This is a genomic window from Streptomyces sp. NPDC088785 (genome assembly GCF_044750685.1).
Lineage (GTDB): Bacteria > Actinomycetota > Actinomycetes > Streptomycetales > Streptomycetaceae > Streptomyces.
This window is the reverse complement of sequence record NZ_JBIVKH010000017.1, coordinates 113930-162598: the sequence shown is the minus strand read 5'-3', so window position 1 is coordinate 162598 and position 48669 is coordinate 113930. Positions and strand designations below refer to the sequence as shown.

Below are 48669 nucleotides of genomic sequence, written 5' to 3'. Positions count from 1 at the left end.
CACCGATCTTCGACCTCGTCGACTACGGCGTGGTGGGCGACCTCTTCGACGTCGTGCCCCAGCTCACCGAAGAGGTCAAGACCCGCAAGGGCTGACCGACCCCGCACGAGGTATGACCGATCCGTACGGCGTCGCGCCGGGGGCTCACAGCTCCTCGGCGCGGCGCCGTACGGCGTAGTAGCCGGCGGCGCCCACCGAACCGGCGATCAGCGCGCCGCCCAGTGCCAGCTGCGCGGTGCTCCACCGGCCGAGGGAGCCGCCGTCCCCGGCGTGCACGCCGTGCAGCTGGTCGCCGCCCTCGCCCGACACGGTGAGGGTCTGCCGGGCCACCGCGCCGCCCTCGCAGGTCACGGAGACCGGGTAGGTGCCCGGCCGGGCACCGGAGGGCACCTCGAAGGTGCCGCTGACGCCCTTCTCGTACTCGGCCGTGCGCAGCGTGAACTCCCCCGCGCCGAGGCTGTCCGCGTCGCCGGTCGCCGAGGAGTCGCCGCCGCACGCGGTGGTGCTGGCCAGGACGGAGGTGCCGGGGCGCGCGTCCGCGGGGTCGAGGACCAGGCCGGTGCCCGCCCCGGACCGCGTCGCGGGCGCCGACGGCGGGGCGGTCCAGGACGGCGTGTCGCCCCAGCCGTCGTCCCCGTCGGACGCGGCCGCGGCGCACACCGGCGCCCCGAGGAGGAGCAGGGCTGCGGTGGCGGTCGACAGGGGCACGGTACGACGCATGCGGTTCCTCTCGGGCGCGGCCGGGACGGCCGCAGGTGCGGGCTGGTCTGCGGCCGAGCAAACCGCGTGACCGGGCCCGTCGCCCGCCGAGGCGTCGAGTCGGGTGAGGGAAGGGGCACGTGCGGGTGACCGCCCGGCGCCCGCCGGACGGTCACCCGCACGAGCCCCGCGCCCGCTACACGTACCCCCTCATGCCGTGCGACCGGTGCGCCTCCACGAGCCGGACCCTGGCCGCCTCCAGGCGGTGGGCCATCACCTCGGCGACGCCGTGCAGCAGCGTCACGCCGAGTGCCGGTTCGATGTCGCACAGGGCGCGCACGGAGGACCCGTCGAATTCATAGGCGCGCACCGGGCTGAACGCCTCGGCACCGAAGTCCCAGGTATAGGGCGGGAAGAGCCAGGACCAGCCGAGGAGGTCCCCCGGTCCGAGCGGATCGAGGGGCAGCCGGGCCCGGTCGGAGACGGGCACGTCCAGCGTGACCGTCCCGGTTCTGATGATCCAGAAGCAGTCGGCGCGGTCGCCCGCCTCGAAGATCCGGGAGTCCTGGGGGAAGGACACCTCTGCGGCGAGAGGCATCAGGCGGTCGCGATAGGCGCGCGGAAGGCGGTTCAGCAGTCGTGTCCGGTCCGTCATGGCGGAACACCTCCACCGTCGGGTCACTCCAGCGTACGTACGTCCCGCCGGTACCGGGTCGTCGACGTGGTCGGCGGCCGGATGGCGGTAACGGATCGCGACGGGACGGTCACGCACCTACCGTGCCCGCATGGTGATCATCATCCGCTCCCGTCGGCTGCCCCGTCCCCCGCGTCGTCCCGTCCTGCGCAGGGCGCTGGCGACGTCGGGCCTGTGCGCGGCCCTCGTCGCGGGGGCCGCCGCCGGTCCCGCGCGGGCCGCTGCGGGACCGCCCGCCGTGCCCACCCCGTCGGCCCTGTCCTGGGAGGTCATGGACGCCGGCACCGGCACGGTCCTGGCGGCCGGGGCGCCGCACCGCAGGCTGCCGCCCGCCAGCACCCTCAAGACGCTGTTCGCCGTGACGGTCCTGCCGCACCTGCGGCAGGACGCGGTGCACCGGGCGTCGTGGGCGGACCTCGCGGAGGTCGCCGAGGGCAGCAGCGAGGTCGGGGTCGCCGAGGGGCACCGGTACACGGTCGGGGACCTGTGGCGCGGGGTGTTCCTCAGTTCCGGCAACGACGCCGTGCACACGCTGGCCCGGCTGAACGGCGGCCTGTCGCGCACGCTGGCGCAGATGCAGGCCACCGCCCGCCGGATCGGCGCCCGCGACACCCAGGTCCGCTCCCCCGACGGCTTCGACACGCCGGGGCAGTACTCCAGCGCGCACGACCTCGCCCTGATCGCCCGCGAGGGGTTGCGCAACCCGGACTTCCGCCGGTACATGGGCACGAAGTACGCCCGCTTCCCGGCGTCCGGCGACCCGGACGCGTACGAGATCCAGAACACCAACCGGCTGCTGGTCGGCTCGCACGGCGTGGAGCCGTATCCCGGTCTCATCGGCGTCAAGAACGGCTACACCACGCAGGCGGGCACCACCCTGGTCTCCGCCGCGACCCACGGGGGCCGCACCCTCCTGGTGACCGTGATGAACCCTCAGGACGGTGACTTCAACACGGTGTACGAGGAGAGCCGCGCCCTCCTCGACTGGGGTTTCGCCACCCCGGCCCCGCAACCGCCGAAGCAGCAGGCCGGTCCCCTGCACGCCGTCGCCGCCACCGCGCCGGGCCGCCCGGAGCCCGAGGAGCCGTCCGGCCTGCCCCGCCACCTGGTCGCGGCGGCGGCCCTCGCCGTCCTGACCGGCGTCCCGCTGCTCGTGCGCCGCCGCCTGCGCACCCGCCGCTGATCCGGGACCGGCCGGGACGGGCGGTGCGGGCCGTGCCGTGCGTACCGTGTCCCGATCGTCACCTCGCAGACCTCCGCAAAGATCGTCCGGGCGGGGTACGTTGCCGGGCTGCGGCCCCACCCGCGATCCGTTCGTCCCTCGCCCGCGGAGAGCAGGAACATGCAGGAACTCGACGTGCCCCGGCTGCTGGAGCCGCCCGTGGCGGGCGGTCTCGCGGACTCGGTCTTCAAGGCGGTGCGGCGGACCCCGGACCGGGTCCAGTTCTCGCTGGCCGCACCCGGCGGGCGGTGGGAGCCGGTGACCGCGCGGAGGTTCGCCGACGAGGTCCTCGCGGTCGCCGCGGGGCTGCTGTCGCAGGGCGTCGGGTTCGGCGACCGGGTGGCCGTCATGTCGCGCACCCGGTACGAATGGACGCTCGCCGCCTACGCGTTGTGGTCGATCGGCGCCGTGGTCGTGCCCGTCTACCCGACGTCCTCCACGGAGCAGGTCCGCGACATCCTGCGGGACACGGGCGCGATCGGCTGCTTCGTCGAGAACGAGAACCACGCCATGACGGTGGCCGCCGCGCACGGCCCGCACCGCCCGCTGACCCGGCTCTGGCAGATCGACCAGGGCGCCCTCGACGAGCTGCGCGCCGAGGGCGCCGGGACCGACCCCTCCCACGTGCACCGGCTGCGGTCCGCCGTGACGCCCGGGCACACCGCGCTGATCTGCTACACGTCCGGCACGACGGGCCGCCCCAAGGGCTGCGTCCTCACCCACGCCCATCTGATCGCCGAGTGCGACACCCTGTCGGCGGGGTGGGGCGGTCTGCTGGCCGCTCCCGGCGAGGAGGCGTCCCTCGTGGCGTTCCTGCCGCTCGCCCACTGCTACGGGCTCGTGGTGGTGGTCAGTTCGGTGCGGTTCGGGGTCAACGTCGCCTTCCAGCCGGACCCTTCGCCCCAGGCCCTGCTGCCGACGCTGGCCGCGTTCCGTCCGACGTTCCTGTACGCCGTGCCGTACATCTTCGAACGCCTCTTCCGCGCCGCCCGCCTGAAGGCGCGTCAGAGCGGGCGCAGCGCCCTCTTCGAGCGGGCGGTGAAGTCGGCGGTGCGCTACGCGGCGGCCGAGCAGCGCGGCGCGGCGGGGCGGGGCGGCGGCCCCGGCCCGCGGCTCAGGCTGCGGCACGCGGTCTACGACCGGCTCGTGTACGCCCGGGTGCGCGCGGTGCTCGGGGGCCGGGTGCGCAACGCCGTGTCCGGCGGGTCGCCGCTCTCCCGCGAGCTCGGGCTGTTCCTCGCGGGCTGCGGGATCACGGTCTACGACGGTTACGGGCTGACCGAGACGGCGGCGGCCGTCACCGCGCAGCCGGTGGGCGCGGTGCGGCACGGGACGGTGGGCCGGCCGCTGCCCGGCAACGCCGTCCGCATCGCCGACGACGGCGAGATCCTGGTCCGCGGGGACGTGGTCTTCGCGGGCTATTTCAACGACCCGGAGGCGACGGAGGCGGTGCTGCGCGACGGCTGGTTCAGCACCGGGGACCTCGGACGGCTGGATCCGGACGGCTACCTGGTCATCACGGGACGCAAGAAGGACATCATCATCACCAGCGGCGGCAAGAGCATCTCCCCGCTGCTGCTGGAGGAGGAGCTGCGCGGGCATCCGCTGATCTCGGGCTGCCTGGTCGTCGGGGACAACCGGCCGTACGTCGCCGCCCTGATCACCCTCGACGAGGAGGCGGTGTCGGGCTGGCTCGCGCTCAAGGGGCGCGACCCGCAGGAGCCCGCCGCCCTGGTGACGGACGAGCAGCTGCTCGGGCACGTGCGCCGCGCGGTGTCCCGGGCCAACTCCCGTGTCTCGCGCGCCGAGTCCATCCGGACGTTCCGGGTGCTGCCGCACGAGTTCGGCTCGCGCGAGGGGCTGGTGACCCCGTCGCTGAAGATCCGCAGATCGGCGGTCATCCAGCGGTACGCGACGGAGATCGACGAGCTGTACGGGACGCCGCCGGACCGCCGCGCGGGCTCGCGCCGGGGTTGACCCCCGGAGTACGGCCACCGGGGCCCCGACGGGCAGGACGGGCCCGGCGTTCGTCAGGTCCCGGCGCTCGCCCGGTCGCCCGCGACGGCGTGGGCCGTCCCCGCGCCGCCCCGCCCCTCACGCCTCCCGCGACGCTCGGCGGGCGGCCGAAGGATCACCTCCGCATCCGGCCGAATCTGTGGCGGTTCCCGGACGCGTGCGGGGCGAAAGATCACCTGTGCGTCCGCCGGTACGTCCGTTTCCCGCCGGAGGCCCACCGCGCCGCCGTCGCCCGCCCGCCCGGCCCGGTGCGGCCGGACCCGGGCTGAGCACGGTGTGATCACGGAGGGCGCGTGTGACGGGCGGGAACCGTACGGTGCGGATCTCGCCAGAGATCATCCCGGTGGCCGGTTGACCGACAACACGGTTGCTCAACTCCCGTCGGCCGAAAGGGGGTTGCCCCGGCGCGCGGGTGGGGGTATGCCAGGGGCACCCGTACATCACCGTCGCGTCCGCTCCCTCACCCCTGCGAGGAGGCCATGCCCGCCTACCACGACACCGAAGCCGCGTTCGGCATGAGAGTGCCGCACGCCGAGGACCCCCGGGTCGTCGAGCTGTGGGGTGAACTCGACATCCTCGCCGCCCACCGTCTCGCGGACCGCCTGCGGGACCTGTTCCCCGGGGAGGGCGGCACGCTGGTCGCCGACCTGCGCGGGGTGACGTTCCTGGATTGCAGCGGCCTGTCGATGTTCGTCCGCGTCCAGGAGCGGCTGCGTGCGCGGCAGGCGCGCCTGATCCTGGTCCTCACCGACCCGTTCCTGCTGCGCGTGGTCCGGCTCGCCGGTCTGGCGGACGCCCTGCGGGTCGCCCCCGACCTCGACACGGCCCTCGCCTGGCCGGCCCGCGACGTGCCGGCCTGAGCCGCCCGGGCCGGGGCGGGTCCTCAGGGGGGCGGGAGCCGTCGGCGCAGCGTGTCGGCGAACTCCTCGGCGCGGGCGAGCTGGATGCGCAGATCCGCGACCCGGCGCTGCGCGGCCCCCTCGAAGTGGCGTACGCGGTCGAGGAGGTGTGCGCGTTCGGCGCCGGTGAGCGCCTCCCCGGCGTCGAGGCGGTCGGTCGCGGCGAGCAGGTCGCGCATCTCGTCGAGGGTGAAGCCGAGCGGTTTCATCCTGCGGACGACCATGAGACGGGCGACGTCGGCCTCGGTGTAGAGGCGGAAGCCGCCCTGGGAGCGGGCGGACGGGATGACCAGGCCGGTGTCCTCGTAGTGCCGGATCGTGCGCAGCGACAGCTCGGTCCGCGCGGCCACCTCGCCGATCTGCATGTGCTCGCCGCTCACGCGCCCGCTCTCCTCGTCCGGTGCGCCGCTCCCGTCGGGTGCCGGGGCGGCCGCGATCTCTACCGTAACGTTAGGGTAGAGTTCCCCGGCGCCGGGCACGCCGGTGTCGCCCGCGCCGCCTGCGGTCTCGCGTGGCGCGCCGCTCCCCGAAGCCCGTCCCGCCGCGGCCGGCACAGGGGCCGGGCGGGCGGCCCGACCGTCCGCCCCCTCCCTCCGCACGATCCGGGATGCCGGGCGTGCCCGATCACGACAGGTACCGCCTTGCCCGCTCCTGCCCTCTCCCCCGTCGCGCGGCTGCGCGGTCTGCGGCCCGACTGGATCCGCGACCCCAAGGTGTGGCGCACCGAGGTGCTCGCCGGTCTGGTCGTCGCGCTCGCCCTGATCCCCGAGGCGATCTCCTTCTCGGTCATCGCCGGGGTGGATCCCCGGATCGGGCTGTTCGCCGCCTTCACGATGGCGGTGACGATCTCGGTCGTCGGCGGGCGCCGGGCGATGATCTCGGCGGCCACCGGCGCCGTCGCCCTGGTCACCGCGCCGCTCAACCGGGAGCACGGCCTGGGCTACCTGGTGGCCTGCGTCGTCCTCGCCGGTGTCCTCCAGATCGTGCTCGGCGCGCTCGGTGTGGCGAAGCTGATGCGGTTCGTGCCGCGCTCGGTGATGGTCGGCTTCGTCAATTCCCTGGCCATCCTGATCTTCGTGGCGCAGCTGCCGGAGATGACCGGCGTGCCGTGGCCGGTCTATCCGCTCATCGTCGCGGGCCTGGCCCTGATGGTCCTCTTCCCGAAGGTCACCACGGTCGTCCCGGCGCCGCTGGTGTCGATCGTCGTCCTGACCGTCGTCACGCTGGCGGCGGGGATCGCGGTGCCGACCGTGGGCGACAAGGGCGCGCTGCCGTCGACGCTCCCGGTGCCGGGGCTGCCCGACGTGCCGTTCACCCTCGACACCCTGACGACCGTCGCGCCGTACGCGCTCGCCATGGCGCTGGTGGGCCTGATGGAGTCGCTGATGACCGCCCAGCTGGTCGACGACATCACGGACACCCGTTCGGACAAGACGCGGGAGTCCGTCGGCCAGGGCATCGCCAACATCGTCACCGGGTTCTTCGGCGGCATGGGCGGCTGCGCGATGATCGGCCAGACCATGATCAACGTGAAGGTGTCCGGGGCCCGCACCCGGCTCTCCACGTTCCTGGCGGGTTCCTTCCTGATGGTGCTGTGCATCGTGTTCGGCCCGGTGGTCTCCGACATCCCGATGGCCGCGCTGGTCGCGGTGATGGTGATGGTGTCGTTCGCGACGTTCGACTGGCACTCCATCGCCCCCGGGACGCTGCGGCGGATGCCCGCGGGCGAGATCGCGGTCATGGTGATCACCGTCGGGGTCGTGGTCGCCACGTCGAACCTCGCTGTCGGGGTCGTCGTCGGCTCGGTCACGGCGATGGTGGTCTTCGCCCGGCGGGTGGCCCGCGTCGCCGAGGTCACCGCGGTCGTCGACCCCGATGGCGGCCAGGTCGTCTACCGGGTCACCGGCGAGCTGTTCTTCGCCTCCGCCAACGACCTGGCCACCCGGTTCCAGTACGCGACCGACCCGGACAGGGTCGTCGTCGACCTGTCCGCGACGCGCATCTGGGACGCCTCGTCCGTCGCGGCGCTCGACGCGATCGGAGCCAGGTACGCGCAGCGCGGCAAGCGGGTCGAGATCGTCGGCCTGGACGGGCCCAGCGCCCGGCTCCACGAGCGGCTCAGCGGCGAGCTGACGGCCGGCCACTGAACCACCTGGCACGCCGGGCCACCGCCCCCGGAGGACTCTTGCGCGCGCCCGACTGGAGTACCCGAGCGGTGTGCCTGCCGGGTGGCGTCCGGCGTCGGGCGTCCCCCGGGGCGCCCGGCGCGCGGGTCCGCCACGGCGTCAGCGGCCGATTCCCGCACATACGCCCGAAGAGGGGAAAGACGCGTCGAAGGCGCGGTGCGGGCAAGACGGGAGGCAGTCAGTGACCCGGTCCGACTTCGACGAGCAGGAGGGCGATCGACATGACGTTCCGTGATCCGCAGGGCAGCTGGTGGGCGCGGGTGTTCGCCGCCAGGCGGGACGAGAAGAAGCCGTCGCCGCCGCGCAGGCGCCCCGGCCCGCTCCCCGAGCCGCACCGCGCGCTGCCGGGGATTCCCCGGCAGCGTGCCGAACCGCCGATCTGAGCCGGTCCCGGCGACGCTGCCCGGCGTGCGGTGCGCGCAGGGTCGGGTCTGTCCCCCGGCGGCCGGTTTCGGGGTTCGCCCCATCGGGCCGGGGGACAGACCGTTCTCCCCCGCGTTTCGTTAGGCTGGACGCATGAGTCAGAGCACCAAGGGACGGGGCCCGTCGGAAGCGCGGGCGCGGCTGCTGAACACGGCGACCAGGATCTTCTACGCGGAGGGGATCCACTCCGTCGGCGTCGACCGGATCATCGCGGAGGCGCAGGTCACCCGCGCCACGCTGTACCGGCACTTCACGGGCAAGGAAGACCTCGTCCTGTCGTACCTCGACCAGGCCGACCGGGAGCTGCGGGCGCAGGCCGGGGCCGCGCAGGCGGCCGAGGAGTCGGCGGCCGGCAAGCTCCGCGCGCTGTGCCGGACCATCACCGAGGGCATCCGCTCCCCCGGGTTCCGGGGGTGCGCGTTCCTCAACGCGGCGGCCGAGTACCCCGACCCCGAGCACCCGGTGCACCGCGCCGTCCTGGCCCACCGCCAGTGGTTCCTGGAGACCGTCACGGGCCTGCTGAGCCGCACCGGGGACGCTCCCGCCGGGCCCGCGGGCCGTCATCTGGTCCTGCTGCGCGACGGCGCCATGGCCTCCGGGTGCCTGTCCGACCCGGCGGCGGTCTCCGAGACGTTCCTGGAGGGCGTCGAGGGGATCCTCCGGGCGCGGGGCGCGTGACGGACGGGCCGCCCGCGATGGCGTCGCGGGCGGCCCGGTGGTCGAGGTCCCCCCGGGTCACTCCGTCCGGGAGGCGCGGCCCAGCCGCAGGGCCGACACGAGGAAGAACACCCCGCCGGGGACGGCGTAGCCGATCGCGCCGGTGAGCGCGGGGTCGTCGGCCCCGGCCGAGGCGACGAACGACGCTCCGGCCAGCGCCGAGACGGCCCCGCTGAGGATCATGGGCCACTGGCCGCCCAGGGCGCGGCGCGAGAGTGCGACGGCCAGCTGCACCAGCCCGGACACGAACGCCCAGGCTCCCCAGACCCGCAGCACCGCCGGGATCCCGGACGCACAGGCGACGCCCGCGCCCGCGGCGGCGAGCAGGCTGACGGCCACGTTCACGTAGAGCAGTCCCGGCGCCCCGGTGGTGCGCGAGGCCCGAGCGTCGACGACGGCCGCGCCCACGTCGAACAGCGGGTACAGCACGAGCAGCACGGCACCGGCCGGGCTGATCCGGTCCTCCATCGTGAACATCACGAGGGCCCAGAGGAGGGCGAACGCGAACCGGACGAAGTACAGCCGCCGCAGCGCCGAGGCGGCGGCGCGTGCCGAGCTGGTGGTGGAGAGGCGGGTCGGAGCGGCAGTGGTGCTCACGGTGATCCCTTTCGGTGGGTCCGCGCAGGAGGGGCGCCCGGAGAGCGACGGGAGAAGAACCAGAGAAAAACGACGAAGAAGGAAGAACGAACGTTCTGTCCTCTCAGATTGGCAAGCCGCTCCCCCCTTGTCAAGACCGAACGTTCTCCCTTTCCGGGGCGGGTGTCAGTCCACCCGGGCCCGCCCCCGCCGGGCCGGTGCTACCGCGCGCCCCGCCGCCGACGGCGCGCACGTTCGAATTCGTCGACATCCGAGATCCAGGGGCCGTGCCGGTCGAGTGCGGCGCAGCCGCCGGCGACGAAGGCGCTCACCAGGCTCCGGTAGCCGCCCATCCCGTCGACCAGCGTGTACTCGACCGCGTACGCGGGAGCGGACCCGTCCGTGCCCGCGCGTACCGTCGTGATGCGGGCGAGGGAGTCCGCGTAGAAGTGGAGCTGGATCCCTTCGCCCCTCTCCTCGTCCTCGATGGTGAACACCTCGTTGTCCGCGGCGGAGCGGTCGCCGACGAACTCCCAGAACTCCGCGGCGGCCATGCGGGGAGCGCCCGCGACCCACGTGGTCTCGGCGCCCTGGGCGTCGGTGAACGTCAGGGCGGTCTTCCGCGCGCTCCCGCCGCGGCCGGGGTGGTGGCCCGCCGCGTCCTCGTCGTCCGGCACGGGTGCGGACCGGGAGCGGTCCGCGGCCTCCGCGCACATCAGGAAGCCGACGCTGCGCACCGCGTCGTCGGCGAGTTCGGGGTGCGTGCGGCGCACGGCCGCTTCGACCGTCGCCGCCATCCGGCCCCAGTCGCTCCGGTCCGTGGCGCGCTTCCCCCGCCGCGGATCGCGGCCGATCCGCATTCCGGCGCACGCCCCCTCCGCGACGGCGATCACCCGCATGACCTCGGGCAGCAGCGCGGCGTCGACGGCGCCGGGCCTCCGTCGGGGAGCCGTCGCGCCGTGCAGGTACTGGCCCGTGTACGTCAGGACGGCGGTGTCGAGCGGACCGAGCACCGTTCCGCGCCGGGCGCGCCGGCGGACCGCCCGGTACTCCTGGGCCCGTTTCTCGTTCGGCGTCCCGGTCGCCGCGCGCAGCGCCGCGTGCACCCGGCCGCGCTCCAGCAGGCCGGTGTCGGCTCCGTGGGCGACGAGCCGGCCGCCGTCCCACGGGACGCGCCGGAAGAGCGCGTCGATGTCGTCGGGCGCGCCGAGGAGGACCGGGTCCAGGAGCGCGACGGCGGCGCTCTCGTCGAGCCGGCCGCGGGTACCGGCGGCGTCGCACAGCGGAAGGACGGCGCTCCACAGGAGCAGGTGCCGGGCCAGGTCCTCCCGGATCACCGCGAGATGGGCCTCGCCGATCGGGAACGTGAACGTGCGCGGGTCGTGGTTGGCGTCGGCCCCGGCACCGAGCATCAGCTTCAGCCCGCCGTCCTCGCGGATCACGTTCGGGATCCAGCCGCTTCCCCGCGTGAAGACGATGTCGTACACGGACTCAGTCCTTTCGGCGGTGGCGGTACGGCGATGGTGCGCGGTGCGTGCGCGGGCCCGAGGGCCGGGCGCCGGCCCGCCACCGGCGACGCCGAGGACGAACCGTCCGGTCCGGATCCGTAGCGGCGAGCCACGGGTGTCCTTCGTTCCCGTGGGCCGGCTCCGCGAGCGTAGTCGAACCGGCGTGGGCCGCTCCTGAGGGCGAGGTCGCCGTCGGGGCGCTGACACAACCTCCAAGCGTGGCGCCGCAACCGCCCCACCCTTTGGCCGATTCACCAAGCATTCGCCAGGCTGCTATGAGTTTTAGCGTGGCAGATGCAAGATAGGAGGCGCAGTTCGGGGCGCGGATGCCGTCGCTCCGACCAGGTCCGGAAGGCGAGGTCCCCCATGGTCATGCCCACCCTCGACAGCGGCGACGTCGGCTTCGGGCTCCCCACCTCCCCCAGCGCCGGACGGCGCCGGCCCGACGAGCGCATCGCCCGCGTCATCGCCCAGGCCCTCGGCGACGCCCGTACCGTCCTCAACGTCGGCGCGGGCACCGGTTCGTACGAGACCGCCGCCCACACGTTCACCGCGGTCGAGCCGTCGCTCGCGATGCGTGCCCGGCGCCCCGCGCAGCTCGTCACCGCCATCGACGCCGTCGCCGAGGACCTGCCCTTCGCCGACGGGCAGTTCGACGCGGCGATGGCGCTGTTCAGCGTCCAGGACTGGGCGGACGTGGACGCCGGACTGCGCGAGACGCGCCGTGTCACCCGCGGCCCGGTCGTGGTGCTGACCTGCGATCCCGCGCGCGTGCGCGACTTCTGGCTGTACGAGTACGCGCCGGAGGTCCTGGAGACCGAGGCCCGCCGCTATCCGCCCCTCCAGCGACTCGCCGCCGCGCTCGGCGGCACCGTCACCCTCCAGTCCGTTCCCGTGCCGCTGGACTGCACCGACAGTTTCAACGAGGCGTACTACGGCCGCCCCGAACTGCTCCTCGACCCGGCCGCCCGGCAGCCCTGCTCGGCCTGGAGTTTCCTCGACGACCGCGGCCGCCAGGACTTCGACCTCTCCCTGCGGCACGCCCTGGGATCGGGCGCCTGGGACGAGGCCTTCGGACAGCTGCGCGGACGGCCCGCCTACGACGGCTCGCTCGTCCTCGTCCGCGCCACGCCCTGACCCCGGCGGCGCCCCACCCACGGAACGGAGACCGCGGACCCATGCCCGACCCCGGACCCGGCGGCGGACGGACGGCGCCGCCGACGGACCTCACCCGTCCACGGCGCACGGACGCCCAGGGCAACCGCGCCCGCATCGTCGCGTGCGCGGGCGCGGCCCTCGCCGACCGCCCCGACGCGACGCTCCAGTCGATCGCGCGGGCGGCCGGTGTCGGGCAGGGCACCATGTACCGGCACTTCCCCCGCCGGGAAGCGCTGCTCATCGCCGTCTACCGGAGCGACGTCGACGCGCTCGTCCTGGCCGCCCCGCGCCTCCTCGCGGACCACGAACCCCTGGAGGCGCTGCGCCGCTGGGTCGGGCGGCTGGCCGCGTACGGGCGCGGCGGGCCCGGGGTGGCCCAGGCCCTGGAGGCGGCCACCCGCCCCGACCTCGGCGGCCCCGCGTACCCGGCGCTCGCCGCCGCGCTGGGCCGGATCCTCGCCGCCTGCGACGCGGCGGGACTGCTGCGGCCCGGCGTGAGCGCCGACGAGGTGCTGCTCCTGGTGTCGTTCCTGTGGAAGGTCGACGACGGCCCCGACCGGCCCGCCCGCACCGACCGCATGCTCGGGATCGTCATCGACGGGCTGCGGAGCACGGCCCGCGCCTGAGACCGGCCCGCCCGCACCACCCCTACTCGTACCGGTACTTCAGCGACTCGGCCTCGGTCCGCTCGATGTCGGCGAGCGTCAGCTCCGGCATCCGCAGCTGGGCCAGTGTCACTTCGGCCGACGTCGGCTGGGCGTCCGGGGCCAGCCACTGCTCCGGCTTCCAGGCGCCGCTGCGCAGCAGGGACTTGGGGCAGTGCGGGTAGACCTCCTCGATGCCGACCACGAGGGCGCTGGCCGGCGGCTTGCCCACGGCGGTCAGCTGCGACAGCAGCTCGGGGCGGGTGGAGACGACGGCCCGGCCGTTCACGCGCAGGGTGGTGGTCCGCCCGGGGATGATGAACAGCAGGCCGGCCCGGCCGGTGGCGATGACGTTCTGCAAGGTGTCGAGCCGCTTGTTGCCGGTGGCGTCGGGTATGGCCACCGTGCGGTCGTCCAGGACGGCGACGAACCCGGCGGGTCCGCCGCGCGGCGAGACGTCGCAGTTGCCGTCGGCGTCCGCGCTGGCGACCAGGACCAGCGAGGAGCAGCCGATCAACCGCCGGGTCTGGTCGGTGAGTTCGCCCAGCTGCTTGCGCACGGCCGCGGCGCCGGGGAGCGCGTAGGCCCGGCGCAGCGATTCCAGGTCGGCCACGGCGTCGCGGCGGAGTTCGTCGAAAGCACTGCCGGTCAGGGGTGTCGTCATGTCGGCGACCCTAACGATCTCCGTGGGGCACGCTCCAGGGCGGGTCGCGGCCGGGCGCCCGCCGGATGGGGCGACGGGCGCCCCGGGACGGGCGTCGTCACTCTTCTTCCCGGGCGGCTTCCCGGGCGGCTTCCCGTGCGGCGTCGCCTGCCGCGCGGAGCTTCAGGAGGTAGGCGGCGGTGAGGGCGACGGCCCGGTCCGCGTCGCCGGACAGCTCCACGAGGGCGCTCGACGCGGTCGGCCCCGGGATGTCCGCCAGGGCCTGGGTCAGCCGGCTCCGTCCGGGTGCACCGGTGGCGGGGTCGGCGAGACGGGCCACGAGCCCGGCCGCGATCCGCTCCGCCGTCTCCGGGTCGCTCGCCGGCGCCCGCAGCGCGTCGGCCGCGTCCGTGTCGTCGCGTCCCTCCACGATCATGTCGATGAGCGTCGGGACCGCGTCGGGCGTGCCGCGGGCCCCGAGCACCACCGCCGCCCGCCCGCGGACCACGGCGTCGGGGTGCATGAGCGCGTCGCGCAGGTATCCGGCGGCCTCCTCGCCGCGGAGCGCGGCGAGGGCCCGCACGGCCCGTTCCCGCACGGCGGCCACGGGGGCGTCGAGCCCCTCCGCCAGCAGGGCCGGGGCGGCGCCGTCCGAGCGTGCCAGCGCCCAGCGCAGCGCTCCGGCGACGATCGGGTCCGTCTCGCCGAGCGCCGCCTCGACCAGCGCCTCCACCGGTAGGGGAGCCGCGTCGCCCGTGGCGAGGACGGCGCGCTGGCGGGCGCTGGGGCTCTTCGCCGCCAGCGCCCGCAGGAGTGCGACGACCTGGAGCACGTCCTCCCATCCCGCGGGGTCCGCGGCGTCGATCCTGCGCAGGCGCGTGAGCAGCCGGGTCTCGGCCGCGATGCGCTCGCGCGTCTGCCGCACGAGGTCGCCGACGAGCTGTGCGGGGGCGAACCCGGGGTCGTCGAGCGCCCGCCCGATCTCGCGGAGCGACAGGCCGAGCGAGCGCAGGCTCTCGATGTGGAAGACCCGGCGGATGTCCTGCGTGGAGTACTCCCGGTAGCCGGAGCCCGTTCGGCCCGACGGGCGGACCAGGCCGAGGGACTCGTAGTGCCGGAGCATGCGGGCGCTGACCCCGGACCGTCGCGCCACCTCACCGATCAGCATGGTTCCCATCGTCCGCCGCGGGCGCCCCGGGCGCCCCATCGAGGGCCACGACGCGCTTGGCCTCCTCGACCGCCTCCTCGAATCCGGTGTCCGGGTCGCGCAGCAGCCGCAGGGTGGCGAGCGCGTGCGTGCGGGGGCCCGGGTCGGCGGCGGCCGCGGCGGCGTCGAGGACGGCTCGGCCCGCGTCGCCGAGGGCGACCAGTGCCTGGCTCAGGCTCAGCCGGGTCCGCCGCCCACCGTGCCCGAGCCGGGTCGCCAGCAGCGCGGCCAGGGCGGGCTCCTCGCCCGGTGGTACGAGGATCACGGCGGCCCGCCAGGCGCTGCGGGCCACCTCGTCGTCGGGGTCGGACAGCAGTTCCGGGGTGAGCGCGGGCCACGCCCGCCGGTCCCCGATCTTGGACAGGGTGTGCAGCGCCTGGCTGCGGGCCTGTGCGCGCTCCGAGCGGACCTCGCGGAGCAGCCCGGGCAGGGTCAGGGACACCGGGTGGCGGGTGAGCGCCCAGGTCAGCATGTCGCGCACGAAGAACTCGGGCTCGACCGCGGACCGCTCGACGAGCTTGTCCACGCACCGCGGGTCGGGCGTCGTGCCGAGCGCGAGCGCGGCCCGCAGCCGCACGGACGACCGGTCGTCCTCCAGTGCCCGCAGTACCCGTACGGTGTCGGCCTCCCGCCCCGTCCCGGTCGCCGGTCCTGTCATGGTCATCGGGACCACCTCCTCGGGAAGCAGTGAAGACCTTGCCATCGTGTCAAGGTCAAACGGGCTTGGGCGCCCCGCCCGCGGGCCCGCGCGACGACGCAGGTCAGAACGGCCTGCTGGCGTCATCTCCCGCCGACCGGGCACACGGCGTCCGTGACCGCGCGCCCGCGCCGCTACCCGAAAGGCCCCGACCATGACCTCGGTACGCCCCGACCTCGATCCCGAACTCCGTCATCTGCTGGCCGACATGCCCCTCATGTCCGACCTCACCCCCGAGGTGCTGGCGCGGCTGCGCGAGCTGCCCTCGAACCCCATCGACGCGCTGCTCGCGGACCGGAGCGTCGACCGCCGGGAGACCAGCGTGCCGGCCGAGGACGGCACGCCGATCCCGCTGACCGTGCTCAGCCCCGCGGGGCGCGACCGTGCCGGCGCGGCGCCCTGCGTCTACTGGATCCACGGCGGCGGGATGGTCATGGGCGACCGCTTCGCCCAGCTCGAGATCCCGCTGGAGTGGCTCGACGAGTTCGGCGCGGTCGTCGTCTCGGTCGACTACCGGCTCGCCCCGGAGGCCACCGGCACGACCCTCGTGGACGACTGCTACCGCGGGCTGCGCTGGACCGCCGAGCACGCCGCCGACCTGGGCATCGACCCCGACCGGATCGTCGTCGCCGGGGCCAGCGCCGGCGGCGGGCTCGCCGCCGGTCTCACGCTGCTGGCCCGCGACCTCGGCGCCCCGCGGGTCGCCGCGCAGCTGCTGATCTGCCCCATGCTCGACCACCGCAACGACAGCACGTCGAGCCACCAGTTCTCCGGCGGGCCCGGCATGTGGACCGCGGAGATGAACGCGTTCGCGTGGCGGTCCGTCCTCGGCGGCCTGGCGGACGACGAGGTCCCCGCCTACGTCTCCCCCGCGCGCGCCGACGACCTCTCGGGCCTGCCCACCACGTATGTCGACACCGGCTCGGCCGAGGTCTTCCGTGACGAGATCACCGACTACGCCTCACGGCTGTGGGCGGCGGGTGGCCAGGCCGAACTCCACGTCTGGGCCGGGGGATTCCACGGTTTCGACACGCTGTACCCCGAGGCCCGCATCTCGGCCGCCGCCCGCAGGACCCGCACCGACTGGCTGGGCCGGCTGCTGACCGGTCCCGACGCCTGACGCGCCGCCGTCCGACGCTCGCGGGGGCCGCCGCACGGGCCCGGCGGGGCGGGAGGACGGACCGCGCGCACCGCGCCGGGTGCGCCCGCCGTCCGGCCGGCACCGCCCGTCAGACGTCCTCGACCCCCATCATCTGGACGGCCTTGCGGGCCTGGTAGAAGTCCTCGTCGGACACCTCGGGGTCGTCCTCCGTGTCGTGGAGCCAGTCCGCGAGGTCCGCGACGGACCACGTCTCGAAGTCCTCCGGCACGTCGAGGCTGGTCGTCCTGCGCAGGCGCGTGGCGACAGCCGCGTCCCGGACGCTGCGCGTGCTCACCTCGGTCATCTTCCGCACCGCCTTCCGGCGTCATCGGGGGTCGGACAGGCGACGTTGCCAGACAACATCCGTACTGTCCAAACGACCGCGCGGGACGCCGGCCGCGGCGCCGGACGACGTACCGGGCGCGGGCTCGGCACGGCCGCCGCGAGCGGGGGTTCCGCACGGCAACAGCCTTTGCGGGGGCCCGGAGTCGTTCTGGGCGGCACGGAGTCGTCCTGGGCGGCACGGACGTTCAGGTGCGGGTCCCCGGCGGCGGCGGCGTCGCCGCGAGGAGCGGAGCGGGCGGCGGGAGCCGCACGGCCCGGCTCACGCCCCGGGCTGCTCGCCGTCGTGCAACAGGGCGCGCAGCATGGCCTCGTCGTCGGAGCTGAGGTCGGACACGAAGCGGGCCAGCACGCTGTTGCGGTCCTCGCCGCGCCGGAGTTCGGCGTGCATGCGCAGGGCGTGGAGGCCGGAGTCGTCGGTCACCGGGACGTAGGCGTAGCCGCGCCCCCGGCGGGACCGGCTGACCGTGCCCTTCTCGTACAGGCGCGTGAGGATGGTGGTGACCGTGGTGCGCGCGAGGTCGGCGTCGAGCGCCTCGCGGACCTCGCCCGGCGTCAGCGGCTGCCCGGCGGCCCACAGGGCGGCCAGGACGCCGGCCTCCAGTTCTCCGGCCGGTCTGCGGTCCCCGTGCTGCTCGCTCATGGGTCGCATTCTGGCAGATGCGCACGGGCCGCATTCGGGCAGACGTGCGGGGTGGCGGCCGACTGAGCGGCGCCCCTGCACCGGGCTACGAAGGAGCGCGCTCCGAACGGATCTCCGGGCGTCGCCTGCGGACGTAGTCCCGGACGGTGGACACCGACGCGGCGGTGAATCCGGCCTCCTGGGCGAGGTGTTCATGGATGCGGGTGTTCGTGAGCCGGGGCTGTCCGGCCTCCTCCAGCTCGCGCCGCAGGAGGTCGTCGATGAGGTCGCGGACCGGGTCGAGGAGCCGGGGGCGGGCGGGCGGAGCGGGCGCGGGGGGCGCCTCGGGTTCGAGGCCGAGGGCTTCCAGCACGACCTTGCGGGAGACGCGGTGCCGCTGCGCCAGCTCGGAGACGGTGCGGCCGGGGTCCGCCCCGCGGTCCCGGCGGATCCGGTGCGCGACGAGGTCCGGGGATCGGTACAAGGACCTGCCTTTCGTCGGCGCCGGACGGCACGGTCCCGCGGCGTCCGTGGGGGAGTTCCGCAGCGTACGTCTACAGACTAGTAGACAATGGGGGGCCGATCAAAGGTCGGGGCCGGGTCCGCCGGGGCGACGCCCCGCCCGGCTGCCGTCCGAGCGTCACGGAGGAACCGGTGCCCCCTGCGATCCTGGTGGTCGAGGACGACCACGCCCTGCGTGACGTGCTGCGCCGCGGGCTGGCCGAGGAGGGCTTCGACCCGGTCCCGGCGCCGGACGGGGCGACGGCGCTGCGGCTGGCCACGCCCGGTCTCGCCGCGGTGGTGCTCGACATCGGGCTGCCCGACGCGGACGGCCGCGACGTGTGCCGGGCCCTGCGCGCGAACGGTGTCCCGGCTCCCGTGCTCTTCCTCACGGCCCGCACCGCGCTCCACGACCGCCTCTCGGGCTTCGCGGCGGGCGGGGACGACTACCTGTGCAAGCCGTTCCATCTCAGCGAGCTCGTCGCCCGTACCACCGCGCTGCTCCGGCGGTCCCGGCCCGCCCCGGACCGGGGCGCGGACGGCATCGCGGTCGATCCCCTCACGCTGACCGCCCGCGTGAACGGTCGGCAGGTCCGGCTCTCCCCCACCGAGTTCCGGCTGCTGGCCGTGCTCGTCGGGGCCGGCGGGTCGTCCGTGCGGCGCCGCGAACTCGTCCGCGCCGGCTGGCCCGAGGGGGCGTGGGTGAGCGACAACACCCTGGACCAGTACCTGACCCGGCTGCGGCGCAGGCTGCGCGAGGCGGGCAGTCCGCTCACCGTCCGTACCCGGCGCGGGATCGGACACCACCTGTCATGAGGCGCCGGGCCACGTCCCTCCGCCCACGGATGCCGCGCGGCCGTCTTGCGGTGACCGCCGTCGCCTTGGCGGTCCTGGTGACGGCCGTCCTCGCGCTCGTCCTCGACGTCGTCGCGGCCCACGAGCTGCGGTCCCAGGCCGACGGGCGGCTGCGGGGCACGATCGCCGCCGTCGCCTCGGCCGTGGACGTCGCGGGGACCCGCGTCGTGGTGCGCGAGAGCGCCCACGACGCCGCGCTCGACTCCCCCGTGTGGGTCTACGACCGGTCGAAGGCGGTCGAGGCGCCGCCCGTCGGGCGGCGTCCGGCGGTGGCGCGCACCGCGTTACGGCTCGCCGCGTCCGCCGCACCGGCCTGCGCCACCGTCGGCGACGGCGACGGCGACGGCGACGGCGGACCGGAGTGGCGGATGTGCGCCGGCTCCGTGTCCCCGCGCGGACGCGGCGTCGCGGTGGTCGCGGCCCTCGACCTGGCCCCCTACGACGGCTCGGCGCGCCTCCTTTCGGCCTGGTCGGTGGTCTTCGCCGTGGCCACCCTGGCGTGCGCCTGCGTGCTGGCCCGGTCGTCGGTCGCCAGGGCGCTGCGCCCGGTGGCCACGATGACCGAGCGGGCCGCGCGGTGGACCGTGGTCTCCCCGTCCACCCGGTTCGCGGTCCCCGGCGCCCCCGAGGAGCTGCTCCGGCTCGGCTCCGCGCTGGACTCCCTGCTGGACCGGGTCCGCGGCACGCTCCGTCATGAGCGGCTGCTCACCGCCGAGTTGGCGCACGAGTTGCGCACGCCGCTGACCCGGATCGTGGCGGAGCTGGAGCTGTGGCAGGCGCGGCCGCGCGACGACGCCGAGACCCGCCGCGCGCGGACCGCGATCGCCGAGGCGGCCGCGGGCATGCGGGTCATCTGCGACACCCTGCTGGCCGAGGCGCGCGACGGCGCCGCCACCGACGGCGCGCCGCACGGCACCAGCGACGTGTCGGCCGTGCTGCACCGCGTCGCGGACGCCGGGCGAGCCGGGGGCAGGAGGACGGTGGTGCGGGTGGAGGCGGGGCTGCGCGCCGGGGTCGCCGACGCGGTCCTGGAGCGCATCGTCAGCCCGCTGTACGCGAACGCGCTCCGCCACGCGCGGTCGGCGATCACCCTGGAGGCCCGGGCGACGCCCGAGGGCGTGCGCTGCGCGGTGAGCGACGACGGGCCGGGGGTCCCCGCCCGGTTCGTGCCGTACCTGTTCCAGCCCGGACGCCGGGCCGAGCCCGCGGACGGGCACGACGGCGCGGGGCTCGGCCTGTCCCTGGTGCTGCGGCTGGCCCGCTCGGCCGGTGGCACGGCGCGCTACGAGGAGGGCCGCGGCGGCGGAGCCCGCTTCGTCGTCGACCTGCCCGGCTGATCCGCGCTCCGGCTGGTACCCGTACCGGCCCGGCCCGGCCTGCCGCGTCGGCGCCGGACGGCGGACGGCGGACGGCGGACGGCGGACCTCGTCCGGGCCGACGGTCCGCGCGGGGTGGGGCGGGGCGGAACGGGTCGGGGTGGGTCGGGGCGGTGTTCGTCGGGGCGGTGCGGTCGTGCGGGAACCTGAACGCGTCCTGACCGTCCCGCGGTTCGGGGCCGCCTGGACACGGAGCCGTCCCCACGATGGGGCGATGGACCTGGGACCCCTCGCGACCACGGACGCCGTCCGGCGCTTCTCCTCCTGGCTGCGCGGTCGCCTCGGACGGGCCGTGCTCGCCACGTACGCGGCCGCTCTCCTGGCACCGTGGCCGGGCCAGTGGCTCCGGGAGCCGCACCCGCTCCCGCTGGTCCACCTCTCCGCCGGGCTGCGCGTGCCGCCCGTCCTGCTGGGGGTGCTGCTGTTCGCGGCGGGGTTCCAGGTGCGGGCGACGGCACTGTCCGGACTGCTGCGCCGGCCGCTCGGTCTGCTGGCCGCGCTGTCCCTGCACCTGGCGCTTCCGCTGGTGCTGATCCCCGCCCTGGTGCTCCTGCTGCGCGGCACGCCGGACGCCGATCACGGCAGCGGCATCGTCACGGCCATGGTGCTGATCGTGGCGATGCCGGTCGCGGCCAACGCCACGGTGTGGACGGCGAAGGGCGACGGCGACCAGCCGGCCATGGTCGCCACCGTCCTGGGGTCCACGCTGCTCAGCCCGCTGACCACCCCGGTCGTGATCGCGGCCCTGGGACGGCTCGTCCGTGGCGGGTACGCGGACCGGCTCGCGGTCGCCGCGCGGGCCGCGCACGGCGGGCTCGCGCTCACCGGCATCGTCCTGCCGTGCGCGGCCGGCGTGCTCTGCCGGGCCGTGCTGCGGCGCGGCCGGTGCGGGACGTGGGAGAGCGGGGTCGGCGCCGCCGGGCTGCTCGCCTCCCTGGGCACCACGTACGTCAACGCCAGCGGCGCGCTGGGGCCGTGCCTGGCACACCCGCGTCCGCTGCTGGTGGCCGCGTGCGTCGTCACGGCGGCCGGGGTGTGCGTGGCGTCGTTCGTCCTGGGGAGTGCGGCCGGCGCGGTGCTGCGCCTGAACCGGGGCGGGCGGTCGTCGCTCGCTCTGGCCTGCGGCATGAACAACAGCAGCGCGGGCGCCGTCCTGATCAGCACCGCTCTGCCGGACAAGCCGTATCTCCTCATGCCCGTCCTGACCTACGGACTGGTGCAGAAGAGCGTCGCCGGGCTGGTGGTGCGCGGCGCGCGTCCGGCGCCGTCCGCGTCCCCGTCGCGATGACGCCCGTACGGGGATTCTGCCCGTACGGGAAGGGGCTGTACGGGAAGGGGCTGTAGGGGAAGGGGCTGTACGGGCGTCATGACGGCGCCCGGTGAACTCGGCGGTGTACGGCGGCGGTTCGCCGCGGGCGACCCCGCGCTACGGCGACACGGGCCGCGCGCCGGCCGGGGGGGGGTCCGCCCGCGCCGCGCTCAGGGGTTCCGGCGCGGCGGCGGTGTCGGCGCCCGGCGGTTCCTGTCGGCCGCGTCGAGGGCCGCGGCGGCGAGTGCCAGCCAGGCGACGGCCAGGAGCCATCCCGCGACGATGTCGCTGGCCCAGTGCACCCCGAGGTAGACGCGGGTGCAGGCGACGGCCGCCGCCCACGCCGCGGCGAGCGCCCGGAGGCAGCGGCCGGCGCCGCGGTGCGTCAGGTGTCCCGCCGCCCAGCACACGACTCCGGCGGTGATCGCGGAGGTCGTGGTGTGCCCGGACGGCAGGGAGAAGCCGGAGGCGTGGGTGGCCCAGCCGGCCCGCGGCGGCCGGGGGCGGGCGACGAGGGCCATCACGGCGAGGCGCACACCCTGCCCGGCCAGGAGCACGCCGAGGCCGGTCAGTCCGCGGGTCAGCCTCGCGGTCCACGCACCGCCGGTGAGCGCCGCGGCGGTGAAGGTGATCAGGTACGGCCACAGCGAGGTGCCGGTGGCGGTGACGAGGCGGGCGATGTCCACCGCGAAAGCCGTGCGGTGCCCGAGCGACCAGGCGTGCACAGCCGTGTCGGCGGCGAGGGGCCGGTCCCCGGCCACCAGCACCGCGCCGGTCAGGAGGGCCAGCAGCAGGACGGCGACGCCGCCGGCCCGGGGCAGCCACGGCGGCTGCCGGGTCCGGCGCGCGCCCGCCGCTCCCCGCTCACCGGGGGCGCGCGCCGTCATGGGACGGGCACCTGGGCGGGCTCCGGCTCTCCGGAGGTGCGCGGCGGGGCGACGGAGCGCAGGACCAGCCGCATGGAGACGACGGCGACGACCGTGCCGAGCAGCAGACCCGCCACGACGTCGTGCGGGTAGTGCGCGCCGACCCAGACGCGGGAGAGCGCCATGAGGACGGCGGCGGGCAGGGCGGCGGCCGCGAGCCCGCGGTCGACGAACCAGAGGGCCACCGCGGCGGCGGCCGCGATGGCCGCGTGGTTGCTGGGGAAGGACCAGTCCCCCACCGGCGGACAGGTCTGGAGGGGCGTGACGTGCAGGACCTGGCACGGGCGGGCCTCGTGGAGCAGGCTCTTCGTGCCGTAGTCGGCGAGGAAGGCGACGACCGCGACGACCGGAACGGCCAGGGCGGGCCGTTGTGGGCGCCCCGCGGCCCGGGCGCGCAGCCAGGCCAGGACCATGAGGACGGCGAAGAGACCGAGCCCCCAGTCCGACCACAGGGAGACGAGGTCGTTCACGGCGGCGGGCGTGCGGTCGGTCAGGTGCGCGATCCCGGTGTAGAGGGAGTCGTCGGCGAACGAAGCGGTGGTCACGGTCACTCCCCGGCAGCGGTCGTCCGGGCCGCGGCGGCGCGGCGGCGGTTCCTGCGTGCGCGCAGGACCTCCAGGGCGAGGGGGAGCAGCGAGACGGCGACGACGAGGGCGACCAGGGGCAGCAGGTAGCGGTCGACGTCGGGGACGGACGATCCGAGGGCGTACCCGGCCAGGACCAGGCCGACCGTCCACACTGCGCCGCCGACGCTCTGCCAGAGGACGAACGTGCGGGCGGGCACGTCCAGGGCTCCGGCCAGCGGGTTCAGCACCGTACGCACCACGGGGACGAACCGGGCCAGGACGATCGCCTTGGCGTGCCCGTACCGGGCCAGCAGTTCCTCGGCGCGCGCCGCCCCGTCACGCAGGCGGCGCGAGCGGCTGCGGGCCAGCAGGGCGCGGCCGCCCTTGCGGCCGATCCAGTAGCCGACCTGGGCGCCCGCCAGCGCTCCCGCCACGGAGGCGAGGAGGACCTGGGGCAGGGAGAGGTGCGCGCCGTCCCGCCCGGAGGCGCACAGCAGTCCGGCGGTGAACAGCAGCGAGTCCCCCGGGAGGAAGAAGCCGATCAGGAGGCCGGTCTCCGCGAACAGGACGACCGCGACGCCCAGGGCGCCGAAGGCGGTCAGCAGGGAACCGGCGTCCAGGACATTGACCGCGAGGGGATGGGACGCGGCGGTGGCGCACAGATCGGGGCACGAAGGCACGCCGATTCCTTCCGTAGGGAACATCGGGCGGCGTCCGGTCAGGGGCGTGCCGGGTCGCTGAACGGCACGACGTCTACACGCCAGTAGTCGGACTACAACACTGTAGACGTTCTTCTGTCACACTGAGTTCCATGGCTGAGGAGATCGGAAGCCGCCGGCCGGCCGGCGAGCTGGAAGCGCGGGCCCTGGCGTCCCTCTGGGAAGCCGGCCGCCCGCTCACCCCGGGGGAGCTGCGGCGGCGGCTCGGGGACGGCCTGGCGCGCACGACCGTGTCCACCATCCTGATCCGCCTGTATGACAAGGGCGTGGTCCGACGCTCCCCCTCCGGACGCGGATTCGCGTACGAGCCCGCGGCCGACGCCTCCGGTCTCACGGCCCGGCGCATGCACGCGGAACTCGATCGCGGGCAGGACCGCACGAGTGTCCTGGCGCGCTTCGTGGGCGACCTGAGCGACGAGGACGGCGAGACGCTGCGCGCCCTGCTGTCCGGCATGGGCGACAGCTTGGGAGACAGCCTGGGAAACAGCTTGGGAGACACCGAGAAGTGATCTACGCCGTCTGGCTGCCGCTGCTCGTGCCGTTCCTGGCGGTTCCCGTCGCCCGGCGGGTCGCCGCCCGCCTGTCCCCGCGCACGTCGGTCTGGACGCTGACCCTGACGTCCGCGGTCCTCGCCGCGTGCAGCACGCTCGCCCTGGGGACCCTGCTCCTCGCCGGCGCGTTGCGCCTCTCCCCCGTCGCGGCGCTGGAGGACATCCGACCCCGCTGGCTGGGCGCGCCGTTCTGGTGGACCACGCCCGCGGCGATCGGTGCGGCGGGCGCCCTCGCGGCGGGTCTCGGGCTCGCGGTCCGGCGCCTGACCGGTCAGTTCCGGGAGCTGCGGGCGGCGCGCGCGGCGGCGGGGCCGCGGGCCGGGGACCTGTCCGTCGCGGCGCACGGCCATCCGTACGCCTACGCGCTGCCCGGGCGGCTGGGCCGCCCCGGCACCGTCGTCGTCAGCTCGGCCATGGTGCGGGCGCTGAGCGCGGCGGAGCGGGAGGCGCTGTTCGCGCACGAGCGCGCGCACCTGAGCGGGCGGCACCACCTGTTCCTGGGCTGCGCGCAGGTGGCGTCCGTCCTCCACCCGTCGCTGCGGGAGCTGCGGCGGCCGCTCGCCTTCCACCTGGAGCGCTGGGCGGACGAGTCGGCGGCGGCCGCCGTGGGCGACCGGAAGCTGACCGCGCGGGCGATCAGCCGGGCGGCGCTGGCCGCTCACGCCTCTCCGCTGCGCCCGCCCCGCGCCGGGGTCCTCCTCGGCGCCACGACGGGCCCCGTTCCCCAGCGGGTGCTCGCCCTGCTCGCTCCGGCGGGCGGCGCGCCCGGGCCCGTGGCGAGGCGGTCCCGGCGGTGCGTGGCGGCGCTGCTCCTGTGCTCCGTGGCCGTGTCGGGCGCGGGCGCCCTGCACGCCGTCGCGGACCTGCACTCCGACGTGGAGGTCGCGGAGACCCACCGCCCGGCCGCGCCCTGATCCCCGTACGGGCCGGCGGACCGGCGGGCGGTCCCGGTACGGCGCAGGGGCCGCACCGGTCGGTGCGGCCCCTGCGTACTGCGGGTGACCCCTCTGTGCTGTCCTTCGCTCCGCGCCGCTCGCGGCCGGGACTACTTCAGGGCCTTGGCGAACTGCGGCACGACCTTGTCCAGGGCGTAGTTCACCGAGAGCACGGAGTCCGTGGCGAACGCCTGGGCGGACGCGGAGTTCAGTTCGAACACCACGTCGTGGCCCTTCTGGACCGCGGGAACCTTCTTGAACAGCGCGTCGTTCCGGATCGTCGACGCGGACACCCCGATGGGCTCCATGACGACGAGGTCGGAGTCGAGCTTGTTCACGTTCTCGCGGGCGACGCTGATGAAGAAGCTGTTGCCGCCCTGCTTCTCGACCCAGGGGTTGTTCTTGAAGCCGAGCCGCTCCAGGAAGTCCACCCGGCCGCTGCCGCGCACGTAGGCGCCGAAGCCCTCGGAGGTCAGCGAGCCCGACGTGATCGTCTTGTCCTTGAACTCGGGGTGCGCCTTCGCCACGGCGGCGAACTTGGCCTTGGTCCTGGCGATCAGCGCCTGGCCCTTGTCGTGCAGGCCGAGGGCGTCGGCGACCATCTCGGTCTGGTCCTGCCAGTCGGTCAGGTACTGGTCGCCGCCCTTGGGCACGCCGACGGTCGGCGCGATCTTGCTGAGGGTGTCGTACCGCTTCTGGTCCCCGCTCGACTTCGTGTCGAGGATCAGGTCGGGCTGAAGCGCGGCGATCTTCTCGTATTCGGGTTCGAGCGTGCCGATCTTCTTCGGGCTCTTGTCGTACGTGCCCTTCGCCCACGGGCCGACGCCGTCGCCGCCGAAGGCGAGCCAGTCGCTCGCCCCGACCGGCTGGACCCCGAGGGCGAGCGCGGTCTCCGCGTCGCCCCAGCCGAGCGCGACCACGCGCTTGGGCTGCTTCTTCACGGTCACGTCGCCGAACTTGGTGGCGACCTTCGCGGGGAAGTGCCCCTTGGCGACCGACCCGGTGTCCTCGGAGCTGTCACCGCCGGAACCGGACGAGCACCCCGCGACCACGAGGGACGCGGCGACCGCGGTGGCGGCGAGGGTGACGCGGCGGCCACGGGAACGGGAGACGGCGGCACCGGCCTGCCGAGCAGCATGAATCGAACGCTTGAGCATGAAGAAAGGCTAACCTAACCAACACGGCCTCCTGACCGGCCCCCGTGGCACCGCAGGTTCAGCTCCGCAGGTCCAGGGGCGCGGAACGTGCGGCGGAACTGAACGTGCCCGCACTGGACGCGTGCCGCTCCACCGCGCGGCCGCCGGGTGGGGTCACGGCATGGCCGTGCCGGTCAGCACGCCGGCCGGAGCGAGGCAGGCCACCGTCGCCGTCCCCACGACGGCACCTCGCAGGACGAGGGCCAGCGCACGGCCGCCTGTACGGCTGCCCCAGGACGAGGCCCGGCCCGAGCCAGAGCAGTCCCCGCGCCGCGGTCAGCACCATCATCTGCTGCAATTTCTCCATGGAGCGAGCTGAACTCACCACGTGCTCCGCCCCCCGTAGTGCCGTGGTTTCGCGGCGCCCGCTTCCCGCGGAATCGGCCTAGAAAGCAGACGCGGCCCCCAACCCGGTCAACTGGCTTTCCGGACAGCGGGGTTGAACGCCGTCCATGGCATCAGAAATACGCTCCCCCGCGATCGGGCGTCCCTAGACTGCCCGGATGGATCGGGCAGCGGATGTCGTGCGACGCGCGCTCCCGGCGCTGCCGGCCGAGCCGTTGGCCGTCGACGCCGTCGTGAGTCGCGGGTACACGTACGCCGAGCACGCGGTGGCGCGGCTGAGGGACGGGCGGTCGGCGTTCGTCAAGCTCGCGGTGGACGACACGACCGCGTCCTGGCTGCGGGCCGAGTACGCGATCTACTCGGCGCTCGACGGACCTTGGCGCCCCGACGTGCTCGGCTGGCACGACGACGGATCACTGCCGGTCCTGGTGCTGGAGGACCTGTCCGGGGCTCCCTGTCCGCCGCCCTGGACGGCCGAGCGGGTGGACGCCGTGCTGGCCGCCCTCGCCGAGGTCAGCGCGCATCCGGTGCCGCCGGGGCTGGCTCCCATCGACGACAACGCGTTCCACCGGTCGGGGTGGCCGGAGGTCGCCAGGGCGCCCGAGCCGTTCCTCGCGCTCGGCATGTGCTCGTCCGCGTGGCTGTCGCGGGCGCTGCCCACCCTGTTGTCCGTCGGAGACCCCGCCGCGCTGGCCGGGGACGCGCTGCTCCACCTCGACGTACGCAGCGACAACCTGTTCTTCCGCGGGGACCGGGCGGTCCTCGTCGACTGGAATCTGGCCGCGTACGGCAATCCGGCCATGGACGTGGCGTTCTGGCTGCCCAGCCTCCACATGGAGGGCGGGCCGGAGCCGGAGAAGGTGCGCGAGGTGGAACCCGCGCTGGTGGCGCTGGTCGCGGGCTTCTTCGCCGGCCGGGCGGGACTGCCGCACATCCCGGTGGCTCCGCAGGTCCGGGACGTGCAGCGGCGCCAGCTGGAGGTGGCCCTGCCCTGGGCCGCCCGCGTCCTGGACCTGCCCGCGCCCGCCCCCGTGACCGGAATCTGAACCACCGCTCCCTTTCCCTTGCGCTCCAGCACCCGGTCGAGTGCGCCGAGGCCCATAACGTGGCGCTCTTCGGAGGGCGTTGGCACTCGGCGATGACATCCCGGTTCTGGTGGCCGATCGCAACGGGGGCATCTGGACCGCCTATCGCGACGAGGGCGTCTACGGCGACCACCCGGAGTCCAGAGCCGGCCGGCATGGCGGGTTGGAGCACCCGGGATGCCGCGACGGGGGCACCGCGGAGGCGGCTTCCCGGGTGGCCGCTGGAGGGTTGTGGTTGCACGGCCGCCACCGAAGGCGAGTCGGTACGGCGACGTCGCGAGCGACCGCGGCCCGGTCAACGCTCCGGACGGGTGCGCGGTGCGCGGCACGCGGGTCGTTGCGACCAGCCGCGACCACCACAGGCGCACGACCACCGTGAACCGCGCCGAGCTGGTCGGCGACGCATGCGTCGCCGTCGATCAGGAGCGGGTGCGCGTACCCGGGCCGGCAGTCATGAAGTACGGCCAGGGCCGCAACGGAACCCCGTCTCCCGCAGCCGGACAGCCGGACAGCCGGACCGTGGCAGGGAGTCCGTCGAGGCCCTCACCCGCGATGAGATCGACGGAAAGACGCCGATCGCCGCCGGGAGGTATGGGCGGCCCGCCCCGGGTTACGGTAAAGGGAACGCAAAGGTGTGGGTGTTTCCTGGAGAGGGGTGTGGGTTGGCCGGCGGGAAGAAGGCGCAGCTGCTCGATGGTCTGCTCGTGGACGAGTCACGTCCGGAGCGGCCCCTGCTGCTGGACGAGGACGGGCGTCCACTGCGGACCTGGCGGGAGAACTATCCGTACTCCACCAAGCTGAAGCGCCAGGAGTACGAGCGGCACAAGCGTCTGTTGCAGATCGAGCTGCTGAAGTTGCAGAAGCACGTGCGCGAGCAGGGGCTGCGGGTGGTCGTGGTGTGCGAGGGGCGGGACGCCGCGGGCAAGGGGGGCACGATCAAGCGGTTCACCGAGCGACTCAATCCCCGCGGTGCCCGCGTCGTCGCGCTGGAGACGCCGACGGACCGGGAGGCGGGGCAGTGGTACTTCCAGCGGTACGTCAGCCAGCTGCCCGCGGCCGGCGAGATCGTGTTCTTCGACCGGTCCTGGTACAACCGGGCCGGCGTGGAGCCGGTGATGGGCTTCTGCACCCCCGAGCAGCACCGGCACTTCCTGGACCAGGCGCCGCTCTTCGAGCGCATGCTGACCGACGACGGGATCGTGCTGGTGAAATTCTGGTTCTCCGTCTCCCGCGCCGAGCAGCGCACCCGCTTCGCGATCCGCCAGATCGACCCGGTGCGGCAGTGGAAACTCTCCTCCACCGATCTCGCCTCCCTGGAGCTCTGGGACGCCTATACGCGGGCCAAGGTCGAGATGTTCCGCGCCACCGACACCGACTACGCACCCTGGACGGTGGTGAAGACGAACGACAAGCGACGCGGCCGACTGGAAGCCATGCGGCACCTGCTGTTCCGCATCGACTACCAGGCCCGCGACGTCGAGGCGGTCGGCAAGCCGGACCCGCTGCTGATCGGCCCCGCCGACACGCTGCTCGAACCCGGCGAGGGTCCGGCCGACCTCTCCCCCAGCCGCCTGGCCGACCCCACCCGGGGCCCGGGGCCCGGGCAACACCCCTGAGCGTGCCGTCCGGGCCGGCCCGGACGGCCGTGGCCCGGACCAGGGTGTCCTGCGGCCGAGTGCCGATGTGCCGGTGGGGCCGGTGGGGCCGGTGGCGTCAGTCAGGCTGCCCCCAGTCCAGTCGTGCGGCGATACCGGCGGCGGCGAAGGCGTCCTCCAGCTCCCGGCGCCCCTCCGTGAAGTGCGTCCAGCTGTCGTAGTGGACGGGCACGACCCGCCGGGCGTCGAGGATTCGCGCGGCGTCGGTGGCCATGGCGCTGTCCAGGACGAGGAGCTGGTTGTCGAAGAGGGCGGGGACGCGAGGGGCTCCGGCGAAGAGGAGGGCCGTGTCGACGGGGCCGCAGCGCAGGGCGATTTCCTCGACGACGTCGAGTGAGGCGTTGTCACCGCTGACGTAGACCGTGGGCAGGTCGTGGCCGGTCAGTACGAAGCCGACGACCTGGCCGGTGATCGGCTCGACCTCCTCGCGCGTGCCCGGGCCATGGATGGCAGGCACTGCCGTCACGGTGACGGTGCCTCCCTGGGGACGCTCCAGGTCGAGGGTCTCCCAGTCGGCCAGTCCCTTGACCTTGGCTCCCAGGGTGTCGCCCAGGCGGCGTCCGGCGCTGGGTGTGGTCAGTGTCAGCGGGACATCGGCGAGCAGTGCCCGTCCCGCCGTGTCGAGATTGTCGGGATGCTCGTCGTGCGAGAGCAGGACCACGTCGATGCGCCCGAGGCTGGAGGGGGCCGCGGCGGGGTGCGCGGTCTTGGCCATCACCCGGCCGTTGCCGCGGGAGTACTCGCCTGGTGCGTCGAACGTGGGATCGGTCAGGAACCGCAGGCCGCCGTACTCGAACACGGCGGTGGGTCCGCCGAGAACGCGGACGGGGAACTGGTCGTGGCGTTCGTTCATGTCGTTCCTCACAGATCGGATGTCAGGACGGGGCGGGGTGGGGCGACACGGCCGCGGTGATCCCCCATGGACGCGCACGGCCGCACCTCAAGGCTCACAGCTCAAGGTCCAGAAGACCTCAAGGTTCGAGAGACACGGAACCTTCCCGTGCGCCGGTGCGCCGGTGCGCCGGTGTGCCGGTGTGCCGGTGTGCCGGTGTGCCGGTGTGCCGGTGTGCCGGTGTGCCGGTGTGCCGGTGTGCCGGTGTGCCGGTCTGCCGGTGCACCGGCAGACCTGGCGCGCGCGGGGACGGATCGAGTTGACCGGGTTCGCCGGCCCCTCGACCGGCTCCCCCGGCCGCCACTCCTGTCCTGCCAGCGTGCGGCAGGGGCGGAGCTCGGACGATGCGCCAGGAAGTGGCGCGGTGAGTTGGCCGCCCCGGCTCACTGTGCGTGGCTCGCACTCCCGTCGGACCGCACCGCCGCGGGCAGATGGGTGGCGAGGAAAGTGCGGATCAGTGCGGCGACCTCGTCGACCGCGCTCTCCAGAAGGAAGTGCCCGCCGTCCATCACATGGATCTCGGCGTTGTCGGTGTCCCGGGCGAACGCCCGCGCCCCGTCCGGGCCGAAGAAGGGGTCGCTCCTGCCCCAAGTGGCGAGCACCGGTATCTGCTTGGTGCGCAGCCACGTGTGCAGCGCCGGATAGAGCGGTGGATTCGTGGCGTAGTCCAGGAACAGCTTCAACTGCACCTCGGCGTTGCCGGGCCGGGAGAGAAAGGCGTGATCGAGGGTCCAGGTGTCCGGGGAGAGGACGCTCTCGTCCTCGACGCCCGTCACGTACTGCTCGCGGATCGCCTCCAGTGTGAACGCCGCGCGCAGTGCCGCCTCGTTCTCCGGGGACTGCTCGCGCTGGTAGTCCCAGACGGGCTTCCAGCCGTCGGGGACGAAGCCCTCGTCGTAGCCGTTCCCGTTCTGACTGATCACCGCCACCACCGACTCCGGGTCGCGCAGGGCCAGCCGCCAGCCGATCGGGGCGCCGTAGTCCTGCACCACCATCGCGTACCGCGTCACTCCGAGCTGGTCGAGCAGGCCCGCGGTCAGGTCGGCCAGCGCGTCGAAGCTGTAGTCGAACTCCTCGACGCGCGGCGCGTCCGAGAGACCGAAACCGAGGTGATCGGGGGCGATGACCCGGTAGCCCGCCAGCCGCGGGATCAGATTGCGGAACATGAACGAGCTCGTCGGAAAGCCGTGCAACAGCACCAGCGTCGGCTGGTCCGCCGATCCGCTCTCCCGGTAGAAGAGCCGCCGGCCGTCGACGGTCGCGTATCGGTGATGCACCACAACACTCATCGCCCTAACCTCCTTGACGCGCCTTTGATGGTTACACCGTAGGCCCCTCGAGGTAACCTGTCAAAAGACTTATGGAGGTTAGGGACATGATCACGGTCGAGACGCCCGCCGAGGGGCTGCTGCTTGCTCTGCTGAACACCACGCCGACGGTCGAGGGCACCCGGACCGATCGCCTCGCCGACCCCGAGGACGCCCGGGCCTGGATCGAGGAGCAGACCGGTCGACGGGAGACGCACGAGGACGTCGCGCTCCTGCGCGCCACCCGCGACGCCCTGCAAGCGCTCGTTCGCGAGGAGGCCGCACCCGACGCTCTCGCCCCGGCCCTCGACGGGGTCAATTACCGGCCCACCATCGGGGACAGCGGTGTCACCTGGGAGTTGGCCGCGCCCGCGCAGCACGCACTGGCGGCCCGCGCCGCCGTGACCTGGGCCGCGCTCCAGCGCAGCGCGCCCGGCAGGATCCGGCGATGTGAGAACGCGGACGAGTGCAGCCTGTTCCTCATCGACCACTCCAAGAGCAACAGCGCCCGCTGGTGCTCCATGGCCGGCTGCGGGAACCGCATGAAGGCGCGACGCCATTACGAACGGCGGAAGAACGCCCAGCCCAAGGACTGACCGTGGTCGCGACCGGCTCGCAGAACGTTTTCAGTCACGGGACGACGTCGGACGCCGGGGTCCACCCCAACTCGCGCGGCCCGAAAAGCCGCAGCCCGACCGCCGGCCCCGGCATGTCACCTCAAAAGTCGCGCACCGGCTCGTTCACAGCCGGTCCTGGTCCGGCCGGCGAGGGATCGATGGATCGATGGATCGATGGATCGGTCATGGCCGATACACGACTCGGCGCCCCGGGCCTTCACGCACCCCTCTGTGGGCGAAGGCCGTCCAAGAGGATGTCCAGGAGGCGGTCAGCCGTGACCGCGTTCCCGGATGCGGACGCGCCCCCGGACGCGGATGCGTTCCCGGATGCGGATGCGTCCCCCGATACCGGAGCGTCCCCGGATACGGAAGCGGACGCGCCCCCGCCCACGGGCGCACCCCCGTCCACGGGCGCACCCCCGTCCACGGACGCACCCCCGGCCTGGTGCGCGACGGTGAAGATACCGATCAGGCTGGCCGCGACCTCCTCGGCGGTGACGTCGGGCCGGAGGTCCCCGGCCGCGCGGCCCGCGTCGAGGATCGCCGAAATCGCGTCCAGGAGTTCGTCCCTGGTCCGCGCGTGGCCGACCGCGCCGGACTCGATCAGGGCGAGGAGGGTGTCGAGCATGCCGTTCTTCGTCGCGACCCAGTTGCCGAAGAGGTCCATCCAGCGCCGCATCGCCACGGCCGGGGCCTCACTGGCGAGCAGTTCCCGGGCGCCGCTCGTGAGGCGGACGACCTGGTCGCTGTAGACGGCCTCCACGAGGGACTCCCGCGTCGGGAAGTGACGGTAGAGCGTCGCGATACCGACCCCGGCCTCCCGGGCGATGGCGCGCATGGACGTCTCGGCGGCGGGCGCGGCGAGCACGCGCGACGCGACGTCGAGCAGCTGGTCACGGTTGCGGGCGGCGTCGGCCCGCTTCCCCCGCGGTGGCTTGGAACTCGTCAAACGGATCACGCTCCGGTTATGCTGGATGCCATAACCGGAGCATAGTCCGTTTGGACCGGCTCCCCGCGTACGAGGAGACGAGGACGACATGCGGCCACACGACGACGCACCCCGCGACGGCGCGAGCAGGGCGGTCCTGCTCGACTCGTTCGGCGGCCCGGAGGTCCTCACCCTCCAGGACGTTCCGGAACCCCGGGCGGGCGACGGCCAGATCCGCGTCCGCGTGACGGCGGCCGGGCTGAACCCGATGGACTGGTTCATGACCTCCGACGCCGAGACCGCGGCGCGGTTCGGCCTGAGCCTGCCCTGCGGCTTCGGCACCGACTACGCCGGAGTCGTGGACCGGGTCGGTGCCGGCGTGAGCGACTACGCGGTGGGCGACCGCGTGTTCGGGACGGCTCTGTCCCGGGCCGTCGCCGACCACATCGTCCTCGACGCGGACGGGGACATCGCGCGCGGCGTCGCCCACCACACCCCGGACGGCGTCGACGACCGCACCGCCGCCACGCTGGCGATCGCGGGCAGCACCGCGTCCGCCGCCCTCGACGTCCTGGGCCTCGGCCCGCAGGACACGGTGCTGGTGGGTGGCGCGGGCGGCGGAGTGGGGGTGTTCGCGGTCCAGCTGGCCCGGATCGCGGGGGCGCGGGTCATCGGGACCGGCTCGCCGTCGTCGGCGGAGTACCTGCGGAGCCTCGGCGCCGAACCGGTCGCGTACGGAGAGGGGCTGGCCGTCAGGGTCCGCGCCCTAGGTGCGGGCCCGGTCACCGCGGCCCTCGACCTGCACGGCACGGACACGGTGCGCGTCGCGCGCGAGCTGGACGTGCCCGACGACCGCATCTGCACCATCGCGGGCCAGGTCGACGGCGTTCCCGCCGCCAACGGAGCCAACGCCTCACCGGACGCCCTCGCGCACATCGCCCGCCTCGTCGCGGCGGGCCGCCTGCACGTCCCCCTCGCCGCGACCTACCCCGTCGAGGACATCCGCGCGGCCGTCGAACTCCAGGCCGCCCGACATGTCCGCGGCAAGGTCGTCATCGACCTCTGACCGGCCCGCCCCGTCCGCACTATTCGACCTGTCTGAGCCATCTGATCCGGCTGAACTGTCTGATCCGGCTGAACTGTCTCGCGCGTCTGAACGGTTCGGGCCGTCTGAACTGTTCGGCCCTTCCTACTTCTTCGCCCGACGGCCGCCGGCCGCAGCCCAACCCCCGGGGCCGGCCCGAGCGAGAAGCAGCCGCACCGCCCTCCCCTCGACGCCCCCGCTCCAGCAGCCGACCCCACCACCGCCGCCGCCCCCGATCCGCAATCAGGGCTCCGGCACGCCGCACCGATCCTGCCGCAGCGGGTGCTCAACACCATGCGTCCGTCGATACTGGCGTCGGGTCGGCTTCGCCGGTCCGTGCCGCCCGGGATCGTCCGGGGCCGTCCGGGAGCGGCCGGGTCCGTCGGGAGCCGGCACCCCCACCACTGCTCCGACCAGGAAGCACGCGGGTCGGAGCGCCGTCCGTCATCGTCACCCGGAGGTACTGGTGAGAATGCTGATCAACGTGGCCGAGACCGTCGTCGCCGACGCGCTGCGCGGGATGGCCTCGGCCCATCCCGACCTGGTGGTCGACGTCGAGAACCGGGTGGTCCTGCGCCGGGACGCGCCGGTCGCCGGGCAGGTGGCCCTGGTGTCGGGCGGCGGGTCGGGGCACGAGCCGCTGCACGGCGGGTTCGTCGGGCCCGGGATGCTGTCGGCGGCCTGCCCGGGTGAGGTGTTCACCTCGCCGGTGCCGGACCAGATGGTGCGGGCGGCGGCCGCCGTGGACAGCGGCGCGGGCGTGCTGTTCATCGTCAAGAACTACACCGGTGACGTGCTCAACTTCGACATGGCCGCCGAGCTCGCCGAGGACGAGGGCATCCAGATCGCCAAGGTCCTCGTCGACGACGACGTCGCCGTGACCGACAGCCTGTACACGGCCGGGCGGCGCGGCACCGGCGCCACCCTCTTCGTGGAGAAGATCGCCGGAGCCGCCGCCGAGGAGGGGCAGCCGCTGGAGCGGGTGGAGGCCGTGGCGCGGCGGGTCAACGAGCGGTCGCGGAGCTTCGGGGTGGCGCTCAGCGCGTGCAGCACCCCGGCGAAGGGCGCCCCCACCTTCGACCTGCCGTCCGGCGAGCTGGAGTTGGGCGTCGGCATCCACGGGGAGCCGGGCCGCGAACGGCGCTCCATGATGACCTCGGGCGAGATCGCCGACTTCGCGGTGAACGCCGTGCTGGAGGACCTCGCCCCGAGCAGCCCGGTCCTGGCGCTCGTCAACGGCATGGGGGCCACGCCGCTGTTGGAGCTGTACGGGTTCAACGCCGAGGTGCAGCGGGTGCTCGGCGAGCGCGGCGTGCCGGTCGCCCGCACCCTCGTCGGCAACTACGTCACGTCCCTCGACATGGCCGGCGCCTCCGTCACCCTCTGCGAGGCGGACGAGGAACTGCTGCGGCTGTGGGACGCGCCGGTCAGCACGGCGGGCCTGCGCTGGGGCAGGTGACCGGCCGGCCCGCACGCGTCAACGTACCTATCACGCAAGGAGATCACGTGCTCGACGCCGACTTCTTCCGGCGCTGGATGGCCGCGACCGCGGTGGCCGTGGACCGCGAGGCCGCCCGGCTCACCGACCTCGACTCGGCGATCGGTGACGCCGACCACGGCAGCAACCTGCAACGCGGCTTCGCCGCCGTCTCGCAGATCCTCGAACAGGAGCCGCCGGCCACCCCGGGCGGTGTACTCACCCTGGCGGGGCGGCAGTTGATCTCGAAGGTGGGCGGCGCGTCCGGGCCGCTGTACGGGACGCTGCTGCGCCGCACCGGCAAGGCCCTCGGTGACGCGGACGAGGTGAGCGCGACGGATCTCGCGGCCGCGCTGCGGGCCGGGGTCGACGCGGTGGCGGCGCTCGGCGGAGCCGCGCCGGGCGACAAGACCATGCTCGACGCGCTGGTGCCCGCGGTGGACGCGCTGGACGGCGGGGACTTCGCCGCGGCCCGGGCCGCGGCCGAGCACGGCGCGGAGGCGACGACACCCCTCCAGGCCCGCAAGGGGCGGGCCAGCTACCTGGGAGCGCGCAGCATCGGGCACCAGGATCCCGGGGCCACGTCGGCGGCGCTGCTGATCGGCGCGCTCGCCGGGACGGCCGGGGACGGAGCCGCGTGAACGCCCCGGACAAGGCCGTCGGCATCGTGCTGGTGTCGCACAGCCGGGAGGTCGCCGAGTCCGTGGCGCGGCTCGCTGCCGGACTGGCCGGAGGCGGCGCCCTCGCCCCGCTGGCCGCGGCGGGCGGCACCGAGGACGGTGGGCTCGGCACCAGCTCCGAGCTGATCTCGGCGGCCGCGGCGGACGTCGACCGGGGTGCGGGGGTCGCCGTGCTGGTCGACCTGGGCAGCGCGGTGCTCACCGTGAAGTCCCTGCTCGCCGAGGGCGACGAACTCCCCGACGGCACCCGGCTCGTGGACGCGCCGTTCGTGGAGGGGGCGGTCGCCGCCGTCGTCTCCGCGTCGGCCGGCGCCGACCTCGACGCCGTGGTGGCCGCCGCGTCCGAGGCGTACACGTACCGCAAGGAGTGAGTGCCGGGCACACGCGTGCCGCACGAGGTGGTCGCGGGGCGGTGGCGGGCGGCGCCGGGTCCGCGGCCACCGCGCGGGCGGCTCAGCGGGTGCGTGCGAACTTCTCGGCCGCCGCCCGGCCCGCGGTCACCGCCGCACGGCGGCTCTGGATGGGGCGGGCCGTCGTCCCCGGGAAGAGGATGTAGGTGACCTCGTCGGAGGTGCCGCCGCGCACCGGGTCGGGATCGATGCCGAGGGCGCGGGCCGCGGCGTAGGAGGCCTCGCCGATGAGGTCGGCGGGGCCGGTGTCGCCCACGACCGCGTACCGCACCGTGCCGCGGTGGACGAGCGCGGCGACCGTGCCGCCCCGGACGCCGGAGCGGGCCGGCCTCCAGATGCGGCTGGCCGCGGGGACCACCACGTACGGCAGCCGTTCCGCGCTCAGGTGCCGTCCGTCGGCCTGCTGATACGCCGTCATGTTCTGGAACAGCGGATCGGTGCGCCGGTTGCAGTGCCGGCCGGGGCGGCCGTCGCAGTCGACGTCGAGGTCGGCCTTCCAGTAGACGGCGCCGCGCCGGCCGCACACCGGGACGCTCGCGCGGGCGCCGTCGTCCTCGCGGTAGCGGCCGCGCGAGATCTGCGGACAGCCGCGCACGGCGGCGAGCAGCGCGGTGGCGCTCACCCCGTCCTCGCGGACCAACGGCGCGGCCGTGTCCGGTTCCTGAGGGGTGCTCGGCTGGGCGGACGCCGGGGCCAGCGCGGCCGGCGCGAGGAGGGCGGCGCCGCACACGGCGGCGAGAGCCAGGGAACGAGGGTGCACACGGACGCCTTCGGTCAGGAGCGGGGACAGCGGGGGACATACCCGTCCAATGTGGGGCGCCTGCGGGAGCGCGTCCACCGCTCGGGGGCCGGACGGGCACGCACCCCTCTTGATGAGGACCCATCAGCCGTGCCATACAGGTCTGTACCAATCCGGTCCCGCCGAGCGGAAGGCCTCCCGTGCGACGCGTCCCCCCACGCCCGCTCCTCCCCCGACTGGCAGGAGCCACCGCGCTGTTGGCGGCCCTCTCCGGCTGCGGACTGCTGTCGTCCGGCGACGGCGCGGACGGCCCCGCCCTCTCCGAGCCGCTCGGCGTCACCGCGCAGGCGGGCAGCGCCACCTCCGTGCATGTCATGTGGAACCGGCCCGCGAGCACCGCCGCCGTCGAGGGCTACGAGGTCTACCGCGGCAGGACCCGGGTGAAGGAGCTGTCGGCCCGTCAGCAGATGGTCGACGTCACCGGACTTCGGCCGCGGACCCGGTACGTGTTCACGGTGCGCGCCCGGGACGAGGACGGCGAGGCGGGGCCGGCGAGCCGGAAGGTCACCGTGACGACCCCGGCCGCCGTCGCCGCGGACCGCTCCGCGCCGTCGAGGCCGACCGGACTGCGCGGCACGGCGGACGGCGCGCGCTCGGTGTCGCTGTCGTGGCGCGGGTCCGACGACGACAAGGGCGTGGTCTCGTACGACGTCTACCAGGGCACGACGAAGATCCACAGCGTGCCGGGCACGCAGACGCGGGCGGTGCTGACGGGGATGCGGCCGGGGACCGCGTACCGCTTCACCGTGCGGGCCCGGGACGCCGCCGACAACACCTCGCCCCCGAGCGGGACGGTCCGCCTGACGACGGCCGAGGGCGCGGACGAGGGCGCGGACACCGCGCCCGCCGACTTCACGGCGGCCGTGCGGCGCTCCGGCGACGCGTCGTACATCGACCTGACCTGGACCCCGCCGGACACCGGCGGTGAGGTTCCGGCGTACCAGGTGTACGTGGACGGGGAGCAGGCCACCACGGTGGTGTGGGGCGACAGCGCGCCCGAGGGCACCGCGAAGTACAGCTTCTACATCGGGGGCGGGAGCGACGCGGCGCGGCACCGGGTGAAGATCCGGGCGCAGTTGCCGGACGGGACCTGGGGCGCGTTCTCGCCGGAGCGGCGGGTGACCGGCCGTCAGTAGGCGCGGCTGGGCCGGACGACGGAACGTGTCACCTGCCCGGCCCCGGTCCGCATGCGCCCGCGGCGGCGGGGTCCTTGGCTGGGCGTCAGGCAGCACGGGCTTTGCCGACTCGGGCGGGCCACGGGACGTACCGCCTCCCGTGCCGCCGGAGGGCAGACAGCATGCGCATGACGTCGACCATCGCTCGCTCCGGGCTCACCGTCGCGGCCGCCGCCGCGCTGCCGCTGGTGCTGGCCGCGCCCGCGGCGCAGGCCGCGGGGGTCTCGGTCACCGCCGAGGGCTCCACGGTGACGGCCACCACCACGGCCTGCGCGAACGGCGGCAACGGGTCGCTGCTCGCCGCCGGCCAGGCGGACTTCGCCCAGGGCCGGCAGGCGCCGCTCGCCTCGGGGAGCGCCACCTGGGCCGGGGTCGCCTCCGGCACGTACACGGTGGTGGTCGTGTGCGCGGACCACTCGACGGCGGGCACCCGATCGGTGACCGTCTCCGCGAGCCCCACGATCTCGGCGACGTCCAGCCCGCTGGGCGGCGTCCGGGGCGGCCTGGGCGGTGCGTCGGAGGACTTCGGCACGCTGACGTACGCGGCGGGCGGCACCATGGTGGCCGCCGCGGTGCTCGGCGGCGTCTGGTACCTGCGGCGCCGCCGCGCCTGAGCCCGTGCGCGCTCACGCGGAGGGGCCGCCGTCCGGAGTCCGGGCGGCGGCCCCTCCGCGTGAGCGCGCACGGTCCCGGTCACTCGCCGGGCGGGCTCGGGTGCGGCCGACCGAGGTCGCTCAGGGTGCGTTCGAGCCAGCCCACCCAGAAGGTCTCCAGGTCGATCCCGGCGCGCAGCACCGCGTGTTGCAGGCGGTCCGCCTCGGAGTCCTTGTCCGGGCCGAAGTCGCGCCGGTCGATCTCCCGGTAGGTCGCGAGTTGGCGCCGGTGCAGGTCGAGATGGCGGTGGAGTTCGTCGTCGACGCCGTCCGTGCCGACGACCGCGGCGGAGCGCAGGCGCAGCAGCAGGGGGTCCCGCATCGGTTTGGGGTCCTGCGGCGCCGCCGTCCAGCGCGCCAGTTCGCTCCGGCCGTCCGGCAGCACCTCGTACCGCTTCTTCTGGCCGCGCGCCGGGGCCTGGTCCGGCAGGGCGCGGATCAGGCCGTCGCGCTCCAGCCTGCCCAGCTCGCGGTAGATCTGCTGGTGCGTCGCCGACCAGAAGTAGCCGATGGACCGGTCGAACCTGCGGGTCAGTTCGAGCCCGGACGACGGCTTCTCCAGGAGGGCCGTGAGGATCGCGTGCGGCAGTGACATGGCGTAAGCCTAGAGCGGGTCTCTCGGGTGAAGTGGGTGGTCACGCGGCCGGCGGGCCCGGCCACGTGACCACCCGGTCCGGGGGTTCAGAGCGCGGCCGCGACCTCGGTGCCCTGCTTGATGGCGCGCTTGGCGTCCAGCTCGGCGGCCACGTCGGCGCCGCCGATGAGGTGCGGGACGCGGCCGGCGGCCACCAGGTCGTCGTACAGGGACCGCTGCGGCTCCTGGCCCGCGCAGAGCACGACGGTGTCGACGGGGATCAGGGTCCGCTCGCCGTCGACGGTGAGGTGCAGGCCCGCGTCGTCGATCAGGTCGTAGGTGGCGCCCGCGATCATCGTGACGCCGCGGTGGCGCAGCTCGGTGCGGTGGATCCAGCCGGTGGTCTTGCCGAGGCCCGCGCCGACCTTGGAGGTCTTGCGCTGGACGAGGTGGACCTGGCGCGGCGGGGCGGGCCGCTCGGGCGCGGTGAGGCCGCCGCGGTCGGCGTAGGTCATGTCGACGCCCCACTGGCGGAAGTAGGTGGCCGGGTCCTGGCTCGCCCGGTCGCCGCCGTCGGTGAGGTACTCGGCGACGTCGAAGCCGATGCCGCCCGCGCCGATGACGGCGACGCGGTCGCCGACGGGCGCGCCCCGGCGCAGCACGTCGAGGTAGCCGACGACGCTGGGGTGGTCGACGCCCTCGATGACGGGGGTGCGCGGGCTGACGCCGGTGGCGACGACCACGTCGTCGTAGCCGTCGAGGTCGCCGGCCGCGACCCGGGTGCCGAGCCGCACGTCCACGCCGTGCGCGTCCAGCTGCGTACGGAAGTAGCGCAGCGTCTCGTCGAACTCCTCCTTGCCGGGGACCTTGCGGGCGACGTTGAGCTGGCCGCCGATCTCGGCGGCGGCGTCGAAGAGGGTCACGTGGTGTCCGCGCTCGGCGGCGGAGACCGCGCAGGCCAGACCGGCCGGGCCGGCGCCGACGACGGCGACGCGCTTCTTCGTGCGGGTCGGCGAGAGGACCAGTTCGGTCTCGTGGCAGGCGCGGGGGTTGACGAGGCAGGAGGTGATCTGGCCGCTGAAGGTGTGGTCGAGGCAGGCCTGGTTGCAGCCGATGCAGGTGTTGATGGCGTCGGAGCGGTCGGCGGCGGCCTTGTTCACGAAGTCGGGGTCGGCGAGCATCGGCCGGGCGAGCGAGACCATGTCGGCGGCGCCGTCGGCGAGCAGCTCCTCGGCCAGTTCCGGGGTGTTGATGCGGTTGGTGGTGACCAGGGGGACGGACACCGCGCCCATGAGCTTCTTGGTGACCCAGGTGTAGGCGCCGCGCGGTACGGAGGTCGCGATGGTGGGGATGCGGGCCTCGTGCCAGCCGATGCCGGTGTTGATGAGGGTGGCGCCGGCCGCCTCGATCTCCTTGGCGAGCCGCACGACCTCCTCGTGGGTGGAGCCGCCGGGCACCAGGTCGAGCATGGAGAGCCGGTAGATGAGGATGAAGTCGTCGCCGACGCGCTCGCGGACCCGCTTGACGATCTCGACGGGGAAGCGGATGCGGTTCTCGTACGAGCCGCCCCAGCGGTCGGTCCGCCGGTTGGTCGCGGCGACGATGAACTCGTTGATCAGGTAGCCCTCGGAGCCCATGATCTCGACGCCGTCGTACCCGGCCGAGCGGGCGAGTTCGGCGGTGCGCGCGAAATCCTCGATGGTCTGCTCGACGTCGGCGTCGCTCAGCTCGTTCGGGACGAAGTGGCTGATGGGAGCCTGGATCGGGCTCGGTGCGACCAGGTCCTCGTGGTAGGCGTAGCGGCCGAAGTGCAGGATCTGCATCGCGATCCGGCCGCCGGCGGCGTGCACGGCGTCGGTGACCTCGCGGTGCTGGGCGGCCTCTTCCTCGGTGGTGAGCTTGGCGCCGCCGCTCCACGGCCGGCCGGCCTCGTTCGGGGCGATGCCGCCCGTGACCATGAGGCCGACGCCGCCGCGGGCGCGCGTCGCGTAGAACTCCGCCATGCGGGCGAAGCCGTTCTCCGCCTCCTCCAGACCCACGTGCATCGAGCCCATCAGGACGCGGTTGGGCAGGGTGGTGAAGCCCAGGTCGAGCGGGGCGAGAAGGTGGGGGTAACGGCTCATGGGGCCCTCCGTGCGCGGCGAACGTCGTGACTGTTCTAGACGACCCGGACCCTTTTATGCAACAAGTTGCAGAAGAGAGGTGCACCACGCCCGCCCGCCGCGCACGGACTCCCCTCAGGGCGTCAGGAGCCGGTTCCGCAGGCGCTGGACGGTCGCGTCGTCGAGGCCGAGGCCCTGGTGGAGGTAGGCGTCGAAGGAGCCGTAGATGTGGTCGGCCTCGGCGAACGCGGCGCGCAGCCAGGACAGTTCGACCGCGTCGGGGTCGCCCGTGTAGGCGTTGCTGGCGAGGAAGTCCGCCTCGACGGTGGCGCGCGGGACACCGAGCAGGGTGAGCAGCACGGCGGTGCCCCAGCCGGTGCGGTCCTTGCCCGCCGAGCAGTGGAACACGGTGGCGCCCGCGGTGCCGTCGATCGCGGTCAGCAGGTCCTTGAAGGCGTGGTCGGCGCCGACGAAGTTGACCATGAAGGGGTAGCCGATGGACTGCCCGAGGTCGGACGAACCGGAGAACAGACCGGCCGCGAGCGCCTGGGCGAGGGTCATCAGGGCCGGGTCGTGGAAGCCCACCCCGTGCGCGAGCGACACCACGTCGGCGACCTGGTAGGCGACCCCGGCGGGGACCTTGTCCGGCTCGTCCCTGCGCTCGAAGTAGTTGCGCAGGTCGATGTCGCGCGTGATGCCCTGGTCGACGACGCGCTGCTGCTCGGCGGCGGTGAGTCCGCTGAGCTTGTTGCTGCGGTACACGATGCCGTACTTGACCCAGCGGCCGTCGCTCGTGCGGTAGCCGCCCGCGTCGCGGAAGTTCTTCGCGGAGGCGATGCCGAGGGAGCGTTCGGCGACGACGTAGGCCCCGCCGGTGTCCGGGGTCAGCTCGAAGTACCAGCGCCGGTCGGCCGCCAGCGCGCCCGCGGGCACCGTGAGCGAACCGGTGCCCGCCGCGCTGCCGACCGGGGTGCCGGGGTCGCTCGCGTCCGGCCTGGTGTGCGCGGTGACCCGGACGGTCGCCGCGGTCGACGCCCAGGAGAGCGTGTACGAGCCGTCACCGGCGAGGTGGGCCGCGGCCTGCGTGAACGGGACGGCCTGCGCCACGGCTCGCTGCGCCCCGGCGGACGCGGGGGCGGTGTGCGGCTGGGCCAGGGCGGGGTGGGCCAGGGTGGCGGTGCCGGTGAGGACCAGGGTGGCCAGTGCGGCCGCGGTCAGGCGTCTGGGCTGCATGGTCGTGCGTCTCCTCGCGGTGGGGGGCGGCGCTTTCGGCAGCCATGATGTCGCCGGGGAGCGCCGGTGAGAACTGGCCCGCGGGTCAAAGCGGTGGCGATGGGGTTGTGACGGGTGACAAGGGCGGCCGACCCGCACCCGGCCCGCCACCGCACCCAGTTGTAGAATGCAACGAGCAGAGGGAAGGGATCCGTCCGTGGAACAGGGTGAGCGGGAAGCGGCCGTGGAGGTCATCCAGCGGGAACTGACGTCCTTCGCGCGCCGCGCGCGGGCGACGGCGGCCCGGATGCACCCCGAGCTGTCCCTGGTGTCGTACACCCTGCTCAGCCATCTCGACGAGCAGGGCGGCTGCCGCGCCACCGACCTGGCGGCGCACTACGCGCTGGACAAGTCCACGGTCAGCCGCCAGGTCTCCGCGCTGGAGCGGTCCGGCCTCGTGATGCGGCGCCTGGACCCGGACGACCACCGGGTCCAGGTCCTGCACCCGACCGAGGCCGGCGCGGAGATCCTGCGGCAGGTGACGGTCAGCCGCCGGCAGATCTTCGGGGACCGCCTGACGGACTGGCCGGTGGACGACCTCGCGCGGTTCGCCCGGTACCTGATGCGCTACAACGAGGCCGCGCGGGACGACTGAACGTCCGCGGGCACCCGCGCCGTCCGGAACCGCGTGGTGCGGCGCAGCCGGAAGCCGAGCGCCTCGTACAGCCGGATGGCGTTCGTGTTGCCCGCGCCGGTGTGCAGGAACGGCGTCTCGCCCCGGTCCCTGATCCCGGCCGCGACGGCCCGCACGAGCCGGCCGCCCAGACCCTGCCCGCGGAAGGCCGGGTCGGTGCAGACCGCGCTGATCTCGGTGAAGCCCGGCGGGTGCAGCCGCTCCCCCGCCATGGCGGCCAGCACGCCGTCGCGCCGAATCCCCAGGTACGTGCCGAGTTCGATGGTGCGCGTCTCGAACGGGCCGGGCTGGGTGCGGGCCACCAGGTCGAGCATCTCCGGCACGTCGGCCTCGGTCAGCCGTACCGCCTCCGGGTCGTGGGCCGCGTCCACCCCGTCGTCGACGAGCTGCACACCGGGCACGTCGAAGAGGGGCTCCCAGCCGGCCGGCAGCTCCTCGCGCACGCCGAGGACCGGCACGGCGCCCTCGGCGTCGGCGAACGCGGCGAGGTCCGTCCAGTCGCGTGCCGTGGGGGCGGCGGGCAGGGCGACCCACGGCGAGACGTCGGAGGGATAGCGCAGCACCCGCCCGCTGCGCTCGGCGAAGTGCGCGTGCGGGCCGGTCAGCGCGGCGTACGCGGGGTTGTCCAGCGGGTGCGTCCCGGCACCGGGGAGGCCGGTGCCCCCGCGCTCCTCGTACGTCTGCGTCATTCCGGTCCCCTTCGCGTGCGGTGGGTCGTGCTCGTCGTATCGGCGCGCCGGAGCGCACCCCACCATCAAACCCACTGGTCAGGGCGGATCATTCCCGTGCGCGCAGGGTGTTCACGAGCTTGCAACGTGTGCGTCGCGCCGGCCCGCGGGCCGCACGGTCCCGCGTTGCCGAGCGGTGATCGTCCTTGGCATGCTGGCGCGATGCCGACGATGCCACTCACTGATCAGGTCGAGGCGCTGCTCGCCGCCGCCGACGCGGGCACCCTGCCGATCGTCGCCGCGGGCGACCCGGTGCTGCGCCGCCCCGCCGAGCCCGTCGACGGGCAGCTCTCCGACGCCCTGCTCGCCCGCCTCGTCGAGGTGATGCGCCGCACCATGCACGCGGCGCCCGGCGTCGGGCTCGCCGCGCCGCAGATCGGCCTGGCGCTGCGGCTCGCGGTGCTGGAGGACGCGGCGACCGTCCCCGAGGAGGTGCGGGTCGCCCGGGGCCGGGTGCCGCAGCCGTTCCGGGTCCTGGTCAATCCGGCGTACGAGGCCGTGGACGGGCGCCGGGCGGCGTTCTTCGAAGGGTGCCTGAGCGTGCCCGGCTACCAGGCGGTCGTCGCCCGGCACGAGCGGGTGCGGCTGCGCGCCCTGGACGAGCACGGGCGCGCCGTCGACGAGGAGTTCGGCGGCTGGCCCGCGCGGATCGTGCAGCACGAGACGGACCACCTGGACGGCACCCTGTACCTGGACCGGGCCGAACCGCGCTCCCTGTCGTCGACGCGGACGCGGGCGGCGGCGGAGCGCTGGGCGCAGCCGACACCCCGGCTGGCCGCGGCCGAACTGGGGTTCCCGCTGCCGGAGTCGGACTGAGGCCCGGCCGGGGCCGGGCGGGCCGGTCGGTCGGTCAGTCCATCGGCGGCATCTCGCCCTGGGGCCTGGTGACGTCGATGACGGAGAACGGGCAGCCCTGCGGGTCGGCGACCGAGGCCATCCGGCCGAACGGGCTGTCCGCCGGACCGAAGTGCAGGGTGCCGCCGAGGCGTTGCACGGTGGCGACGGCGTCGTCGCAGTCCTCGACGACGAAGTACACGTTGACGTACGACGGCACGTGGTCGGGGAAGGCGTCGGTCATCCGCATCCGGCCGAGCTGGGGCCCGCCGTCGAGCAGCCAGACGTGGAAGTCGACGTGCTCGTCGGCGATCTTCTTGGCGTCGTAGGGGAAGACGGACGTGAAGAACGCGTCGGTCTTGGCGGCGTCGCGGGTGTTGACCTCGGCCCAGCAGTACGCGCCGGGCTCGTTGACCACCTCGAACCCCTCGTGGGAGCCGGGCTGCCAGAGGCTGAACATGACGCCGGCCGGGTCCTGGACGGTGGTCATGGTGCCGAAGTCGGCGACCTGCATCGGCTCCATCATGAGGGTGCCGCCCGCGCTCCTCACCTTCTCGGCGCTCGCGGCGACGTCGGGGGCGGAGAGGTAGAGGTTCCAGGACGGCGGGACGCCCTCCGCGCCGGGCATCTGCGGCATGAGGGCGGCGACGCGCTTGCCGTCGGCGTTCCTCGCCTGCGTGTAGTTGCCGAAATCCTCGGCGCCCGGCTCGTAGGTCCAGCCGAACAGCTCCGCGTAGAAGGCCTTGGCCGCCTCCAGGTCCGGATACATGGCGTCGGCCCAGACGGGCGCGCCCTCGGGACGTACGGACATGACGCGTCACCCTTCCCTGGGGGTTGCCGGACAGCGGTGTGCCCGGCGGCTACGGTCCCACGCTAGGCCTGCGGGCCCCGGTCCGCGATCGGTGTGCCGAAGGTCGTCGGGGAGGCCGGGTCGAGGGCGGGCGCCACCACGGCGAACGCCTCGTCGAGGAGGGCCACCGGGTCCTGCGCCGCGTCCCCGGCGCTCCAGTGCTCGAGGACGACGTGGAACGCGGTGAGGGCGTTGCCCGCGGCCAGCGCGGGATACAGGTCGGTGGCGGCGTCCCGGCCGGTCCTGCGGGCCAGCTCCGCCGCGAGGTCGTCGCGCCAGCCGTCCTGGCGCTCCAGGAACCGGGCGAGCAGCGCCGGGGTGCGCAGGATGAGCCGGACCACGCGCAGCGCCCGCTCGCCGTCGGCGGCGCAGGTGGTGACGGGCACCCGGACGGTGTGCCGCAGCGCCTCGGACGGCGGCTCGCCCGCGGGCCGGGCGGCCAGCTCGGCCCGCATGTCGTCGCCCATGCCGGCCAGGAACTGCACGACGACGTCCTCCTTCGACTGGAAGTACCGGAAGAAGGTCCGCTTCGAGACGCCGGCGGACGCCACGATCTCGTCGACCGTGACGGCGTCGAAGCCCTTGACGGCGAGCAGTTGCAGCGCCGCCTCGGTCAGCTCGTCCGCGACGAGCTGCCGCTTGCGCTCGGCCAGGGTCGACTCTGCTCGGTTGCTCACCCCCTCATCCTACATGCCGTGCCCTCGGTGACACCGAGATGCTCTCTTGACACCAAGTGCCATCACAGGCAATCTGTATCATATGACTTGGGATCTGTGGACACCTGACCGCATCGCGGACCAGGGCGGCCGGGTGGCCGTCGTCACGGGAGGGGGCAGCGGCGTGGGGCTGGCGACCGTCCGGGCGCTCGCGCGGCGCGGAGCGCGGGTGGTCCTCCCGGTGCGCGACCTCACCCGGGGCCGCCGCGCCGCCGCCGGGATCACCGCCGACGTCCCGGGGGCGCGGATCGACCTGCGCCACCTGGACCTGGCCGACCTCGACTCCGTGCGGGCCTTCGCCGACGGGTTACGGGCGGAGCTGCCCCGGCTCGATCTCCTCGTCAACAACGCCGGGGTGATGGCGCCGCCGCACACCCTCAGTGCCCAGGGCCACGAAGTGCAGTTCGCGACGAACCACCTGGGGCACTTCGCGCTGACGGGACTCCTGCTCGACCTCCTCGGGCGGGGCGACGACCCGCGCGTGGTGACGGTGAGCTCGCCCAACCACCGCCGGGGACGGCTCGACCTCGGCGTCGTCGGCGACCTCGACGTCCTCGACGTCCTCGACGGGCCGCGCGGATACTCGCCCATGGGCCACTACAACCGCTCCAAGCTGGCGAACGCGGTCTTCGGGCTGCACCTGCACCGGCTCCTCGGGCAGGCGGGCAGCCCCGTGCGCAGCGTGCTGGCGCACCCCGGGTACGTGGCGACGAACCTCCAGAAGGGAACGCCGGTCGCGGGCGTGCGGCTGCTGTACGGGCGGCTGCTCGCGCCGCTCGCCCAGAAGCCGGCCGACGGCGCGCGGTCCGTGCTCTGCGCGGCGACGGAACCGGCCGTGGAGAGCGGCGCGTTCATCGCACCCGGCGGGCGGGGCGAACTGCGCGGCGCGCCGACCAGGGTGCGGCCCGCGCCGCGCGCCGCGGACGCCGTCACCGGCCGCCGCCTGTGGGAGGTGTCAGAGCGGCTGACCGGTGTGCGGTTCCCGCTGCCGGTGGCCGGGTGAACGGGCGCCGGCCGCGCGCCCACTGGCGCAGCCGCTCGGCGGGCCGGGGCAGCACCACGAACGCCTCGGCCTGGAGGCAGGCCCAGCTGATGCGCGGCAGGTCGCGGGCGGTGGGGTAGACGACGAAGCGGGGCTGCCACGCGGGCCGGAACTTGGCGTTGAACCGGTAGAGCGACTCGATCTGGAACCAGCGGGAGACGAAGACGAGCAGCGAGCGCCACCCCCGCAGCACCGGTCCGGCGCCGAGCCGCTCGCCGCGGGCCAGCGCGGCACGGAACACGGCGAAGTTGAGGGAGACCCGGGCGATGCCCAGGGCGGGCGCGTCGCGCAGGGCGGCGACGATGAGGAGTTCGTTCAGTCCGGGTTCGGCGGTGCGGTCGCGGCGCATCAGGTCGAGGGAGAGACCGTCGTCGCCCCAGGGCACGAAGTGCAGCAGAGCGCGCACCTGTTCGTGCCCCGTCTCGTCCCGCTGGTGGGCGGTGACGACGACGCAGTCCCCGTCCGCGGGGTCGCCGAAGCGG

The 48669-nt window shown here is 74.4% G+C and carries 52 protein-coding genes (1 of these 52 running past the window's edge); 26 read left to right on the top strand and 26 right to left on the bottom strand.

Annotated elements, in window-relative coordinates; genetic code table 11:
• Nucleotides 1-144: 144 nt before the first annotated feature.
• Nucleotides 145-720, bottom strand: a complete 576-nt coding sequence (locus ACIP5K_RS32350) for a hypothetical protein (protein WP_401415323.1) — start codon at nt 718-720, stop codon at nt 145-147.
• A gap of 175 nt (nt 721-895) precedes the next feature.
• Nucleotides 896-1354 (bottom strand): cyclic nucleotide-binding domain-containing protein, encoded by a 459-nt coding sequence (locus tag ACIP5K_RS32345; protein WP_401415322.1) that lies wholly within the window; start codon nt 1352-1354, stop codon nt 896-898.
• A 130-nt stretch (nt 1355-1484) separates the two neighbouring features.
• Between ACIP5K_RS32345 and ACIP5K_RS32340 the strand changes: the two genes are divergently transcribed.
• From ACIP5K_RS32340 to ACIP5K_RS32330, 3 genes are all read left to right on the top strand, one after another.
• A complete protein-coding gene (locus ACIP5K_RS32340) occupies nt 1485-2576 on the top strand; it encodes a D-alanyl-D-alanine carboxypeptidase family protein (RefSeq protein WP_401415320.1) in 1092 nt (363 codons plus the stop codon).
• Nucleotides 2577-2735: 159 nt separating this feature from the next.
• Nucleotides 2736-4592 carry an AMP-dependent synthetase/ligase gene (locus ACIP5K_RS32335; protein ID WP_401415318.1) on the top strand — a complete coding sequence of 619 codons (1857 nt, stop codon included), beginning with the start codon at nt 2736-2738 and terminating at the stop codon, nt 4590-4592.
• A 518-nt stretch (nt 4593-5110) separates the two neighbouring features.
• Entirely contained in the window at nt 5111-5491 is a 381-nt protein-coding gene (locus tag ACIP5K_RS32330) for an STAS domain-containing protein (protein ID WP_401415316.1), read from the top strand.
• Nucleotides 5492-5514: 23 nt separating this feature from the next.
• On the opposite strand, the gene ACIP5K_RS32325 is transcribed toward ACIP5K_RS32330, so the two are convergent.
• Complete coding sequence (locus tag ACIP5K_RS32325; RefSeq protein WP_401415315.1) at nt 5515-5910, bottom strand: MerR family transcriptional regulator; 396 nt, start codon at nt 5908-5910, stop codon at nt 5515-5517.
• A gap of 261 nt (nt 5911-6171) precedes the next feature.
• Here ACIP5K_RS32325 and ACIP5K_RS32320 point away from each other — a divergent pair, with 261 nt between their 5' ends.
• The 3 genes from ACIP5K_RS32320 to ACIP5K_RS32310 all read left to right on the top strand — a co-directional run bounded on the left by ACIP5K_RS32320 (nt 6172) and on the right by ACIP5K_RS32310 (nt 8817).
• Nucleotides 6172-7677 carry a SulP family inorganic anion transporter gene (locus ACIP5K_RS32320; protein WP_401415313.1) on the top strand — a complete coding sequence of 502 codons (1506 nt, stop codon included), beginning with the start codon at nt 6172-6174 and terminating at the stop codon, nt 7675-7677.
• A gap of 260 nt (nt 7678-7937) precedes the next feature.
• Nucleotides 7938-8099: a hypothetical protein gene (locus tag ACIP5K_RS32315; protein ID WP_401415312.1), complete on the top strand. Its 162-nt coding sequence runs from the start codon at nt 7938-7940 to the stop codon at nt 8097-8099.
• 133 nt (nt 8100-8232) lie between these two features.
• Entirely contained in the window at nt 8233-8817 is a 585-nt protein-coding gene (locus ACIP5K_RS32310) for a TetR/AcrR family transcriptional regulator (RefSeq protein WP_401415310.1), read from the top strand.
• Between the two features lie 57 nt (nt 8818-8874).
• Here the strand turns inward: ACIP5K_RS32310 and ACIP5K_RS32305 are convergent, their stop codons facing one another.
• The gene (locus ACIP5K_RS32305; protein WP_401415308.1) at nt 8875-9453 is read right to left on the bottom strand and encodes a hypothetical protein; all 579 of its coding nucleotides are present in this window, start codon (nt 9451-9453) and stop codon (nt 8875-8877) included.
• 200 nt (nt 9454-9653) lie between these two features.
• Nucleotides 9654-10919, bottom strand: coding sequence for a DUF6357 family protein (locus ACIP5K_RS32300; protein ID WP_401415306.1), 1266 nt, complete (start codon nt 10917-10919; stop codon nt 9654-9656).
• A gap of 387 nt (nt 10920-11306) precedes the next feature.
• Between ACIP5K_RS32300 and ACIP5K_RS32295 the strand changes: the two genes are divergently transcribed.
• The gene (locus tag ACIP5K_RS32295; RefSeq protein WP_401415304.1) at nt 11307-12077 is read left to right on the top strand and encodes a class I SAM-dependent methyltransferase; all 771 of its coding nucleotides are present in this window, start codon (nt 11307-11309) and stop codon (nt 12075-12077) included.
• 41 nt (nt 12078-12118) lie between these two features.
• A complete protein-coding gene (locus ACIP5K_RS32290) occupies nt 12119-12724 on the top strand; it encodes a TetR/AcrR family transcriptional regulator (protein WP_401415303.1) in 606 nt (201 codons plus the stop codon).
• A gap of 22 nt (nt 12725-12746) precedes the next feature.
• On the opposite strand, the gene ACIP5K_RS32285 is transcribed toward ACIP5K_RS32290, so the two are convergent.
• From ACIP5K_RS32285 to ACIP5K_RS32275, 3 genes are all read right to left on the bottom strand, one after another.
• Nucleotides 12747-13406 (bottom strand): MSMEG_1061 family FMN-dependent PPOX-type flavoprotein, encoded by a 660-nt coding sequence (locus tag ACIP5K_RS32285; protein WP_401415301.1) that lies wholly within the window; start codon nt 13404-13406, stop codon nt 12747-12749.
• A gap of 97 nt (nt 13407-13503) precedes the next feature.
• Entirely contained in the window at nt 13504-14553 is a 1050-nt protein-coding gene (locus tag ACIP5K_RS32280) for a MerR family transcriptional regulator (RefSeq protein ID WP_401415299.1), read from the bottom strand.
• The gene (locus ACIP5K_RS32275; protein WP_401415297.1) at nt 14540-15295 is read right to left on the bottom strand and encodes a HEAT repeat domain-containing protein; all 756 of its coding nucleotides are present in this window, start codon (nt 15293-15295) and stop codon (nt 14540-14542) included. The genes ACIP5K_RS32280 and ACIP5K_RS32275 overlap by 14 nt, the downstream gene beginning before the upstream one ends.
• Nucleotides 15296-15443: 148 nt before the next feature.
• Between ACIP5K_RS32275 and ACIP5K_RS32270 the strand changes: the two genes are divergently transcribed.
• Complete coding sequence (locus tag ACIP5K_RS32270; RefSeq protein ID WP_401415295.1) at nt 15444-16409, top strand: alpha/beta hydrolase; 966 nt, start codon at nt 15444-15446, stop codon at nt 16407-16409.
• A 109-nt stretch (nt 16410-16518) separates the two neighbouring features.
• On the opposite strand, the gene ACIP5K_RS32265 is transcribed toward ACIP5K_RS32270, so the two are convergent.
• From ACIP5K_RS32265 to ACIP5K_RS32255, 3 genes are all read right to left on the bottom strand, one after another.
• The gene (locus ACIP5K_RS32265) at nt 16519-16725 is read right to left on the bottom strand and encodes a hypothetical protein (protein WP_401415294.1); all 207 of its coding nucleotides are present in this window, start codon (nt 16723-16725) and stop codon (nt 16519-16521) included.
• A gap of 309 nt (nt 16726-17034) precedes the next feature.
• Entirely contained in the window at nt 17035-17415 is a 381-nt protein-coding gene (locus ACIP5K_RS32260; protein WP_401415292.1) for a BlaI/MecI/CopY family transcriptional regulator, read from the bottom strand.
• A gap of 85 nt (nt 17416-17500) precedes the next feature.
• Nucleotides 17501-17878, bottom strand: a complete 378-nt coding sequence (locus tag ACIP5K_RS32255; protein WP_401415290.1) for a hypothetical protein — start codon at nt 17876-17878, stop codon at nt 17501-17503.
• A 170-nt stretch (nt 17879-18048) separates the two neighbouring features.
• Between ACIP5K_RS32255 and ACIP5K_RS32250 the strand changes: the two genes are divergently transcribed.
• The 3 genes from ACIP5K_RS32250 to ACIP5K_RS32240 all read left to right on the top strand — a co-directional run bounded on the left by ACIP5K_RS32250 (nt 18049) and on the right by ACIP5K_RS32240 (nt 21414).
• Nucleotides 18049-18711 carry a response regulator transcription factor gene (locus ACIP5K_RS32250; protein ID WP_401415288.1) on the top strand — a complete coding sequence of 221 codons (663 nt, stop codon included), beginning with the start codon at nt 18049-18051 and terminating at the stop codon, nt 18709-18711.
• Between the two features lie 50 nt (nt 18712-18761).
• Nucleotides 18762-20087, top strand: a complete 1326-nt coding sequence (locus tag ACIP5K_RS32245; protein ID WP_401415286.1) for a sensor histidine kinase — start codon at nt 18762-18764, stop codon at nt 20085-20087.
• Nucleotides 20088-20340: 253 nt separating this feature from the next.
• Complete coding sequence (locus ACIP5K_RS32240) at nt 20341-21414, top strand: sodium-dependent transporter (protein ID WP_401415285.1); 1074 nt, start codon at nt 20341-20343, stop codon at nt 21412-21414.
• Between the two features lie 191 nt (nt 21415-21605).
• Here ACIP5K_RS32240 and ACIP5K_RS32235 read toward each other — a convergent pair whose 3' ends face one another.
• From ACIP5K_RS32235 to ACIP5K_RS32225, 3 genes are read right to left on the bottom strand one after another with little or no spacing between them, the layout of a single operon-like run.
• Nucleotides 21606-22322: a phosphatase PAP2 family protein gene (locus tag ACIP5K_RS32235; protein WP_401415283.1), complete on the bottom strand. Its 717-nt coding sequence runs from the start codon at nt 22320-22322 to the stop codon at nt 21606-21608.
• A complete protein-coding gene (locus tag ACIP5K_RS32230; protein ID WP_401415282.1) occupies nt 22319-22906 on the bottom strand; it encodes a phosphatase PAP2 family protein in 588 nt (195 codons plus the stop codon). The genes ACIP5K_RS32235 and ACIP5K_RS32230 overlap by 4 nt, the downstream gene beginning before the upstream one ends.
• A gap of 2 nt (nt 22907-22908) precedes the next feature.
• On the bottom strand, nt 22909-23631 hold the full coding sequence (locus ACIP5K_RS32225; protein ID WP_401415280.1) for a DedA family protein: 723 nt from the start codon (nt 23629-23631) through the stop codon (nt 22909-22911).
• A gap of 107 nt (nt 23632-23738) precedes the next feature.
• Between ACIP5K_RS32225 and ACIP5K_RS32220 the strand changes: the two genes are divergently transcribed.
• Nucleotides 23739-24155 (top strand): BlaI/MecI/CopY family transcriptional regulator, encoded by a 417-nt coding sequence (locus tag ACIP5K_RS32220; RefSeq protein ID WP_401415278.1) that lies wholly within the window; start codon nt 23739-23741, stop codon nt 24153-24155.
• Nucleotides 24152-25111, top strand: a complete 960-nt coding sequence (locus tag ACIP5K_RS32215) for a M56 family metallopeptidase (RefSeq protein WP_401415276.1) — start codon at nt 24152-24154, stop codon at nt 25109-25111. The genes ACIP5K_RS32220 and ACIP5K_RS32215 overlap by 4 nt, the downstream gene beginning before the upstream one ends.
• Nucleotides 25112-25242: 131 nt before the next feature.
• On the opposite strand, the gene ACIP5K_RS32210 is transcribed toward ACIP5K_RS32215, so the two are convergent.
• A complete protein-coding gene (locus ACIP5K_RS32210) occupies nt 25243-26289 on the bottom strand; it encodes an iron-siderophore ABC transporter substrate-binding protein (protein WP_401415275.1) in 1047 nt (348 codons plus the stop codon).
• 542 nt (nt 26290-26831) lie between these two features.
• Between ACIP5K_RS32210 and ACIP5K_RS32205 the strand changes: the two genes are divergently transcribed.
• Nucleotides 26832-27719 carry a phosphotransferase family protein gene (locus ACIP5K_RS32205; RefSeq protein ID WP_401415273.1) on the top strand — a complete coding sequence of 296 codons (888 nt, stop codon included), beginning with the start codon at nt 26832-26834 and terminating at the stop codon, nt 27717-27719.
• Nucleotides 27720-28390: 671 nt separating this feature from the next.
• Nucleotides 28391-29374: a polyphosphate kinase 2 gene (ppk2, locus tag ACIP5K_RS32200; RefSeq protein ID WP_401415271.1), complete on the top strand. Its 984-nt coding sequence runs from the start codon at nt 28391-28393 to the stop codon at nt 29372-29374.
• A gap of 97 nt (nt 29375-29471) precedes the next feature.
• On the opposite strand, the gene ACIP5K_RS32195 is transcribed toward ppk2, so the two are convergent.
• Together ACIP5K_RS32195 and ACIP5K_RS32190 are read right to left on the bottom strand one after the other, a co-directional pair.
• Nucleotides 29472-30266 (bottom strand): MBL fold metallo-hydrolase, encoded by a 795-nt coding sequence (locus ACIP5K_RS32195; RefSeq protein WP_401415269.1) that lies wholly within the window; start codon nt 30264-30266, stop codon nt 29472-29474.
• A gap of 422 nt (nt 30267-30688) precedes the next feature.
• Nucleotides 30689-31594, bottom strand: coding sequence for an alpha/beta fold hydrolase (locus ACIP5K_RS32190; protein ID WP_401415267.1), 906 nt, complete (start codon nt 31592-31594; stop codon nt 30689-30691).
• Nucleotides 31595-31680: 86 nt separating this feature from the next.
• Between ACIP5K_RS32190 and ACIP5K_RS32185 the strand changes: the two genes are divergently transcribed.
• Complete coding sequence (locus tag ACIP5K_RS32185) at nt 31681-32208, top strand: CGNR zinc finger domain-containing protein (RefSeq protein ID WP_401415265.1); 528 nt, start codon at nt 31681-31683, stop codon at nt 32206-32208.
• Nucleotides 32209-32446: 238 nt separating this feature from the next.
• Here the strand turns inward: ACIP5K_RS32185 and ACIP5K_RS32180 are convergent, their stop codons facing one another.
• On the bottom strand, nt 32447-33178 hold the full coding sequence (locus ACIP5K_RS32180; RefSeq protein ID WP_401415263.1) for a TetR/AcrR family transcriptional regulator: 732 nt from the start codon (nt 33176-33178) through the stop codon (nt 32447-32449).
• Between the two features lie 88 nt (nt 33179-33266).
• On the opposite strand from ACIP5K_RS32180, the gene ACIP5K_RS32175 reads away from it, so the two are divergent.
• The 4 genes from ACIP5K_RS32175 (at nt 33267) to ACIP5K_RS32160 (ending at nt 36769) form a co-directional block, all read left to right on the top strand.
• The gene (locus tag ACIP5K_RS32175) at nt 33267-34223 is read left to right on the top strand and encodes an NADP-dependent oxidoreductase (protein WP_401415261.1); all 957 of its coding nucleotides are present in this window, start codon (nt 33267-33269) and stop codon (nt 34221-34223) included.
• 484 nt (nt 34224-34707) lie between these two features.
• Nucleotides 34708-35700, top strand: coding sequence for a dihydroxyacetone kinase subunit DhaK (gene dhaK, locus ACIP5K_RS32170; RefSeq protein WP_401415259.1), 993 nt, complete (start codon nt 34708-34710; stop codon nt 35698-35700).
• A 47-nt stretch (nt 35701-35747) separates the two neighbouring features.
• Entirely contained in the window at nt 35748-36359 is a 612-nt protein-coding gene (gene dhaL, locus ACIP5K_RS32165; RefSeq protein WP_401415257.1) for a dihydroxyacetone kinase subunit DhaL, read from the top strand.
• On the top strand, nt 36356-36769 hold the full coding sequence (locus ACIP5K_RS32160; RefSeq protein WP_401415255.1) for a PTS-dependent dihydroxyacetone kinase phosphotransferase subunit DhaM: 414 nt from the start codon (nt 36356-36358) through the stop codon (nt 36767-36769). The genes dhaL and ACIP5K_RS32160 overlap by 4 nt, the downstream gene beginning before the upstream one ends.
• 82 nt (nt 36770-36851) lie before the next feature.
• On the opposite strand, the gene ACIP5K_RS32155 is transcribed toward ACIP5K_RS32160, so the two are convergent.
• Nucleotides 36852-37568: a glycoside hydrolase family 75 protein gene (locus tag ACIP5K_RS32155; protein ID WP_401415253.1), complete on the bottom strand. Its 717-nt coding sequence runs from the start codon at nt 37566-37568 to the stop codon at nt 36852-36854.
• 179 nt (nt 37569-37747) lie between these two features.
• Between ACIP5K_RS32155 and ACIP5K_RS32150 the strand changes: the two genes are divergently transcribed.
• Together ACIP5K_RS32150 and ACIP5K_RS32145 are read left to right on the top strand one after the other, a co-directional pair.
• The gene (locus ACIP5K_RS32150) at nt 37748-38743 is read left to right on the top strand and encodes a fibronectin type III domain-containing protein (RefSeq protein WP_401415251.1); all 996 of its coding nucleotides are present in this window, start codon (nt 37748-37750) and stop codon (nt 38741-38743) included.
• 161 nt (nt 38744-38904) lie between these two features.
• On the top strand, nt 38905-39396 hold the full coding sequence (locus tag ACIP5K_RS32145; protein ID WP_401415250.1) for a hypothetical protein: 492 nt from the start codon (nt 38905-38907) through the stop codon (nt 39394-39396).
• A 79-nt stretch (nt 39397-39475) separates the two neighbouring features.
• Here ACIP5K_RS32145 and ACIP5K_RS32140 read toward each other — a convergent pair whose 3' ends face one another.
• The 3 genes from ACIP5K_RS32140 to ACIP5K_RS32130 all read right to left on the bottom strand — a co-directional run bounded on the left by ACIP5K_RS32140 (nt 39476) and on the right by ACIP5K_RS32130 (nt 43344).
• Nucleotides 39476-40030, bottom strand: a complete 555-nt coding sequence (locus tag ACIP5K_RS32140) for a PadR family transcriptional regulator (protein WP_401415248.1) — start codon at nt 40028-40030, stop codon at nt 39476-39478.
• 86 nt (nt 40031-40116) lie between these two features.
• Nucleotides 40117-42132: an FAD-dependent oxidoreductase gene (locus ACIP5K_RS32135; RefSeq protein WP_401415246.1), complete on the bottom strand. Its 2016-nt coding sequence runs from the start codon at nt 42130-42132 to the stop codon at nt 40117-40119.
• A gap of 114 nt (nt 42133-42246) precedes the next feature.
• Complete coding sequence (locus ACIP5K_RS32130) at nt 42247-43344, bottom strand: tyrosine-protein phosphatase (RefSeq protein WP_401415244.1); 1098 nt, start codon at nt 43342-43344, stop codon at nt 42247-42249.
• Between the two features lie 196 nt (nt 43345-43540).
• Here ACIP5K_RS32130 and ACIP5K_RS32125 point away from each other — a divergent pair, with 196 nt between their 5' ends.
• Nucleotides 43541-43978, top strand: a complete 438-nt coding sequence (locus ACIP5K_RS32125) for a MarR family winged helix-turn-helix transcriptional regulator (protein ID WP_401415242.1) — start codon at nt 43541-43543, stop codon at nt 43976-43978.
• On the opposite strand, the gene ACIP5K_RS32120 is transcribed toward ACIP5K_RS32125, so the two are convergent.
• Nucleotides 43951-44706 carry a GNAT family N-acetyltransferase gene (locus ACIP5K_RS32120; protein WP_401415240.1) on the bottom strand — a complete coding sequence of 252 codons (756 nt, stop codon included), beginning with the start codon at nt 44704-44706 and terminating at the stop codon, nt 43951-43953. The genes ACIP5K_RS32125 and ACIP5K_RS32120 overlap by 28 nt on opposite strands.
• 201 nt (nt 44707-44907) lie before the next feature.
• On the opposite strand from ACIP5K_RS32120, the gene def reads away from it, so the two are divergent.
• Nucleotides 44908-45561, top strand: coding sequence for a peptide deformylase (gene def, locus ACIP5K_RS32115; RefSeq protein WP_401415239.1), 654 nt, complete (start codon nt 44908-44910; stop codon nt 45559-45561).
• A 34-nt stretch (nt 45562-45595) separates the two neighbouring features.
• On the opposite strand, the gene ACIP5K_RS32110 is transcribed toward def, so the two are convergent.
• Together ACIP5K_RS32110 and ACIP5K_RS32105 are read right to left on the bottom strand one after the other, a co-directional pair.
• Nucleotides 45596-46390 (bottom strand): VOC family protein, encoded by a 795-nt coding sequence (locus tag ACIP5K_RS32110; RefSeq protein ID WP_401415237.1) that lies wholly within the window; start codon nt 46388-46390, stop codon nt 45596-45598.
• A 62-nt stretch (nt 46391-46452) separates the two neighbouring features.
• On the bottom strand, nt 46453-47106 hold the full coding sequence (locus tag ACIP5K_RS32105; protein WP_401415235.1) for a TetR family transcriptional regulator: 654 nt from the start codon (nt 47104-47106) through the stop codon (nt 46453-46455).
• Nucleotides 47107-47188: 82 nt separating this feature from the next.
• Here ACIP5K_RS32105 and ACIP5K_RS32100 point away from each other — a divergent pair, with 82 nt between their 5' ends.
• Complete coding sequence (locus ACIP5K_RS32100) at nt 47189-48148, top strand: oxidoreductase (protein ID WP_401415233.1); 960 nt, start codon at nt 47189-47191, stop codon at nt 48146-48148.
• On the opposite strand, the gene ACIP5K_RS32095 is transcribed toward ACIP5K_RS32100, so the two are convergent.
• Nucleotides 48075-48669, bottom strand: partial view of a phosphatidylglycerol lysyltransferase domain-containing protein gene (locus ACIP5K_RS32095; RefSeq protein ID WP_401415232.1) — the final stretch only. Its footprint extends 1160 nt past the window's final position; only the last 595 of its 1755 coding nucleotides appear in the window; the start codon falls outside the window, past its right edge — the gene reads right to left on this strand; it ends in the stop codon at nt 48075-48077. The genes ACIP5K_RS32100 and ACIP5K_RS32095 overlap by 74 nt on opposite strands.

What these genes read in the sequence shown, in the direction of transcription:
- ACIP5K_RS32140 (WP_401415248.1), bottom strand. Translation starts at nt 40,030, where the DNA reads ATGTCACTGCCGCACGCGATCCTCACGGCCCTCCTGGAGAAGCCGTCG.
- ACIP5K_RS32130 (WP_401415244.1), bottom strand. Translation starts at nt 43,344, where the DNA reads ATGCAGCCCAGACGCCTGACCGCGGCCGCACTGGCCACCCTGGTCCTC.
- ACIP5K_RS32285 (WP_401415301.1), bottom strand. Translation starts at nt 13,406, where the DNA reads ATGACGACACCCCTGACCGGCAGTGCTTTCGACGAACTCCGCCGCGAC.
- ACIP5K_RS32275 (WP_401415297.1), bottom strand. Translation starts at nt 15,295, where the DNA reads ATGGCAAGGTCTTCACTGCTTCCCGAGGAGGTGGTCCCGATGACCATG.
- ACIP5K_RS32350 (WP_401415323.1), bottom strand. Translation starts at nt 720, where the DNA reads ATGCGTCGTACCGTGCCCCTGTCGACCGCCACCGCAGCCCTGCTCCTC.
- ACIP5K_RS32190 (WP_401415267.1), bottom strand. Translation starts at nt 31,594, where the DNA reads ATGAGTGTTGTGGTGCATCACCGATACGCGACCGTCGACGGCCGGCGG.
- def (WP_401415239.1), top strand. Translation starts at nt 44,908, where the DNA reads ATGCCGACGATGCCACTCACTGATCAGGTCGAGGCGCTGCTCGCCGCC.
- ACIP5K_RS32290 (WP_401415303.1), top strand. Translation starts at nt 12,119, where the DNA reads ATGCCCGACCCCGGACCCGGCGGCGGACGGACGGCGCCGCCGACGGAC.
- ACIP5K_RS32145 (WP_401415250.1), top strand. Translation starts at nt 38,905, where the DNA reads ATGCGCATGACGTCGACCATCGCTCGCTCCGGGCTCACCGTCGCGGCC.
- ACIP5K_RS32100 (WP_401415233.1), top strand. Translation starts at nt 47,189, where the DNA reads ATGACTTGGGATCTGTGGACACCTGACCGCATCGCGGACCAGGGCGGC.
- ACIP5K_RS32225 (WP_401415280.1), bottom strand. Translation starts at nt 23,631, where the DNA reads ATGTTCCCTACGGAAGGAATCGGCGTGCCTTCGTGCCCCGATCTGTGC.
- ACIP5K_RS32340 (WP_401415320.1), top strand. Translation starts at nt 1,485, where the DNA reads ATGGTGATCATCATCCGCTCCCGTCGGCTGCCCCGTCCCCCGCGTCGT.
- ACIP5K_RS32315 (WP_401415312.1), top strand. Translation starts at nt 7,938, where the DNA reads ATGACGTTCCGTGATCCGCAGGGCAGCTGGTGGGCGCGGGTGTTCGCC.
- ACIP5K_RS32110 (WP_401415237.1), bottom strand. Translation starts at nt 46,390, where the DNA reads ATGTCCGTACGTCCCGAGGGCGCGCCCGTCTGGGCCGACGCCATGTAT.
- ACIP5K_RS32270 (WP_401415295.1), top strand. Translation starts at nt 15,444, where the DNA reads ATGACCTCGGTACGCCCCGACCTCGATCCCGAACTCCGTCATCTGCTG.
- ACIP5K_RS32135 (WP_401415246.1), bottom strand. Translation starts at nt 42,132, where the DNA reads ATGAGCCGTTACCCCCACCTTCTCGCCCCGCTCGACCTGGGCTTCACC.
- ACIP5K_RS32175 (WP_401415261.1), top strand. Translation starts at nt 33,267, where the DNA reads ATGCGGCCACACGACGACGCACCCCGCGACGGCGCGAGCAGGGCGGTC.
- ACIP5K_RS32295 (WP_401415304.1), top strand. Translation starts at nt 11,307, where the DNA reads ATGGTCATGCCCACCCTCGACAGCGGCGACGTCGGCTTCGGGCTCCCC.
- ACIP5K_RS32120 (WP_401415240.1), bottom strand. Translation starts at nt 44,706, where the DNA reads ATGACGCAGACGTACGAGGAGCGCGGGGGCACCGGCCTCCCCGGTGCC.
- ACIP5K_RS32330 (WP_401415316.1), top strand. Translation starts at nt 5,111, where the DNA reads ATGCCCGCCTACCACGACACCGAAGCCGCGTTCGGCATGAGAGTGCCG.
- ACIP5K_RS32240 (WP_401415285.1), top strand. Translation starts at nt 20,341, where the DNA reads ATGGACCTGGGACCCCTCGCGACCACGGACGCCGTCCGGCGCTTCTCC.
- ACIP5K_RS32310 (WP_401415310.1), top strand. Translation starts at nt 8,233, where the DNA reads ATGAGTCAGAGCACCAAGGGACGGGGCCCGTCGGAAGCGCGGGCGCGG.
- ACIP5K_RS32335 (WP_401415318.1), top strand. Translation starts at nt 2,736, where the DNA reads ATGCAGGAACTCGACGTGCCCCGGCTGCTGGAGCCGCCCGTGGCGGGC.
- ACIP5K_RS32345 (WP_401415322.1), bottom strand. Translation starts at nt 1,354, where the DNA reads ATGACGGACCGGACACGACTGCTGAACCGCCTTCCGCGCGCCTATCGC.
- ACIP5K_RS32235 (WP_401415283.1), bottom strand. Translation starts at nt 22,322, where the DNA reads ATGACGGCGCGCGCCCCCGGTGAGCGGGGAGCGGCGGGCGCGCGCCGG.
- ACIP5K_RS32280 (WP_401415299.1), bottom strand. Translation starts at nt 14,553, where the DNA reads ATGCTGATCGGTGAGGTGGCGCGACGGTCCGGGGTCAGCGCCCGCATG.
- ACIP5K_RS32195 (WP_401415269.1), bottom strand. Translation starts at nt 30,266, where the DNA reads ATGAACGAACGCCACGACCAGTTCCCCGTCCGCGTTCTCGGCGGACCC.
- ACIP5K_RS32205 (WP_401415273.1), top strand. Translation starts at nt 26,832, where the DNA reads ATGGATCGGGCAGCGGATGTCGTGCGACGCGCGCTCCCGGCGCTGCCG.
- ACIP5K_RS32260 (WP_401415292.1), bottom strand. Translation starts at nt 17,415, where the DNA reads ATGAGCGAGCAGCACGGGGACCGCAGACCGGCCGGAGAACTGGAGGCC.
- ACIP5K_RS32220 (WP_401415278.1), top strand. Translation starts at nt 23,739, where the DNA reads ATGGCTGAGGAGATCGGAAGCCGCCGGCCGGCCGGCGAGCTGGAAGCG.
- ACIP5K_RS32185 (WP_401415265.1), top strand. Translation starts at nt 31,681, where the DNA reads ATGATCACGGTCGAGACGCCCGCCGAGGGGCTGCTGCTTGCTCTGCTG.
- ACIP5K_RS32210 (WP_401415275.1), bottom strand. Translation starts at nt 26,289, where the DNA reads ATGCTCAAGCGTTCGATTCATGCTGCTCGGCAGGCCGGTGCCGCCGTC.